This window comes from Neobacillus sp. BF23-41 (genome assembly GCF_041106275.1).
In genome coordinates this window covers 57,672-103,726 of record NZ_JBGBPR010000017.1, presented here as the reverse complement: position 1 = coordinate 103,726, position 46,055 = coordinate 57,672, and the positions used below count along the sequence as shown (strand labels likewise).

Genomic DNA, 46,055 nt, shown 5'->3' with positions numbered 1-46,055 from the left:
GTTGGCTTAGTTTCTTAATTGAAACTAAAATTTTTGTTTGTTTGCACGATTTTGTTTGTTTAGTTTTCAAAGAACAAGCTCGCTACTTCGTTTGAAGCAACTTTACAACTATAACATTTCAGCAATTCGTTGTCAACCAATTTATCAAATGTTTTTCAACACCAACAAGTTGTTAACTCGTCAATAACGACTGCTTTAATATACTACCACCTAATTTAGACAACGTCAATAAAATTTTCAAATAATTTTCCCTATATCCACTTTCTTCTATTATAAATATAAAAGCCGATCCAAACATTTGGACCGGCTTCCAATTTACTTAGTAATCTTAATGATACCTTCTTGCTTCAACTCCACTTGACCTTGCTTATTGATGACAATTTTTTCACCTTCAGCTAAGTTCGTGAAGACAATCGGTGTGATTGTGGATGTTGCATGTTCTTTAATGTAATTTAAATCAACTTTTAATAAAGGCTGTCCTTGTTCGACAATGTCATTTTCTGACACTAATGTCTCAAATCCTTGGCCTTTTAAATTAACTGTATCAATACCCACATGAATCAGTATTTCACGACCAGTATCTGATAAAATACCAATTGCATGTTTTGTTGGGAATAGGTTTACGATTTTTCCGTTGACAGGTGAAACAATCAATCCTTCTGCCGGTACGATTGCAAAGCCATCGCCCATCATTTTTCCAGCAAACACCTGATCCGGCACTTCGGTAATCGGCTTGATTTCCCCTTTTAGCGGTGCTGCAAATACTTCATTTTCACGTGCTTTTTGAAGTGCATCTGAATTAGTGGCCTCGTTCTGTTTTTCTGCACCTTTTTCTGGTGTAGCAACAGAAGTCGTACGAGGTCGCTTACCTGACATGATATCTTTCATTTGTCCTTTGATTGTTTCAGAACGCGGTCCAAAAATCGCTTGAATGTTATTACCTACTTCAAGGACACCTGCCGCACCAAGTTTTTTCAATTGGGCTTTATCAACGTTTTTACTATCATTAACAGATACACGAAGACGTGTAATACAAGCATCTAAATGAGCAATATTTTCCTTACCGCCCATAGCATCTAAAATATTAGCTGCTAAATCACCTGAGCCAGCTTTGCCTGTCGGCGCTTGGCTATCATCTTCTTCTTCTAATTCACGACCTGGTGTTTTTAAATTCCATTTGCGGATCGCGAAACGGAAACCGAAGTAATAAATCAATGCAAAAACTAGACCTACTGGAATGACGATCCACGCATTTGTTTGTGGGTTGATTAAACCGAATAGAACATAGTCAATTAATCCACCAGAGAATGTCATCCCGATTTTTACATTTAACAAGTGCATTGTCATAAAGGATAATCCCGCAAAAATTGCGTGGATTCCAAATAATACTGGTGCAACAAACAAGAATGAGAATTCAATTGGTTCTGTAATACCTGTTAGGAAAGAAGTTAACGCTGCAGAAGCCATCAATCCTCCTACAAACACTTTCTTTTCTGGACGTGCTTCATGGTAAATAGCAAGTGCAGCTGCAGGAAGTCCAAACATCATGAATGGATATTTACCTGTTGTGAATGTACCCGCAGTTAAATGTTGGACATTATCTTTAATTTGTTCCATGAAAATACGTTGGTCACCACGGACAAGATCTCCGGCGGCATTTGTATAGCTGCCAAATTCATACCAGAATGGTGCATAGAAGATATGATGCAATCCAAATGGAATTAATGAACGTTCAATGACTCCAAAAATAAAAGCAGCAACAGTTCTGTTTGCATCAACCATGTTGGTTGAGAATAGATTCAAGCCATTTTGAATTGGCGGCCAAATAACAATCATTAGCAATCCTAAAAGAACAGTACTGGCAGCAGTTACAATTGGAACGAATCGCTTACCAGCAAAGAATCCTAGATAGGATGGCAATTCAATTTCGAAGAATCTATTATACATGTACGCGGCAATCAGACCGACGATGATACCTCCAAAAACACCGGTTTGCAGTGTTGGAATCCCTAAAACTGACGCGTAACTTTGAGGATGCTTCGCAAGCGCATCTGCATCTATTCCTAAAGCAGTTCCCATGGTTGCATTCATAATCAGGAAACCTACAATAGCAGCAAGTCCAGCTACACCTTCTCCTCCAGCTAGTCCAATCGCTACCCCAACGGCAAATAATAACGACAGGTTACCAAATATAACACTACCTGCCTGTTCCATAATTTTCGCAACCATCGCGATCCCACTATTATCTAAGAACGGGGCGAGGTCAATTAATGTTGGGTTTTGAAGTGCATTACCAACTGCTAATAATATCCCGGCAGCAGGCAAGATCGCTACTGGTAGCATAAGTGCTTTACCGACTTTCTGTAAAACACCAAAAGCATTTTTAAACATAAAAAATCCCTCCTAAATTTTTTCGTTTAGCTCATAAAGCGGTTACATTGTCCACAAAAAACACAATAAAAAAGGCATGAGTAAAAATCCAATTGAATGAAATTATGGGTATAGATTTCCCCATTAACTTCATTTCAATTAAACTTTTTACTCATGCCTGATCGAATCAGTAACACGTAAAAAATAAGTGCTATTTAAATTTTTTTTGAAGTCGCTGCAAATGCATTGTTAAATATACTGCTTCTGCATCAAAGACTTTCAATTTTAATGATTGTTGCATCACTTTAATGAGCTTCCATGAGAGATTATAACATACTGGATATTCATCTTTCAATAGGGAAGCGATTTTTTCTGGTTCATCGACTTTTTCACCCTTAACTACCCTATCAATGGCAAAGCGAAGGTGACGAACAAGTCTCATATAATCGATTCCTTCTTTATCTATCTCTATTTCAAGCTGTTCTTCTACCATATCAACCAATCTGCTGACTAGTTGTGAATGTTGATTTACATCCGAAAGATTTTTATTTGTTAGCGCACTATGAATATGCAGGGCGATAAATCCTATTTCACCAATTGGAAGGCTAATTCCTGTCTTATCCTTAATAAGCTCCACCACATCTTTTGCCACTTCATACTCATGACGATAAAGCGCTTTCGTCTCCACTAAAAATGGATTTTTCATTTCCATTCCTTGCGAGATTCTCGTTAAAGCAAACATTAGATGGTCCGTTAATGCCACATGGATATGTTCGTTTAACATCGAATTTGTTCGTTGTTTGATTAATTCAATAGAGGCTATGATTACCTCTAAGTATTCATTATCGATAAAAGGAAGCAATTTAATATAATTTTCTTGTTCCTTTTCATTTTTTAAGACAAAAAGTTTTTCCACTGAATCTGTTTCGATATAGTCCCCGCGCTTGCGATTAAAGCCAAGTCCTTTCCCAATCAAAACAACTTCTCCATAGGAAGGGTGTTCAGCAATTAAAACATTATTATTTAAAACCTTTTCAATCAGCAGTTCTGCCATACCCAATTCCCCATTTCTACCTTTTAACCTATTATTTACAGGATAAAAGACAGAAAACAGGAAGTCAACGACAAAGTTCGACAGCTACATGAACTTACGACTAGTTATTCAAACTTCATCCCTCTCAACCCAATAAAAAAGAACTGTGGCAGGCCACAGTTCCTTTTGACTTATTTTAAGAAAATGAAATATAGTACAAAGATTACAAAGAAGAAGTACATGACCGGGTGGATTTCTTTTGTTCTGCCCTTTACGATCATCGTAATTGGGTAGAAGATAAACCCAACAGCAATACCAGTGGCAATACTGTAAGTCAGTGGCATCGCAATCATCGTTAAGAATGCTGGAACAGCAATCTCAAAACGCTGCCAATCAATTTTCCCTAATGAAGATACCATTAATACCCCAACAATAATTAACGCAGGTGCCGTTACAGGTGCTGTAACAACCGATAATAACGGAAAGAAGAATAGCGATAAGATAAAGAATCCGGCTGTTACTAAAGCTGCAAATCCAGTTCTCGCTCCAGAGGCGACCCCTGCAGATGACTCAATATAAGATGTTGTAGTGGATGTACCAAGTACTGCACCGACAGTTGTTGCAATCGAATCCGAAATTAACGCGCGTCCAGCTCGAGGCAGCTTATTGTCTTTCATTATTCCCGCTTGGTTCGCTACTGCGACAAGTGTACCAGCATTGTCAAAGAAATCAACAAACAAGAAGGTTAGAATAATTCCAAGCATTGCAGTTGTATAAAAAGAACTATCTCCGAACGAAGAGAATGCTGCACCAAAGGTCGGCGCTAAACTTGGAACTGAATCGACTACTTTATGCGGCATATCAATTAAGTTGAAGATCATTCCGACGATTACTGTGATCACCATTCCATAAAAGACGGCACCATTAATACCTCTTGTCATCATAATTACTGTCACGACGATCCCAAAAATAGCAAGCAAAGTAGGTCCTGCTGTCAAATCGCCTAAACCAACAAGTGTTGCATCATTATTGACCACAATACCAGCATTTTGTAATCCGATAAAGGTAATGAATAAGCCAATCCCAGCACCAACTGCGTGTTTTAAATCAACTGGAATGGCGTTAATAATTTTTTCTCGCAGGCCAGTGAGCGTTAATAAGAAGAAAAATACACCTGAGATAAGCACTGCGCCAAGGGCATGCTGCCAAGGAATCCCGCTTCCTAATACAACTGTATAAGCAAAGAACGCATTCAAGCCCATTCCTGGGGCTAGTGCCAATGGATACTTTCCGAGAAGTCCCATGACAATCGAACCTAGTGCTGATGCAAGAGCTGTCGCCACAAATACGGCACCATAATCCATTCGTAAGGCATCAGGATAATCCTTTATCGATGCTAATGATAATGTTAAAGGGTTAACAACTAGTATATAAGCCATCGCTAAGAATGTGGTCAGTCCACCAATAAACTCGCGGCGATAATTTGTACCGTGTTTCTCAAACTCAAAATACTTTTGCATTTCTTTTCCCCCTAAAATCTTTTCTTTATTATGCAAAAAAAGCTCCGGCATATTCTACCGGAGCGTGACTTTAGGCATGTGCAATAATAGAGGAAAAGGAAACTTGCCTCTTTATTAATGACACTGCCGCGTAGTCAAGCCATTTACGGTGGCTCGGTAGAAACTTTTGGGCCATATCCCCAAGATTATACGATGCAATTATTATATTCTCTTAACTCGTTTTTTATTTTAGCAGGAAAAAAACATCTTGTAAACAAAAAATACGAACGATTTTAAAATTAAAATTAAAATCGTTCGTGAATATTTCACTCCTAAAATAAATAAGAACCGGTACTATAGTCCCGGTTCTTTCTCTATCGCTTCTCTTATTCCCACTCAATCGTTGCTGGCGGCTTGCTGGTAATGTCGTACACTACCCGGTTCACATGCGCTACTTCGTTAACAATACGCGTTGAAATGACTTCAAGGACATCCCACGGAATTCTTGCCCAATCGGATGTCATCCCGTCAATCGAGGTAACCGCTCGGATACCGATGGTATAATCGTAAGTTCTAGCATCACCCATTACCCCGACACTGCGAATGTCTGGAAGTACAGTGAAATACTGCCATATTTCTCGGTCAAGCCCAGCCTTTTTAATTTCCTCACGAAGGATCCAATCCGAGTCCCGAACGATTTCAAGTTTATCCTCTGAAATAGCCCCTAAGACACGAATCCCTAGACCTGGGCCAGGGAAAGGCTGTCTCCAGACGATATCATCCGGAATGCCAAGCTCTGTTCCAAGCGCACGGACTTCATCTTTAAACAAGGTGCTCAATGGTTCAATTAATGTAAACTGCATATCTTCTGGCAGGCCGCCTACATTGTGATGTGATTTTATCGTCTGCGCGGTAGCTGTACCACTTTCTATGATATCGGTATAAAGCGTTCCTTGAGCTAAAAACTCGATGCCCTTAAGCTTTGTTGCTTCATCATCAAATACATAGATAAACTCATTGCCGATGATTTTCCGTTTCTTCTCTGGGTCAGAAACGCCTTCCAACTTCGATAGGAAACGTTCTTTAGCATCGACCTTGATTACATTCATATGGAAGCCTTCAGAGAAAGTCTTCATCACACTTTCTGCTTCATTTTTACGGAGAAGACCATGGTCCACAAAAATACAAGTTAGTTGGTCACCAATTGCTTTATGAATTAACACGGCAACAACGGAAGAGTCAACCCCGCCACTTAAGGCACAAAGCACCTTTTTATCGCCAACCTGTTCGCGAATCTTCGCCATCTCGATTTCAATGTAGTTCCCCATTGACCAATCGCCGCTGCTTTTACAAACGTTAAAAACAAAATTTCTAAGCAATTCATTCCCATAAACAGAATGACGTACTTCCGGATGAAACTGAACAGCGTATAGCTTTCGCTCTTCATTACTCATTGCGGAAATCGGGCATGTAGGGTTCGTGCCGTCAACAGTGAAACCTGCAGGGGCTTCTACCACAAGGTCGCCATGGCTCATCCACACGGTTTGCTCTTTAGGCAGGCCGCTAAATAGCGCTGATTCATGCTGCACCGTCATAGTTGCTTTTCCGTATTCACGCTGGTTTGCTTTTTCAACCTTCCCATTGAAATGGACAGTCATTAATTGCATCCCGTAACAAATTCCGAGAATAGGCAGACCCATTTCAAATATTTCTTCATCACAACGGAAGGAATTTTCATCGTACACACTGTTTGGTCCGCCGGAAAAAATAATCCCAGTTGGGTTCAATTTGCGAATTTCTTCAGCTGTAATCGTATGCGGATGCAGTTCACTGTATACCCCGAACTCGCGAATTCTGCGAGTAATTAGCTGGTTATATTGACTCCCAAAATCTAATACAATAATCATTTCATGCTTTCCTTGCAAAGCATCCACCCCAATTTTCTCAAGATATAGTTATTATTAACCTTAACAACAAATGATATAAAAAAAACTAGAATTCTCCCCCCATTAAATATCAGGAAGGCAGAATTCTAGTCTCCTCGAAAAAAAAGCTCACAGAAAAATTCCGCCTTCATAGTCAGGTCATTTAACGGTGACCCGGTAGAGACTCTCGATCCGTATTATCGAGGATATATGAAGAAAACGTACATATTTTGAAAAACGCACACCCATTTAGCGAAGTCCGCTAATAGCTTGCGCTAGACATTGAATAGTACATATTGTAACAATAGGTCGTTTTTCTGGTCAAGCAATTGTTTTTTTGATTAAATTTTCCCACAATTCATGCGATTCTTCCCAAGTTCCCTTCGGCAGGTTTTGATGATACACATAATTTTCATAAATAGCTGTCAATCGCGACATCTCTCTCGTCGAAAAGAACGAATCAATATAACGGGCATAGTTCCTCAGTGTTTGGTTCTCCTTCCGCTTTAAACCGTAGCGATCGAACTGTTCTAATAAAGCCAGGTAGGCAGCCCCGAAACTTTCGTCCCTTTTCTTGAACCGATAAACCGCTAACAGCAAGTACGGAACCCACTTCCCACGGACCCGATAAAGAATCGTAGATACTCCTGCTAAGAGTATGAATATAAGAACCATCCGCATCCAATTATTTTTCAAAAACAATTTTGAATCAGTCCATATTCTTTTGATATCAGAGAATTGATTCGAATCATTTGACGCCTTCGTATCATCAAGATTTTCCTGCTGAGGCTTTTTCACAGTTGGTGTGCTGGTTTGCGGATTAGATGATGATGTCGCTGCTGATTCATAATTGATGATGATTTCATTTGAAAAGCCCTTTGTTGGCTCAAATGGGACCCAGCCTTGATTTGGAAAAAAGACCTCCACCCAGGAGTGGGCATTATTATTTGTTACTTCATAAACCTGTACCCCTGAAGCCTCATCACTATATTGGAGAAAATCTCCACCCGTAAACCCTTTGACCCAGCGAGTGGGAATCCCCAGTGTTCGAAGCATAACTGCCATGGATGAGGAGAAATTATCACAATAACCCCTTTTTGTATCAAATAAAAACTGATCGACATAATCATCGTTGGTGTCAGGCACCGCAACATTTTTTTGGTCGTATGTGAATTCCGCTTTTCCAAAATAACTCTCCACTGCCTTCGCTTTATCGAACCAATTCGATTTTGAGGCAGTAATTTCTTCTGCTAACTCTTTAACTCTTGGTGGCAGCTCCTCAGGCAGTCGGGTATACTTTTCATAAAATTCAGGGTTGATGCTTGTCGGATCAAAACTAGTTGTTTGGACTAAATCCTTTGCTTTATATTTGGGCGTTTCAAATTCAACTGTAAAGGCGCGAGGTACAACAGGAGCTTTGTTATGATTGTAAAAGCTGATTCTCTCATTCGTTGTATCGACCTCAAAGTCATTTCCAGCTGCATCAAGCGGCAGAATTTTTAACACTTTATTAATACCGGCAGGATACATAAGATAGTTATAATTATAGCCTACATGGGTTAATACACGGGCAGTTTCCTTAATGGTCTCCACTGTTTTAGGCAATGAATAAACAGGGACCAAGTCTTCCTGACGGAAGGAAATAGGCGTTGTCCCAGATGTTAGCCAGCCTTTTCCTGTGTACACATCCTTTGTTTCCATCTTCCAATAACTTTTTCCGTTCGCTTCATAGTTAAAAACCGGGTTGTTGTCCCCTATAAATGGACCGCCTAATGCCGAATCATTCGTTCCGTAGCCAATTCGATGCACACCACTAAGATTGCGTTCTGGAACTTTATCGTTATTAGCTGTTAAATAGGAAACAGGATCGGGCCATATCGGTTCAGCTTTTGGTGCTGCTATTCCAAGAAAAACACTAAATGCAATCATTCCTGCCAGCGGCACCATCCACCTTCGAAAGAAAGCTGGCTCGGTGTTTACATTCTCCCTCTGGATAATCCGGTAAAACGTCAGCATCCCCATCACCGCGAAACCGGCCACCACTGTTCTGACAATTGCCGCTTTTGCGCTATAAGGGGTAAACGTATCCAAAACGGTAATATAAATCAATGTCATAAAATAAAAGATAAATATTCGCTTCCGGTTTAAGAGCCAATAATTAATTAAATAGACCATTATCCAAAGCAGGACAAAGAATAATAGTGTCCGGAACTCATTGGATAAGTCGCTCCAGTCCCTTGCAGCGATCAAGCCAATATTATCGATCACATCCGTTAATAAGGACTTCACCCAGCCAAACTGAAAGAACCTTTCATCATAGTGGATGCGGTTGATAGAATATAAGATAAATATCATTTTAATCAGATATTGCCAAATCCATTTTAGATGTAAAAAAGAGAGGCCACACGAAATAATCAGGAACATAATAAATGTTTCAATATGTTCCGTTTCCGTTAATTGTTCAACTGGACGAAGCCACTCCCATAATAATAGAAAACCAAACGTATATAACAGAAACGACGGATAATCCCTTTTAATCAAAAAAAGTTCACCTCCGAAAAGGCTGCCTTGTGTTCGCCTTCATGAACCATAACAATCCGCACCCCTCGTGCATTGGCCATTGCAATAAGTGATCTTTCGTTTTCTGTTGGGGATACTTTCTCCCCCTTTATTAGAAAAAGCGTAATGGTTCCTCCTTTTCGTTGTCCAAGGAAACTTGCTTTTTCAATCAAGGGTTTAGTTATCTGTGCAGTGACAAGCATCAACGAAACCGTTTGTTGGATAAAAAGACCATCTGTATCTAACACCTTTTCAAAAGGTGAGATACATTTCGCTTCTATTTTTGCTAAATGATAAAAGAGTTGCTGGAGATGGTGTTCTCCGCCTCGGATCGGGAACGATGCTCGATCGCTGCTGATTGTTAAAAGACCAGTCTGGGCTCCTTTTTTCAAAATAGCCCTCAGTAATGAGGCCGTAAAGGATACCAAAGGCTCAAAATGGTTATCTGGTACACAGTCCATGACGACAAAGACATCATGTGATTGCCGCTGCTCAAATTCCTTTGTCATTAGTACGTTTCGTTTCGCAGAGGCTTTCCAGTTAATCCACGAAAATCTGTCACCCGGCTGGTAGTCCCTTACTCCCGTAGCCATTGAAGTATCGCGCTGCACACGTTCCCTTGATGCGGTCAAACCTTGATCATACTGATTTTCAAATTGTCGATATAATAGATCTGAATAAGCTGGATAGACAATAATTTTGCTCTCTGAAGTTACCCTTTTTTCTTTTTCGAATAATCCAAGCGGATCACCGATCCTTAAGGTAAAGTACTGAAAAAAATGTTCACCGCGCGGCAGCTCTTCAATGATATATTCATAAGAAAATTCCTTTTTCAATCCCGGTAAAAGAAGTGCCTTTGGTTTCTTTTGCTGATTGGCAAATTTCAAGGAATCATCTAAGTTGTCCTCGACAAGTAAATAAAATAACGGAAAGGATTTTGATCTTTTTACTGTAACTGCCACCCTTAAAGGTTCCCCCGCGTTGTAATCTAATTTTTGCAATGTTCTTGTGACTTCAAGTTCATTTAAGGAGTAGAAGGCTATGGCCACACAATAGATCGCAAAGGGTAAAAAGCTATAAAATAAAAACCAGCTGACAAAACCCCCTTGGAACATCGCGTAAGAAAAGGTTAATAGAATCAAAAAAAGTAACAGGATAAACTTCCACACTTTTTTGATTGGAATCCAGAGCTTTTTCATTCTATTTCACTAACCTTTGGACCGGTACAGGAACTCTTGCAACCACCCGGTTGACTATTTCTTCAGCAGTAATCCCTTCAAACTTTGCCTCTGATTTTAAAATGATCCGATGGGATAAGACAAAACGGGCCAAATATTGAATGTCATCAGGCAGGACATAATCACGTCCAAACATATACGCATAGGCCTGCGCTGCTTTCATTAAGGCAATTGAACCCCTTGGGCTTGCCCCAAGGTAGACGCTGCCGTGGCCTCTTGTGCGATTGACAATGTCGACAATGTAACGCTTAATCGTATCATCGACGAAGACATCTTTAATTTCTTTTTGTAAATCGCGGAGGCCTTCAAGGTCAATCACTGGCGTTAAATCCTCAATCGGCGGAACCCTTTGTGCTCGGTTCAACACTTCCATTTCCTCTTGTAAGTCCGGGTAACCCATTCTCATTTTTAATAAAAAACGGTCAAGTTGTGCCTCAGGAAGCGGGTATGTCCCTTCATATTCGATGGGGTTTTGCGTTGCCATAACGAAAAATGGCTTGTTCAGTTGATGGGTTATTCCATCAATCGTTACACTCGCTTCCTCCATCCCTTCTAAGAGTGCCGACTGTGTCTTCGGGGATGTCCGGTTAATTTCATCGGCAAGAATGATGTTCCCCATTAACGGACCGGGACGAAATTGAAATTCCATTTCTTTTGGATTATATATGGAGACTCCGGTTACATCGGATGGCAATAAATCGGGTGTGAATTGAATTCTGCGGAAGTTGGCATTCACAGACTTTGCCAGGGCACGGACCATCATTGTTTTCCCGACACCCGGTACGTCTTCTAACAAGACGTGGCCGCCAGCTAACAGGGCAACCAGACTAAGTTCGGCAACGTCCCTTTTTCCAATCATAACCTTTTCAATGTTTACTAGTATTTTTTCGATCACGGGATTCATTTGTTCAAGAGACAAGGTGACACCTCCTAGGATGGTTACTATCTATTTGGGCATTCATCTAAGTATTCTATATACTCCTAAAATATTCCTTTATTAATAGATTCACAATATACAAAACTAGGTAAATATTAGAGAATGGTAGATTGGGGAATGTTTAGGGAAGAATGAATAAAAGAAGCCTACTCCTATAAAAAGAGTAGACTTTGAATCCTTGAATGCTGGTTTAGAAATATGTTAAATGAATCTCTGCTTGACTTCTCCGCATGTCCACCCATGGGTTAATTACACCCCAATCAAATTCTATTTGATTTTTAATTCCCAATTGTTCACCCAATAATGTAATTAACCATTTTCTATGTCTTTTAGCGATAGTCATACCGTCTTCTTCAATTTCCGAATAAGCTCTAAGGATAACTTTACTTATTCTTTCATCAGCAAATACTAGTTGGATAAGAAATGATTCTGAATATATAGATTGTGGAGATAAAAAATACACAAAGCTAGTGGGATTTCCTTCTCTAATCTTAATATTCAAATTTTTATTTCTAAAAATATCCAAAGTAGTCAGGCTTTTGATAGTAATCCCACCAACCTCTAGTGTTCCTGCCATTAATTTATCCATTATCTTGTTCATCATCCCTCTGTATTTACCATATATTCCTGACTTCAATATTACATTCATCTCTATCTTGATAGTCCAACATTTCCAAAATTTCTTTGTAAAAGTATTTACATGCCTCTTCTTCAGAATTAAATTTTTTCAATTGTGATATTACTCCCCGCTCGCTATAATATACTTCCCACTTACCATCTTCGTTATTGAGGCACAATGCTTCATTTGGAAGTCCTCCTTTTAAGCTATATACATCCTTTGGTATATTTGAGTTTATTAGCAATAGATTTAATTCATTTTTATTCATAGTTTTAATTAGACCTTCTCTCGCTAACACATAAAAGAGTTATTTATTTAATCTTTCATGTATGCCTACTAGTTTATATAGTTCATCAAAAGCTGTATTTTCATCTGCTGCTTTAAAAATAATCGATTTAAAGCCTCTCTCATCGGTTTCATATACTTTCCAAATTCTGTCCTCACCGTCATAATAACATCCTAGGACAAAGGAGGCTTCTGTAATACCATCCGTTTCAATCTGATATGCACCAATATTAGTATTTTCATTTGAAATCTTATTTAAAAATTCATTTTTTGTCATAATTACTTCACTCTCCAGAAGCCATTCCCTTAATTCAGGATTCCTTAATTATTTTGTCTCTTAACTTCCGTAATGGATTTTTTAATACGCTAAATTACCTTTTTTAAGCTCTGCAGTTTCTAAATTTATAAAAAAATTCATTCTTCCTCTTCCAAAATTATCAACATGATTTTAATTCCCTTCACATACCACTACTGGGTTAAAATATGAGTGGCTTTCTGACTTCAAATAACTGTACATCTTCTTTTGGCACCCATTTTTTATAATAATATTTATCAGTTCTATCTAAACCTAAGGTATTAGCTATTTTAGAATCGGAAGTACCAACCAGAAATTGATTTTCATTTTCCTTATGCACATTTATCTCTACATTCTTATATTTTCCATACGTTTTAACATTAAAAGCGTTCTTAAGATCTTTTACATTAATAATCTTAAAAAATATATTGGAAAAATTATCCTTACCAAATCCTTCTTTAATAGATTGAGGATCATTTGTTACTAAATTAAAAGTGTCATCACCATTATCGTATATTTCATATTCGAAATTATTAATTATTTCATAGTCACCAGACTTAAGCATAATTCCACCTCTTATAAAAGCTTTATATTTTTTATTTTTAATAATAGCAACTCCTCTATTCATATTTGTCCAACCTTCTGAGCTTTTCTCGATTCATCCCTTCATTCAAATCCACTTATTCATACTTCTCGTTATCTATTACGTATGACTCCTCCAATGTCACTTCTTTTCTAGTAGTTGTTTTCCTCAAATAATTCTCTTTAACATAAATAAGTTGATAATCATCATTCGGGCCAAGTCTTTTCGTAAAAAGATCTCTATCTTGATAGTCCAGATTACATTCTCTTCCTATATTAGGATCGACTGTAACAATTTCTATCTCTTTACTATCCTTGAAATGACCAACAACAAAGAATTCATAATTTTTATATTGGGCCATAAAATACTCACGAAATAACTCTGTTACATCTTCCTTATTTACTTCTCTTACATATAAATCTTTAGTATATGCCGACTTTATCGCTTTAAAGTCTATTTTTTTTCGGTGTGAAAATAATTCAATTTTTCTTATTTGCCCTGCAACTCTATTAATACAAGCTTTATATTTTTTATTTTTATATACAGCAACTTCCCTATTCACGATACGATACCATCTCAGTTCTTAATTGTTATTAAAAAATACTCTTTTTCTTAGATTCTCTAAATTATCTAGTTAGAATTATAAAAAGGATTCAAAGCACATTTGACTTTGAATCCTGGAAATAACTTATCTTGATTCTCGCTAAACTATTACGAAAAACCATAGCTTCTTAAAATTTTTTTAAATGCTACTCAGTTTCCTTCTACTTTCTGTAATACTATACATTACATCAAATATTTCTTCTTCTGTTCCTTGTTGAACGATATCCAAATCTTGTCGTTCGCCCACCATATATATTTTCCAAAGACATCCTTCTTTAAAGCATCCTGTTGTAAAAGGTACATTTGAAACCATACCTATAACAATTTTCAATTCATTTAAATTTATGTTTCCTTTTTCAACTCTTTTTTCGTATTCTTCATTTGTCATTTTTAGCCCCTATAAAACAGGAATATTAAATTTACTGAAATAATATTTTTTCCGTTCTCAATCTTTTAATAAAATTGTCAAGCGCATCACTTTCATTATCAAATACAGTTATGGAGCCTTGTACAACACTAGCTCTCTCATCAGTTACATATACTTCCCAATTGTTATTATTACCCATACTTATCCCCACTTCATTTTCTTTTAAGGGATGTTCATTATACCAATTAAAACGTTTTAGCCCTTCATTTTTTATAATTTTCTTTGCTTCTTCATTCGTCATATTATATCCTCCTTAGGATAACTTTAAGGTTAGTAAAATTATAGTTTATAAATTATTAGCCATTACCTGAAAAATGGATACCTTAAATTATTAGTCACTTAACTTCCTTTAACAGTCCCAACTCTTCTAACCAACCTACAGGTAATGGGAGTTCATTTTGTATTCCTCCACCTGACGACCCAAAACCTTCTGCAATTCCCCCTTGATGTGTAACTACTTTACTGTAATCCCCATTATAATATCTTAATACCTGAGCTTCTATTTTTAATTTCAGTTGAGGATTTTTACACTTAGAAACATAGTCCTCTAGCTTTGAAAAATCACCCGTTACTTCATATTGATGATATTTTGAGAGATCTTCCAAATATGGTAATGATCTTTGGTCATAATTGAATGGTTTACCTTCTAGCACAGGTGAAGTGTATCTGCCATTTGCCGGTCCATATCTATCAAGGATTTCAGCAGGTTTGGGTACATATACTTCTTTAATTGCATTCCCATCGGCATCAAGTACATAACCTCCATTTGGAACCTCAGACCAATTGATTGAACCGTCCTCATTTAAAACTCGCGGATTCTTTGGTATCTGTATATCTTCCGGCCATTCTCCAGTTTTTAAATATACTTCGGCATAGTTTGTTTTAGAGTAACTATCATTATTCTTTAAATATTTATATAAATCTTCATGAGAACACCTAGTTTCTGTTAATAAGGTATCAACAGTTTTAATTCCTTTCTTTGGACTACCCTTACCAATATTAACCCCATCAATCTTACTAAGCACATCTTTAAGCCTGTTCTCCACCGCATTGGAATTCCCTGCAGTGATTTGAACTTTTCCAAAATCACTTGCACTCTCCATTGCCAAGCCCATTCTCCGCGGCGGGGTAATGTTTTTCACCTGTGTAATAGCAGAGTCTACTAATCTCCCTGCTTCCACTGTATCTTTTGCCAGTTTATTTTTCATCACATTGGTTGTATCTATTATTGCCGCTGACGCACCCTTCAAACGTGTGACCGATTGCTGACCAGCGGTTTTAACCATGTTATCAACATGATTGATTTCTTGATGGAAACTCCCTTTAACTCCTGACCGCAATCCTATTCCTCCGATATTCTCTCCAAGATGGGCGAGACGTACCGTGCTTGAGAATTTCGTTAACCCGCTGACACCGGGAACAATATCCAATGGGGCCAATAGTCCGCGGAACCATCTTTCCGATGTCCCAAGCTCCCTGCCTGACACCCAGTCCTTGCCGGAAACAGCGGAACTCAATTCCATCGCACCATAGGCTGCCCCTAAGGCTAGACCCGCCGGAGGACAAATGAGAGTCGCCCCAACAATAACCACTAACGCCCCTATTTGTACCCAAAATTCCTTATCTTCTTGTTGGTCCCGAATGGATTCATACTCAAAGGCCCGCGTATTTAGCGCAGCTTGTTGATATTCTTCTTGCGAGAAATCCTGGTCTCCATTAAGTTCTTTCCAGGCATCGTATTCAAGCTTCATTTGACTTGAGTAGTAAGTATCTCCACTAAACAAGTCATCCAAACTTACTTCAGTTTTAGGTACAACCAATGATTGTGCGGGACCGTAACCCGCATAGACATACTGAGTCTCTGTCGCCCCGACTCGATTAGTCGTCGTATAGTTGGATATCGTTAAATCCCGCATTGTTTGAACAAACTCATCCATATCTTCATAGAACGGCTGATCAATTGTGCGGTCAACAATCTCTCCGACCTTCCCGGTAAAGTTGTGTAAAATCTCGAAGTCTTCAAATAATCCTTGGTACTTGCTTTTTTGACTGGTGTGATGAAATGTTATGACCCCATCACTATCATAGTTCGCGATATCAGACTCAGCATCCTCTAAATTATCACTTAGATCTTTCAGAGTATCAATCATCCCTTTTCCCCAGCGGCCCAGGCCGATTAAGTCACCAATGCCGTCTTTCATCTTTTCCCAGTCTGACGGGATATATTTTACATCCATACAAAAACCCCTTTTTTAGTTCTAGTTTTAGTAGGAAAGGTATTTTATCTAGCTATTTGTTTGTTTTCTCATATTCTTTCATTCTCGCTAATATTTCTAAGTCTTGCACGTTATTATCTTGATTTATATATTTATACTCAAAGTATTTAATTCTTGCAGAAGGACCGAAATCACTATTAGTCCAGTTGGTATAATCAAACTTCACATTTAATTTACCGGATTCATTTACTATCATTGTGACTGAAAACCATGGTTCTTGGTCATTATCAATAAATACCTTTTGAAGTGCATGGGTTAGTTCAAATAATTCATGAAGTGCAGTATTATAGAGTCTCTTATCTACACCATAAAATTTGGGGATAAAATGTGAAAAAACAGCTTTTTCATTATCTGCTTTTGGTGTGAAAAAGAAAAAAACTCCTCCTTCTTTCCCCTTCACTTCTCCATTAAAATAAAAATTACTCCATTCAACCGGAATCATATCATTAATCTGTTGAGCTATTTGTTGATATAATTTATTTAATTTTTGTTCATAGCTCATCATTGTCAACCTCCTGATTTATTGGCAATCTCACGAATCACTGGGTAATCCCCATCAATCTCGTATTCTATCATCAACAAATCATACCCCCAATTTGGCAATGATTTGTTCAGCAATCGCTTGGTCTGTTTGGATCATCGTGTTAAGGATATCTATTATCAATGCAGCAGCACGGGAATAATTGTCGTGTAAATCCATTACTTTCTGGTTAGCTTCCGCATATACCTCCATCGCTTTTTTGGCTTTACCTTCTTGGTAATAGTCGAGGTTTCCCAACTTTTCAATATTGGGAGCAGCGTTGGTCTCTAATTCTGTAATAATGCCTTGTAAAAATTGATATATCGTGGTTATTTCATCAGGATTAATATTAATTAAGCTAGAATTCCCCCCATCAGCTTTAAGCATATGACTTCGCCTCCTTATAAGGGAAATCCATTTCATCAAATAGGACCTTCAAAAACCAATATTGACTAGCATGGTAATATTTTTTATTTACAGTATCAACCATGATTAACTTTTCATGTTTCGTAAAAATCAGCCACTGCTGATAATAGTGCCAATTATATTGATCTTTATGTTCCTCCTTAAGATGGAAGAATTCTAGATTCATAAACATCTCTTCCGGCTCAAAACTCTCAGTCTCACGTCTTTCTTGATTGGATAATTCTTTTTTTAAGAACGCTTTTTCCATTTCAACCGGTTCTCTTACAATCACTGGAAAATGTTGACTTAACATTTTTAGAAGTAATGCTTTAGAGGAGATACGTAACTGATAGGACCCTTGTTTATCCAACTCCACCAGCACAATGACCTCCTCTCTTTCACGTTTACGGAAGGCAAAGAGAAGATTATTGATACGAACGTATTTCTGACTTTGATGATAAAATTCAATGGTTCGGATGACTAGTGCCCCAGATTTTGTTATCTTTCCCTCCGGTGTGATGATTTTCTTCTCAATCAGCCGGTCATGTGCCTCTTTGAAAACCTCTTCGCCTTGTAATTGGTAAACTTCTTTCTCAGGTAAGCCAAAAAGAACAGTTCCGCCAAAAGCTGCCGCTAATAGGTATAATTCAGCCACTGAAAACGTATCAGTTGGTTGTTCGATCATAAATTCTTCACTTCCCTCACTGAGCCGTCTTGAAGGAAATCATCTACGTAACCATCCAGGTTATTTAACGCTTTTGTTTGTTTTGCGACAGCGGACTTCAGATCATGATGATATTTCTGAATGATTTCCAGATAACTTAAAAAGGAATCTCTAGATTTCCCGCTCCATTCAGCTGAATGAAGGTAAGAAATTAGTTGTTCACAAGATTCATAGGTTTGTTCAATCGATTGCTCTAATGCCTTCGCTGCGGCCTTCGCTTCATTTACTCTATCCCCGTCAATTCTAACGCTCCCCACTGATCAATCGCTCCAATCTCTCCTGTAGCTCTTTCAATTCCTTTTCTCTTCTTACTCTTTCCGCTTCCGCCTCTTTAATGGCCAAATTTTTATAATGGACATATCGTTCATATGCCTTATTTTTCGCGGCAGCCAGGGAACTCCGCTTTTCCTGATCTGCCTGAAAACACTGCTTTAACTTTTCCGTTAGTTCTTCCCTGCTCGTTTCGAAATCATTTGAAGGTATTTTTGAATTAGATAGATTCGGAATAGCACCTAGATAGGAACTGTAGGCTTCATTTGCTTCTGATACCTTATGATCGTGTTCCGAAATGGCACTCTTGAGTTTTTCATACAGCTCATAATACTCATCTCTTTTTCTCTCAAAATCACTTTTAAACCAATTAAACACCGATATTCACTTCCTCTCTTTTTAGGTAAGGAAAAGCAATTTTAATCTTTTCTGCTTTACCCTGTTTAATATAGTAGGCTTCATAAGGAAGTAAGTTTTGCTCTTTATAAGGTCGACTCAGGACCTCAAGTATGTTCTGCTCCGTAATTCTTCCAATCAAGATGCCGGTCTTTTGTTTCTTCACCATGGTCGCGATATCATCGTATTGCCTTTCTAATGCGCCATGGACAGCTCCGACAACAAAATGAATGCCTGTGCGAGCTCCCGTGTCCATTAGTTTTACTAGAATCGATTGTTCTGTAAAGGACATCGATTCGATCACGAATGACACATCGGTTATAAAGACAACCATTGGGCGGATCTCCTTCAGAAAATCATTCCTAGTTGCACGGCCATTGGTGGCCATTTGAACTTGACGGAAGGCATCTTCCCTTGTTTCAAATAATTGCTGAAGCTGCTCGATAAACTCCTCCATTGAACCGGCATGGTCGGCATAAAGATTGACATTTTCCTTATACATTCTAAATCTTGACGCAGCATTGTCGATTAGCCCCACATCGATGTGATGATTAACTGAGATACTTGCGATTAGAGTTAGATAAGTTTGTTCCACTGCATCGATTCGATCACTTAAAAGTAAGGTGGTATGATCTTTAACGACACTTAATTCGACAGGTTCGACATTTTCAAAATCTACCGCAAACGGTATGCCGCCTTTGGTTAAAATGGCTTTGGTTTCCGGTTTCTCAATAAAAGCTGTGAAGTCAATGATTTCCGGAACCATTGGGATTGGCAATGGCAGCTCGCCCTTCCAAGCATTCCGCATTGCTTGACTCTCTTCTTGAATATGTTTAATAATCGCTAGCGTATCTTCTCCTTTGACAGGAAGAGCCGTTTGAAACAAGGTTGGCTGATCTAATTTAATTAAACCGCGTCCTGGAACTTCTTCAATCGTTAACTCTGTTCTTCCGACAATATTCCGCGGCTCCATACTATCAATCATAAACAACGAAATTTGATGCTTAATATTTGCCAGAACCGGTGCCCGCATGGCACTTTGCCGCCCTGCACTGATCACCATATGGATTCCTGTACTGACACCTTCCCGTGCAATCTGTGCCGCTATTCTCTCAAAATCGTCCCGATAGGAAGCATCGACGATGGAATCAAATGTATCGATGAGTAATACAATGACGGGGACTTCTTCCCCACTCGCCTGTTCATACATTTGAATATTTGCCACACCATACCTGCTTAATTTTTGTTTTCGCTCTTTTAACTCATTTTGCAGGCGGCGGAAAAGCTTTCCTAGTTTGATTTCCTCATCTACCATAATCGTATCGGCTGTATGCGGCAATTCCCGCAATGGCAGCAAACCATTCGTCCCGAGGTCGATCAAATAGAAATGGACTCTCTCCGGACTGTGCTGTCGAGCGATATCCATGGTTACACTTTGTAAAAAGGTAGACTTCCCATACCCAGGACTCGCAAACACAGCAAGATGGCCATCTTTAGTAAGGTCCAATGTCAGTGGTTTTTGTGCTTGCCTTTCAGGCAGATCTAGAAAACCGAATGTCACTTCTAACGATCTCTTCTTTTGATCCCAAGCTTTTGTATAGTTCACTTTATTTAAATCTGGAAGGAAAATCCGCTCCTCTAATGGCGGAAGCCATGGTCTTTGAAGTTCAGCAATCCTTTTTTCCGTTGCATAGGCTTGAATATAATCAACAACCGCATCCAGTTCTGTTGGAACTTTTTTAATGTCTTTCTTATTTGATAGTCCACTTAAATCATGCGAGAGGATGTCATATTGGCCAAGTTCATTAATGGCGTAAATCGTTGTGTCCAATAAGTCTTGTTCGTTTTTATCAGGAATATAATCAGCCCCGCTCCAGGCACTTTGAAATAGTTCATAAATTTCATTGTTGCCGACCTGTAAATAGGCACGACCAGGAAGTGTGATATTCGCCGCATCCGGCGTTTTCAAGATCTCTGTCGAATCGCTGGCGTTTTGAACTTTGAGTGCCAGCTTGAATTTAGAGTTGGACCATATTTGGTCATCCACCACACCACTCGGTTTTTGTGTAGCCAGAATCAAATGAATCCCAAGGGAACGTCCAATACGGGCTGTCGAAACAAGTTCCTTCATAAATTCGGGCTGCTCAGATTTGAGCTCGGCGAATTCATCTGATATTAAAAATAAATGAGGCATCGGCTCTCTAGCCTCACCTGATTTATACAGTTTTTGATATTGATTGATGTGGTTGATATCATGTTCGCCAAATAACCGCTGGCGCTTTTGTAATTCTGCTTTAATCGATGCAAGAGCCCGCATGGATTGCGTACCGTCCAAATTTGTAATCGTTCCTAATAAATGCGGGAGATTTTTAAATAAATTTGCCATCCCTCCGCCTTTATAATCAATGAGCAGAAAAGAAGCTTCATGCGGATGAAAGTTTACTGCAAGCGAGAGAATATATGACTGAATAATTTCTGATTTTCCAGAGCCAGTCGTCCCAGCCACTAAACCATGTGGTCCATGTGCTTTTTCATGGAGGTTCAAATGGACAAGATCTTCTTTCCCACGCATTCCCAGAGGAACAGCCAGGCTTTTATAGGTTTCATTTTGTGTCCATCGCCCATCAATACCGAGCTCCTCCACTTTCTCTACACCATACATTTCGAGAAAGGTCACGCTTTCTGGAATCGAATTTTTTAAATTTTGCAGGTGATTAAGCGATGCCAATGCCCGTGAAAAATCTTCTTTATGAAAGCCTTCCGAAAATCGATCCGGTGTGAATCGTCGATTGACCAATTCACCTTTCTCAAGGATCATCATTCCGGTTGTGGCATCACGAATATCAATAACCGTTTTCACTTGTTCCGGAAGAGACTGCATGACATCTTGTACGAATACAAGGGAAACACCTAATTCACTCGGGTCTTCATTAAAGTATTCCATCACGGAATGATCCAATATCATTTTTTCATCGGTTATTAACACAACAAAATGAGGAGTGAAATGAATTTTTTCACTTTTATTACTCTTCTCATTGATAGCAAGCTTGCGTCCTTTTAATATCTGATAAAGGGAGTTAAGGACCTGATCACGAGAACGTTCGTGATAAACAAATCCCCTTACGTTTAGTTCTCGTAAACTAGCATGCGGGAGCCAGCGCATCCATTCCCATTTCCCTTTTTCCGCTTCAGGAAAGATCGTGACAAACTGAACATCATGGTAACTGTGAAATAAAGCAGCCTGCATCACCAGCATTTGTAACTGTTCCAGCACAAGCGGACGCTGTCCAATGTACCCAACAGGTCCATTCATTAATGATGTCGCTGCCGGTACATCTTCTAATGTGAGATACTGAGCCCGAAGATTGCGGGCTGCATCCACCAGTTCATCCTTATCAAGGGTAAACTCCTCGATATTGAATTCGACCTCAAAGCTCGAATCAACCCTCCCTAATCCAACACGATACATAAGGAAGTCATGATGCAAGCTGGTTTTTTCATAAATTCGGGGATCAACCTTCATTGCCATCACACGCAATTGCTCCACATCTGGAAAGTGATAATAGAGGGCATGCCGCTGTTCTTCACTAGCTTGATATAATTGCTGTGTTTTCTGTTTCAAGTACTCGCGGTAGCTTATATCCCGCTCTTTTATATCTAGGCGGTATTGCTTCAGACTTTTTAGATAGGATGTGATTGAAAAAATGACCGTTGTTACTGTCATAGCAAGCATAATGATGATATAAAACCCATTCGACAGAAACAATGAGACCATGATCATCGCTGCAATCATCACAAGCGGCGGAACAATCACCCGTGCCAGCTGTTCACTCGGTTTTCCAGGTTTATTAGAGGGTTTAGCAATTTTCCGTTTTTCCTCTGGCTCACGGTATATAATCCTTGGTGAACGATGATAATCAGGGTAATGACTGCCGAAATCATGGTGAACGTCAAATAAACGAACTAATTTCGTTGTTATGATGGAGTCGACTCCTAGAATTTCAAGGTCCTCCTGACCAATCTTCATCATCATCCCGTCAAAAAAAAGCTGGTCTCCTGGTTCTAGCAGCACCACACCCGTTGTCCGAACATAATTGTGGTAAATTTGACCTTCAAAGATTTCAAGTTTAAAAGGATCGCCCAAATGCTCGCGAATCAGCACCAAATCGAGGGCAGCGTTCTCGATTCTTAAATCATCGTAATCATTAGCACCAAAAGTAATACTATAGTTTTCTGTTGTATCGTATACACACCGCTCCGCTTCTTCCTTGATATAAACCTGGATCGGCTCGTCATGAGTGTTTAATGTAAGGCATTCGTTAACCTGCAGCTGCTGATTACCGATTGTGCATGCTGCTCCATCCCACATAATGGACAATCCTGGATTTAAATCGAGAAAGGTAATCGTGTTGGAACGATCATTTCCGACTGTTATTGTTTTTGGTTCATTTATCTTTAAATGGCATTTGTGCAAATGATCTTTATAGCTCAGCAGTAATAATCGTTGTGCCATCTTTCTCTCCCTCAGTTCTGCTGGTTTAGGATGGAGTCCAGACCATATTTATCAGCATATGTATTATATTGTTCTTGATATTTTTGAACCTTCTTTTCACGCTCTGTCCCACTTAAGTCAGGGTCATTTTTCGCCTGTTCGATTTGTTTGATTAGTCCATACATGATTAATTGAGGATCATCAATATACTTGGCAAGGTCGATCGTTCTGGCAAAATCGCCCCGGCCATTGTAAATCCAATACAACAAATAATTAGGATCACTTTTTATACTAATATTTTTCAAGATGACCTCTTTCTGATCTTCCGAAAGCTTCTCAGTTTTAATGAAAGAATAAGCAAGAACATACTTACTAGTATCTGGTAATTCTTCAGGTGTTTGGTCTTCTAAATCATTAATGACGTCCCCATAATCTAAGGATAAGAAATGACGATCTGCTTCGAGGAGATCTTCCTGAAATGGTGTTTTTACAAAACTCAGATAGACGAGCGGCACGGCCAATATAACGGCAAGAGCAATCATAGTAAAAGTTAATTGTTTAAACAGGCGAAATCGTTTTGCAGGTACATGTACCATGGTTTTTTCCAGCTCTATTTTTTCCTTAATGTACTGTTCTTCCAAAAACTTGATTAATGCATCGAAATCATCTAGTTCACCCACTTGACGTTCAAATGGAGTATCCTTGGCATTTTTCAATGAACCAGAATAGAGCTCGTCAAAGGTATACATTTTTGAAAATAAGGCGACGATTAAACATTTATATTGGAGTAATAATTTTTCTTCGTTCAGCTCATGTGGGGGAATCAACTCCCGGATACCGCGAAACACGATAGATGGTAAATGATTATCATCAAAAATCAGATTGTTGGGATGTAAGAAGAAGGTCATGCGCGTGGTTAGGATTTTTTTGAATCGAGCTAGATTGTACAACAGGCGTAGTTTATCTTTCCGGTTTAGCTTTTGTACATCTTCCCATGTGTTAGCCCTTGGGTCGACTTCAAAAGAGAAGGTAAACATATTGTCTCCTTCTTCAACCATTGCGGGTACGAATAAGTCTGAGTCGTTATTGATTAAAGCCAATTGGCGAACATCTTTTACTCGTGTTTGTGATTTCGGCAAGTTCAGCTGCCAGCTATTGTTAAGAATGAGAAACTTGTATGTGATTGACTCCCATTGGATGCTTATTTCATTCATGAGTTCTGACTCCTTCCTGCGAAACAGGCGCCATCTTCAGAAAGATTAGTGCCTGTTTCTATATACTTATAAAACTAGTAAAAGGTCTCCATTGGTTACCGGGTAATCGATAAGCCGATCGTCATCTGCTAATAAGAGATTTTTATTGGAAAGCTTTACTGCAAACAGAGGTGCCATTGTAAGATCAAGATTTAAGGTTTCTGCCAAATTCACCAGCAGTTGATTAATCGGTTGGTGCGCAGGAATTCTTACGTCATACTGCCCTTTGCCCCATCTGCTAAAATCAACGGTCACGTTAACATGTGTTTGACTAGGCATGGTGGCCCCTCCTTTACCCAAGCGTTTTTCTCATCATAGTATAGATCCCGCCGCAGCCAATCACGACCATCCCTAAGAACGTCGTGATTGTTTTTGTGTTCAAAATACCACCTTGTTGATCCTCAGGCTCGTTCTCGGAGGGAGCTGCAGTATATTGAACTGTATAATTACTCGAAAACAGTACCTTTTCAGTATGTTTCAGGGTAATATCGGGCTTACTCGGCGAAACAAAAAGCCCTTGTTGTAAATCTGACGTGGATTGTTCCATTTCTATTTGTTTCGTTTTGAGGGCAGCCTGCGTTTGTTCCTTAAAAAGGTTCGGCGCCAATTTTTCCAATTCCGTTTCTTGATAGTCTTGAGTTTCTAAGTTCTCTCTTTCAACTGCATCTTGGCCAACCCGGTCCGTTTGCAATCGAATTTTCCCGCTATGATCAAGGGTTTCATCCGCCAAAGGCTGGAGTGAAAACATAAAAAGGAATCCTGTAAAAACAGTGATAACACTACAGAGCTTCACTAATTCCTTCATGATTAACCTCCTCGCTTTTAGCCGAACGATTAAAGACAAACAAATGGCCGGCAAGGCTGACAACCATCAGGGCTGCTAAGCCAAAAATAATCCACTTTGTATCAGATGCTCCACTTCCAAACTTCATTAATAACGTCTCAATGTATTGCAACGGTGAGTAGTCTCTTAATGTAGCAGCGGCAGAAAATTGATCAAAGTGACGTCCAAGTGCCTCGGTTAGGAATAAATAGAGGCTCAAAATCACCAAAAGGATAAACATACCTGCCATTTTCAACTGCCGTAATAAATAAGCTGACACCATCAGCAATGTGACCATAATCAACGTGATTAAACCGATCCATTGCAGGGATTTCCATTCACTCATTTGCAGTAAATAGGCTGACAGCAGTCCGATCACGATCCCCTCAACCAGACCAATACTCACAGTCATAATTGTGAGCGGTATATTCTTGCCAACAATTGTTTGTTCTCCCGCAAATGTGACTTCTTGCAGACGTTTTCGCTCATGATTAGAGAGAACATAGGCCGTAAATAAGGCGACAATAAAACAGATCAAGACAACAAAGTAAGGTGTAAAGGTATCACCTGCAGCGATAACCCCAGCATTCTTGGTTTGGACCGGATTTGAAAGAAAGCTTAACAAATCTTCATTTGGCCGCTCACCTATGCGGCTATTGGCTAGCACCCCGGCGAAATTGTCAGCAAAGTTTTGGTCCTCTGCCAATTTAGTTGTTAAATTACTCGAAAGGTTCCCTGCTTGTTGTACTAAAGTCGTTCCACTGGCTTGAATTTCCTTCGCTTGACGATCGATTGCATCGAAGGTTTGATAAACCGAATCAGCGGAAGTTAAATTAGATTTCGACTGGTCCACTAGGGATTGACTTGCAGCAAGCAGCGAGTTAAATTCATTTCCTATCGATAGAACTGCCTGTTGTTCTTCGTCTCCATTCAGCAAAACTTTTGCTTGTTCAGTTTGTAAATTGAGACTTGCTTCGCGCCATGCTCCCAAATCTTTTAACGTCTCAGAAAGGTTTGTATTTAATAGTTCCGCTTGTACTGTTGTTTCGTTAATACGCTCCGACATTTGAGCCGCATCTTGATTGGCATTGTCAACCAGCAGCATATATTCATCTATTTTGCCTTTTACATCTTCTGTCTGTTCCCGTATTTCCTCTGTTATTTGTTCAGCAATATAAGATGCTAACACATCGACAATGTCTTGCTTATTAAATAAATAATATAGTGAATCCCCATCTGCCATATCCGTCAGATTGGTTTGATTCAAATCATTTACTAGGTCCTGACGATTAAATTGATCTATGCCAATGCCAAAGTATAAATTATACAGAGTCAATAACTTATGGAAATCACTGACGGTATCGCTGGAAGCATTGATCAGAACACTTGTCGAATCCCCGGTAAGAGGTGACATCACTTGGCGGGTAATATGGTTATTTAAGATTTCCAATTTCTCAATAATGCTTTTGTTGTCATTGTCACTTGGTTGAGCCAATTCTTGATTTTCTACCGTCTTTTCGTTCGTCGTATCATTCGGACTTTTGCCCATTTCTTCAACTGTTATGGGCTGATTACTTTCATAGGACGATACGGATGGCTCGGTTTTCTTTTTAATTTCAGCTGAAGTTCCCTCTTCCGTTCCTGGCAGTTCTGGATGATCTACATCGGTTATATCCTTCTGATCGAGTTCCCAACTCCATGTAATCGGCTGGAAAACATCAAGGATTGCATCCATGTTTTGAAGTTTCACATCAACTTTTACAGTGAATTGTCCTTCATCTGTTGAAGGCAGTTTAATTTTTTGGTACGGAAGAAATGACTCAGTATAATCCATTTCTTGACTATTTGGTAATGATAATAAAACTCTCTCAATCTCAAATTCATTTGGAATCGATAGAGCAAATTCCTGCCCATTCTTTTTATTTTTCTTCAGGTTTACGGTATCTGTCAGAGTTACCCCCTTTGTCATCAAATCACTTTTGACTTGTTTTACTTTTTCAGACAAAGGAATCCCATTTGCATCACGATTAGGGGTATAACCAAACTCTTGATTGTATTTATTGGTGACAGCTATGACATTTTTTAGCTGGGTGATGGTTTGATCACTTAGGCCTAGGCCGTCTAAATCATTACTATCAAGTGTTGGCAGCAGATCAATTTGCTTTTGTAATGTATCCCGTGCATTTTTATCTGGAGCAGCAAACATATGACTTAAGGAAACATTTTGCTCTTGACCTGAACTATGTTTTATTTCGTTCTTAAGCTTATCGGCAATTAATTGCTCCATATCTGATGCCAATTTGTCCGACAGCTCTGCATTCATTTGATCCATTTTATCCTTCGTGTCCTTCAGGTACGCTTGAAGGGCGGCTGATTCGGTTAAAATAGTCGCCGACTGATTACCATTCTGGTGGAACTGGTCATTGATAGCCTTATTAGCTGACGTTAAATAATCTAATTGCTGCATGACATCGCCATGATTTATTTCACGATCTAACATGTTAAGCTGGCCAGAGAAACCCTTTGTTAAAAGACCATTTGCCACTTTCAGTTTTGTAAAATCCACTAAGCTGGATTGGTAGGTATGGCTTGCGGTTACATCCTCACTCAGGCTAGTTTCAAACCCCTTTAATAGGTCCTGTAAGCCGGTAAAGCTCTCTCTCGATATCTTTGTGTTACTCTCAACAGCTCCAAACTGAGCGGTGTAACCGGACATGGGACGATGGATCGATTGATTATAGAAGTTCGTATATACTTGCTCCTTGTTTACCAATGTACCAATATTGTCCTGAGCATCATGTAAATTGCCAATGACACTAGCAAAATAGACATCAATAATTTGGCGATTAAAATCTCCTAAGATAGCACTCGCCGTTTTCTCGGCTTTTGCTTTTATATTGCTGTTATCAGAAGCATTAATTTTGTAGTTCAATACCACCTGTTCTGGTGATTTCGAATCAATTGATAATGCCTTTTCTGTAAAATCATTCGGAATAACAATCATCATGTTGTAGACATTCCGCGCAAGGCCGCTTTCAGCCACTCCACGGCTGACAACATACCAGTCATGTGTATCATCTTTCTCAATATTCTTGATAAATTCAGCACCGAATTCATAGTTCTTATCATTAAAACTTGCACCTTGATCTTCATTAACCAATGCTACGGTCATTTTCTGCTCATCTGTGTTGGCTTTGCTATTTGAAGCTTGATTCAATGCCAGATAAGAGATGCCTGAAGATAGCGCAAGGATCAGCACTAGAAATAACAAGACACCCCGCTCAACCCTTTTCATCCACTCAACCCCTGAAATTTTTAGTATGTAATAAAGAAATGATTTCTATTTTTATATAAAAACATTTTAATATGTTGGGAGACTTTTTTAGTTGCCTGCTAGCTGCAAACAAAGAATAAAAGCCACACAACAATTGTCGCGTGGCTTTTGGTTTTTTGGGATCATAGCCCCGAATGACATTCCACTTATCTAATGCTCATCTTTCATTTGTCAGGTAAATGAATTAATTAAGCCCAAAATTCTGCGATAATTGCTCATCTTGTTGAGCAACTGCATCTGCCGTCTTGTACAATTGTGTATTAATTTCCTGCATTAATTGAGCAAAATTTTGTACTTTTGGCTTCAACTGGTTAAACTGATCGTCAAATCTTTGGAAGGCACGGCCTTCCCATTCACCACGAAGTTCATTTTGTAAATTAGTTAAGTCCCTTAAAATTTGCTCAATTTGTTGTGAACTTTGCCCATAGCGAGTCGCTTTAGCTTTTAACTCCGCTGGGGTCATACGAATTTGTCCAGCCACTTGTTCTCCATCTCCTCTGCCTATAGTTTGCCATGGAATTAATTAATCACGAATTCCAGACAATAACACTACGTTGGAAGTAAATTCCTATCTATTTATTTAACATAGGATCTGGGAACATTCAAACCCCTCTGGAAATGAGTGGGATTTCGTCTAGTACTTTCCTTCTAATTTCCATTGAAACTGGGAATTTTCAGCCGGAGGATAAGGGGGATATGATTCTTTCTTAGTAAGACAAAGGGTTGGTTTTTTGACTATATATAAGGAAATGTTAAAAATCGTAGCACTATTTACCTGTTTTTCCGAGTTAGAATGGGTTCCTTGCACAGTTCTAAATACACAAACTTTACTTGACAAGACGATGTGATAAGTAGCTATGTTGATACGAAGAAATGAAAAAAGAGGCTTCTCATAATTACCATTATTAAATCATCTCGCTATTAACCTTATTGATTCGTGGGAACCAAAGGCCAAAGGCTTGGCAGTAAATTTTAATACTAAAAAACCACTCCTAAATTTTATTAGGAAGTGGTTTTTTAGAGAAGAAAATAGTGGCATTTTGTCGCTATATACTCAGAATTTGTAGATATTTCCCGGGAATTTGTTGAAATTTGGAGGAATGTCCGTATCGCGTACCGCTATAAGCGCATTAATGTCGGATTGAAGAACGATACACCAACAACCTCTATTAAAAACTCATATTTAATTCGTTATATCGCCCGGCGATACGATACAGGTAAGCAAAAAAAACTAAAACATGCACCTTATTTTCGGAATATGGAGAAAAGCCTCTCCCATTTTTCCTTAGGTTTTTGTATCGCTTCTTCTAAACGCTTATTAAAATCATTTTGTGAACGCCATTCTTTTTCCAGTTCGTCCCGCATATTTTGAATTTCTTTTTGTAAAAATTCACTTTTTTGTATTTCTTGCTGCAGCAAAGATTCATAATGGTTATTTTGTTGTTCCGTTAATTTTTCAATTTTCGCATGAGTTTTTTGCGCTGAATTAGCAATACTGGAACTTATAACATGGTGATCTTGCTGGAGTCGGGAAACCGTTAGTTTAAGCTGAGACATATCGTTTGTCAGTTGGACATTCATTTCACGCGTGGCGGCAAGTTCATTGACTAAAACCTTTAAAATCTCTTTTAATTGATTAGGGTCTTGGGGTAAATTTTCATATGTATCGGGTACCGCAATTTCCGTTTCATTGAAATCTACTAATCTTTCCTTTTGTTGATACGCAAGGTCTTTAGCTGTATCGTCTAGGGGCTTATCCGTATCGCGTAGCGCTATAAGCGCTCCGATATCAGATTGAACAAAGATACGCCGATCGCCATCTTTTAAAAACTCATATCCATTCCGTTCTAAGATTTGGCCATACTTTCGAACAGTTGGTGTTGCAATCCCAACTTCTTCTGCCACTTCCTTGGATGAGAAAGCTCGTTCATTCGATTGTATATCACGTCGCATATCGGACCTCCTTTTCTATTAAATATGAAGGTTTATTGATTCATTTGCAAGATATATCGCCCAGCGATACGAAACAAAATAAGAACAGATCAGCCCTTTTTTGATGCTATCTCGAAAACATCAAATTAAAAGCGCTCCAAATGAACGCTTTTTTCTACTCAATATCGAAATTCTCCTGTATAAATTCCATTTCCTCTTCAGGTGAGGCTATGCCATTAGCCTTTCCAACCGTGCCACCCTGCAGCGACCAAATGGCATTGTGGTTAATAACGACATGATCAAAATTGCCTTTATCCCAAGATCTTAATATATTTAAATATAAATCAGCATTTCCATATTTTTTCTTATTTACTTCCACCACTTGTAATAATCTTTTAACCCGTTCAGGCGTTAATGGCAAAGCACCCCATTTTTTTTCGCTAATACCTTTTGATGTGACATATTATGTATGGCTTGCTGAACAGATTTTTCACTCATGCTAAACGGAAATTCACGATCAACCTTATTATTTTGTTCATTTACTTGGACCACTTTTTCGCCACTAGGAGCAGTTCCCACCCTAACAGTGACATTTTCCTTATCAAGATATAAATAACCCCCAATTAATACCCCCGCGAGTACTACTGGGATCCATATTTTTTTATGTATTTTTTTCATAGTTTCTCCTGTTCCTCTAATGTGAAGGTCTGGAACATTGCTCCGTCCCTCCAAGATAGGCTTAAACTATAATAATTCAACATTTTCTCTTTACTTTCCTTTAAAACCTTTTAAAAAGTCTCAATTACCGAATAAGCTTGGCGAACATCTTCAGGGGAAAAGGGAGCAATAACTTCAAACCCTTACCTATCTGTATGAAGAAGGAATGTCTCTAGGGGGTTATTAGAAGTTTGAGATTTTCAAGTATTGTACTATGATAAATTTAATTCCATTATTTGAGTTGGCAAGTGTAAGGGACAGTGACCCTTACTCTTACACAATTTAGAATTACCTAAGGAGTGGTAGAAATGGCACGTGTTTTATTTATTAATGCCGGATCAGAAGGACATATCAATCCAACTATTGGAGTTGTGCACGAGCTTATTTCGCGTGGCGAAGAGGTAGTCTACTTTACGATAGAAGCTTTTCGAGAGCGAATTGAGGAAACGGGAGCAATTGTACGAACATTAGACGATCAAAAATTTTTAAAAGCCTTTATCTCGGGTGGAAGAAATTATTTACTTGAAAGAATTAACGGTCTTTTACTTACGGCAGATATTGTCATACCTAGCGTGCTTGAACAGATTGCAGGAGAACATTTTGATTACATCATCCATGATTCCATGTTTGGTTGTGGACGTATACTTGCCCAAATCCTTAAACTTCCGGCAATCAATTCTTGTACTTCCTTTGCTCAGACAAAGGAATCATTCGATCAAATGTTGGAACAGCTTTCTAAAATCATTCCTACAGAAGTGGGTAAAGAAATAAACGATGAATATCTAGGCCTGACGGCAAAGGTGAAGGAAAAATATGATGTCGAGATCCATTCTCCTTACGAAGTTTTTTGTAATCCTGCCCCACTTACCATCGTTTACACTACTAGGGAGTTTCAACCTTTTGGAGAATCATTTGACCAAACTTACAAATTTATAGGTCCATCCATCTCTACACGATTAATTCAAGAAAACTTTGACCTTACAGCAATCGAGGGAAAAAGACCAATTTATATTTCACTGGGTACTGTCTTTAACCAAGCCATTGATTTTTATAAGCTTTGTTTCGAAGCATTTGGAAATAGCAATCACACGGTTGTCATGTCGATTGGGGAAAAAGTACAAATTTCTGATTTAGGGGAGATCCCTAAAAACTTTATTGTAAAAAATTATGTTCCACAAACTGAGGTACTGAAATACACTAAATTATTTATCACACATGGTGGAATGAACAGTACCCATGAAGGTCTCTATTACGGGGTTCCGCTCATTGTCATCCCACAAAGCGCGGATCAACCGATCATTGCCGGGCAAGTTGCCAATATCGGAGCCGGTATTAAATTACAAATGCATGGCTTGACTGCAAATCAACTACGTGAAGCCGCAGAACATGTGTTAAACAACCCATCTATCCATAAAGCTGTTTCAAATATAAGGGAATCCTTTCAAAAATCGGGTGGATATCACCAAGCTGTTGATGAGATTTTTGAATTTAAAAGTCAATATGATATCTAAATATATAAAAATTTCTCTGCTGCCATTATTGGTGGCTTTTTTTAGTGGTTACGGGGCTTCCTAAAAAAAGACTACCTCCTAGTCTTTAGGAAGTAGTCTTAACTTTAGAAAATGATAATATGGACTTAAGTTTTAATAAGAAAACAATACATTCTTTTCTATAAGTGTTTTTTCAAGTCTTTTCAACTTTTTAATCGACTCTTCTGATGACCGTTTACCAATTTCAATTACCAATGCATCTAACAATGCAATAATAGGTATTACTGAAAATTGTTCTTCACTAACTTCTACTTTCAACGTTACAGACGCATATGAAATAATTGGGCATGAGATATGGTCTGTTATCAATATAATGCTATGGCCTAGTTCATAAGCCAGCTTAACGGCTTCGATAATTCGATTAGTGTATGGTTCAAATGAAAAAACCACTAAAATTTCATCCTTTTCAAATTGCAAAATCCTGTCATAAAATTGACTAAACCGATGTAAAATATCACCAAATTATCATAGGTGATACACCAAGGGGTCAGGTATGGAATCGATATTGTCTAAAATTAACATCATTGGCATCCTTGTTTAAAATAGTCAAGGAGAAATAGATTATCAACATTAACTTCAATCAATCCATTTATATATATACATAAACTTCTTCCAATAAGGCACCAGTTCCCTCAAAATATGGAACTAACCAAACGTTTGATTAAAACTGGTATCAGCCTTGGTAAATCAACGTTTTTCTCTGTAATTGTATAAAATATTTGTCGATAACTGGGCAGCTAAGCCTTCCATTCACCTTATTTCCCTTTAAATATACACCCTTCGACCAACTGCAAACTAATCAAACATTTAATTAAATTGGCTGAATAGCCCTCCCTCTCAACCTTTTACTCCCAAATCTGTAAAAGAGATTGTTGTATTTACACTACTCCAAAAAACTAACCAAACGTTTGATTAGTTAACCACGACTCCATATAAGTAAAGAGTTTCAGCCTTTTAATAAAAAAATCTTTGTCGACGCAGTTCTATTTTTCCTATATAAAAAATAAAAAACAAGTCGATATTTAGATTTCCTTAGGTAAACTCTCATGCTTCGACACGTTTCCTGATCATTCCTTACTAACCAAACGTTTGATTAGTTGCGGGAAAAACCCTTTTAACAAAAGGACTTTTCCCCGGGAAATGAAGAAAAGAATGTCGAAATCCGCCCGACAAAACAAAAGGCACAAGCGCCCGTTTAGCGGCGTATGGACTGGAGCGCTCCAACAGAGATAAAGGAAACACAGAGAGCGAAGTACACCGGGCGCTGGAGCTGGATTCAGAGACCTATTTTAATGTTATCAACAATGAATTATTTTATATTTTCCTATACAACCAAAAAAACACTCCCTAATTTTTATAGGAAGTGGTTTTTGCTATTAATATAAATTATTTACATGACTGCTTCACAGAATGGAGGAAAATAGCCATAACTATTTCCTCAATGGCTAACGCCTTACATCATGCCGCCCATTCATTTTGTCATATAATATGGACAAATACTCTAAAAAAAATCGGCCTTTAACGCGGTTTTTCCAGTTTACTAATAATATTTTCTATTAAAAATAAAATGTCAGGAGGACAAATAACTTATGCAAAAGCTCCTCCTGATTGCTGTAGGAGCTTAATATATGTACTTTGAATCGAGTTCTTTCAATAACTGATGATACTCTGGATCATTGTCTGGATGTGATATTGAAAACGTCTTTGCTGAAACGATAAATCCCATTGGTACCTTAAACCCTAGAATATTCAATGCTTCATGAGTTCCGTGAGGTCCGGTCCCATCATAACCGCACGTACACCCTGTTAGATGTAATTGATTTCTATAACTGTCAGTAAGTATTAAATATTGATTATAGCCACAGGAATAAACCATTTTTAAGTACTTTTAGGTTTATCCCAAATTATTGTCATGTTTTGGTTTTTCTTTAATAGCTTTTTTACAGGTGGAATGGACGTAACTAACAGTTCCTATTGAATCTGTTCAGAAATATGACTTAATGCTTCTCCAGCTTCGTTTACATGAATGTTGACTGTTGATAGATCACCAATGGCACAAATACCTATCATTTCACCATTTTGTACAACTGGAATGCGACGGATTTGATGGTCTGCCATCATACGAGCACATTCATGTACATCTGTATCAGGCGAACAAGTGATTACATCCGAAGTCATACAATCATGGCAATGAACTGTATTGCAGTCTTTCCCATCAGCTACACAATTCAATACAATATCACGATCTGTAATCATTCCAACAACTTTTCTACCTTCACAAACTGGAACAGAACCACAGTTGATATCACGCATTATTTTTGCGGCTACTGTCACAGAGTCATGTGATGCACACACCTTAACATCCTTTGTCATAATGTCTTGTACCAGTCTACTTAACTTGTATTCAAAATTCTAAAACGGATTTCCTTTTAGTAAAAATGGAAATCTTGCTTTGAGTAATAATTTAGACTCGCATGGAGAAAATACGATTAAGAATATATAAATATATAAAACTGGTGATTATGATAATGTATTCCAAATTGATAAAAGCCTTTGCTCTCGTTGAGCAAAGGCAACTTTTTTACGAGTCCTTCTATTTTTTGTTATTTACATCGCTTTTTCCTTTTTTGAAGTTGAAGTAGCTGGAGAGTGCTCCCAACATTCAATGCCTTCATGATTTTTAATACAATCTTTATAAAAGACAGGATCTTTACCAGCTTTTTTCTGTTTCATGTAATCCGTTAAAGCAGCAAAGGCTATTTTTGCTAGTAATGTAATAGCAATCAAGTTTATGATAACCATAATGCCCATAAATAAATCCGCTAAATCCCATACAAGCTGGACCTTCGCAATGGAACCGAATATAATCATGGCTAACACGCTTATTCGGTATAGTATCACCCATACTTTACTTTTGTGTAAAAATCGAATGTTTGTTTCCCCATAATAATAGTTACCAATTAACGCACCGAATCCAAATAGGAAAACAAAGATAGCAAGACAGCCTGATGCCCAGGAACCGATGTGTTCACTTAATGCTGCTTGTGTAAGGGCAATACCACTTAGCCCTGGTTGTTTGTAAGCATTAGAAAGCAAAATAATAAATGCTGTGCTTGTACAGACGACCAGTGTATCCGTTAATACGCCAAATGCTTGAATAAGTCCTTGTTTCACCGGATGACTTGTTGTTGCCGTTGCGGCAACGTTTGGCGCACTCCCCATTCCAGCTTCATTCGAGAACAAACCACGTTTAACTCCATTCATGAGCGCTGCGCCGATTGAACCGCCTGCTATTTGTTTAAAGCCAAATGCGTTTTGAACAATAAGAGAAAGAATTTCCGGCATTTTTGTTATGTTCGTAGCTACAACAAATAATGCAACACCGATGTATAACACAGCTAAAATCATTACCTTGTATTCAGCCATTTTTGCTATACGCGTCACACCGCCAAAGATAATCGCAGCGAAAGCAAGTGCCATGATAATCCCTACAGTTAAACGATCTGTACCGAATGAGTTCTCAAAAGCAATTGTAACGGTGTTTGATTGTACAGAATTGAATACAAGACCGAAAGCAAGCGTAATTAAAATGGAGAATAATACTCCCATCCAACGTTTGTTTAATCCTTTTTCCATATAATAGGATGGGCCGCCGCGGAAACCATTTTTATCTTTTACTTTATATACTTGCGCTAACGTACTTTCGATAAAGCTGGATGCTGAGCTAATAATAGCAATAATCCACATCCAGAATACCGCTCCTGGACCGCCTAATGCAATCGCAATCGCAATTCCTGTGATATTACCTGTTCCAACGCGAGCGGCCATACCGATACAGAACGCTTGAAATGGGGAAATGTTGTCTTTAGAGCCAGTTTTCCCTTCCATTAAAACACGGACCATTTCCTTTAACATTCGAAACTGTACAAATTTCGATTTAAATGTGAAATAAATCCCGCAAGAAACAAGCATAATAATTAGTAATTTTGACCAAAGGAATTCATTTGTTACACCAATCATATTTTGTAATAATTGTGGCATTTTACCACCCCTTATTAAAATTTAGTAGTTTATATTGAAGCAATTAGGACATCAGTTTGATAGAAATGGTTTGAATCGAAGTAGAGCCAGTCCCGGCGATGGTGCCACCTGCTGCTGGAATCTTAATATGAGATCATTTTTTAACAGGGTTTATTGCATCAGCATCATTTGCAGAGTTAGCTGATCTCCGTATTGACATGGATGCTAATGAAGCGGAAGAAAATGTTTCTTTGTCGCTGTGGAAAGAAACCATTGAAATGTAATTTTATTATGCTTTGTATTGATCTTGTACCACTCCTTTCATGGCCGCCTACGTATTTGTTAAAGCAATAGATGAATAAATTTCATCAGAAAGCAATTCTTGGAATGGCCTTAATGAACACCTGCAATGGTTAATGAAACGAGACTGTAATCACTTCTACTGATAACCTCATCACAGGCAGGTTTCGAAATTACTATAAAAATCTAAAAAAATAATTTTGAAACTTCAAAAAAGACCCCATTTTGTTAGCTCAATGGGCATGTGAGATGACCCTCTAACCTAACCAATTTGGAGCCCATTGAAATTACATAGTTAGAGTATTTAATTAACGCGGAAAAGTTTATCCCTTTCCTTTATATCCAACTCTCGGTATCCTCTTTATCTACGTTGAATATCTAGACCCGCTAGTGGATCTTCGAAAGGTAACGGATCTCAGTAAGGATTTTACAGCCCTTCATTTTTTCAAAAGCTTCTTTTGCTTCTTTTTCAGTGTCAAACTCAAACATGTTTAGATTGTTTTTTGAATGGACAGTGATAATCCACAAGAAAATCTCCTTCTTCCATATAATTGTAGAAAATCTCGCATTTTAGATCCAGCCCCGGAAATGTGAGGCTTCAGCCAGTTTTCTTATTCCAACCATATACGCTGCTAAGCGCATATTAACTTGATGGACATGTGTTGTTTGATAAATATTTTCAAAAGAATCGACCATTACTTTTCGTAATTTTTCAGCCACCTCTTCCTCTGACCAATAAAAACCTTGATTGTTCTGAACCCATTCAAAGTAAGATACGGTGACACCACCTGCACTTGCCAATATATCCGGAACAAGGAGGATTCCTCTTTCATCCAAAATTTTGGTTGCTTCAAGGGTTGTTGGCCCGTTAGCTGCCTCCACTACGATGGAAGCTTTAATACGATTGGCGTTTTGTGCTGTAATTTGGTTGGAAATGGCAGCCGGCACCAGAATATCACATTCTTTTTCCAGTAATTCTTGATTCGTGATAACATTGTTAAATAAAGGTGTTACTGCACCAAAACTATCGCGTCGATCGAGCAGGTAATCAATATTAAGCCCTTGTGGATCATAAAGAGCACCATATGCATCCGAAATACCAATCACTTTTGCTCCAGCATCATGCATGAATTTGGCCAAAAAGCTTCCTGCATTCCCAAAACCTTGAATCACTATGCGGGCACCTTGCAATTCAATGTTTTTTTTCTTTACCGCTTCTTCAATACAGATGGTTACACCCCGGGCTGTTGCCGTTTCACGTCCATTTGACCCCCCTAAAACAAGGGGCTTGCCCGTAATGAATCCTGGAGAATCGAATTCACGAAGGCGGCTATACTCATCCATCATCCAAGCCATGATTTGAGAGTTCGTATATACATCGGGTGCCGGTATATCTTTTGTAGGCCCAACAATTTGGCTGATGGCACGAACATAACCACGACTCAATCTTTCCAGTTCTGCAAACGACATTATTCTCGGGTCACACTTAATGCCGCCTTTTCCACCTCCGAAAGGGAGGTTCGCAATGCCGCACTTTAAACTCATCCAAATAGACAAGGCTTTTACCTCTTCTTCGTTCACTTCTGGGTGAAAGCGTACGCCTCCTTTTGTCGGACCTACTGCATCATTATGTTGGGAACGAAAACCAGTAAACACTTTGACCGAACCATCATCCATTTTTACAGGTATGCGGACAGTGAGCATTCGGATAGGTTCTTTGAATAATTCAAATTCATTATTTGAATAACCTAATTTATCCAACGCCTCTTTTATGACCGTTTGTGTTGAAAGAAATAAATCTAGAGATTCCTTTTCTTTTTTCTGTTCTTCGGCTAAGTTTTCTACAGTATTTGTTAATGCCATTAATATCACCCCATAATTTCAAGAATAAAAGTTTTATTGCAACGTTTTCTTAGTTTGGTATGGATTTTTCAAATGTCCAATGAAATCTTCCTTGGACAATCGTATTCCACCAAACTTTTCACCCATTCCTACCATCGTTAACGTAAAAGTTCCCATCCTTCGATGACAACATCTATTGATACTCTTTCTTTTCTTATAAGATGTTTTTAGAAAATACACAGATCCCATTCTTGCGATAGATGTTTCAATAGCTTAACACCCGTCAGGCTATTGCCATACTGATCAATAGCTGGTCCATAAATACCAATTCCACATCCATCTTGAAAAGGCTGTTCTCTTTTCATACTTGGGGGAACTGTTGCTAAAATACCTCCCGATACCCCGCTTTTGGCTGGCACTCCGACAAAGGCGGCAAATTTGCCTGAAGCATTGTACATTCCACAGGTAAGCATTAAGGCTTTGGAAAGTCTGGCCACTTCAACAGGCAGTATTTGTTGTTTTTGTATTGGGTGATATCCATCATGAGCAAGAATCATTCCAATCAGGGCTATATCTTCCGTATTTACTTCTAAGGAACACACCTTCAGATAAACTTCTAAAGCTTCTTCCACCTCTGATTCTAAAAAACCCGTCTCTTTTAAATAATAGGCTATTGCTCTATTTCGATTGGCAGTCTGCCATTCTGACTGAAAAACCTCCGCATTGATGTTCGGACGTTTCCCTATCATTTTTTCGATAAATTTGTAAAGAAACTCCAATTTACTTTTTGATGATTCTCCCGGAAGCAGTGATGCGATGGTAATTGCTCCTGCATTGATCATGGGATTAAACGGCTTACCTGGTTTATGCATTTCAAGGCGGATAATGGAGTTAAAGGCATCTCCAGTAGGTTCCACATCGACCCGATCTAACACATAAGGAATTCCGCGACTTACACATGCCGCTATAAAGCTGATCACTTTTGAGATACTCTGCAATGTGAAAGGGACTTGCCAATCACCCGACTTGACGACTAGTCCATTTGATCCTACGATACAAATACCTAACTGTGACGGGTTTGCCTTTCCCAAAGCAGGAATGTAGCTTGCACATCGTCCTTCTGTACCATAGGAACGATAATGAGCCACCCATTCATCCAACCAATCCTGCCTTTGGTTCCCGATTTGATCTCTTTCCTTTTTTTTAATCTTGTGAATCAACTCTTCCAACCCTCTCTTTCTAAATTCTTTTTTAGGGAAAACATTTCACACTCAAAAGAAAACGCTTTCTATTTTCTGATAGAATGATATTGTTGATTTTATAATTAGAACTACAAAAGATAACAAAAACCTACAGAAAATTTTTTATCTTTCGTTTAATTTTTTATTCAAACAAAATTGGAGTATCTAATAATAATGTTTGCATTGTATTGTGGCCAATCTATCTGTATACTAATTTTCAGAAAAATGAGGAAGTGATCTGCTTGAACATCAGTCCTTTAGTAAAAAAAGAACTATTCATTCTCGTTTTGATGATGATAACAGTCCCTTTGGCGGGTGAATTAAATTTCTATCCGATTAATGAAACGTTCCGGGTCAGTTTTGGTGTACCAATATTTTTATTCTTTTTGTTATTGTTCCGAAAAATTCCCGCTATTTTGTCTGGTTTATTGACAGCTATACAAGTTGTGGTCTTTCGTATTTTACTTGAATTCATCAACCAAGGTAATATGAATTTGACTTCCTCTTTTGAAGCTAATTTTCCTAGTTTTTTCTTTTATTTTGCCTATGCTTGTTTCTTTTATTTGGCAAAAGTAAACCGATTTTATCACCGTCCTATTTTAATTGGATTGATTGGCATCACCATCGAAATATTGTCGGATTTGACAGAGATAATGATGCAATATTTCGTATTGGGAACAACGATTAAATTGGCAGCACTTAGCGAAATTCTGATTATGGCGATTTCACATAGCTTTCTGGTTGTCAGCTTTTTCACGATCATGAAGTTGTATGAGTCACAGGCAAGGGAAAAACAAATAAGAAAACAAAATGAGCATATGCTCATGCTCATTTCCAATTTATACGAGGAATCAATTCATTTAAAAAAAACATTGCTAGATGCTGAAAACATCACAAAAAAATCATATGATCTATACAAATGCTTAAATGTTTTGCAAAACGAAGGGACGACTGCCCATACAGTCGAGGACCTCGGCAGGCAGGCATTGACAATAGCCGGAGAAGTCCATGAAATAAAAAAGGATAACCAACGTATTTATGCGGGACTTTCAAAACTTATTTCTGATGAAAGTTTTACAGATTATATGAACCTGGTTGAACTTGTTTCCATTATCAAACGAACAAATGAAAAATATGCCAGTATCCTTGGAAAAAATATTCAAGTTGAATATTCCATTACAGGAGCTCATCCTCCTTACCATGTTTTTACCCTTTTATCGATTATCAATAATATTGTCACTAACGCCGTAGAAGCCATCGATAATACGGGCAAGATTACCATTAGTATTGAAAGGGAAAACCATTTGGTTAAATTCCAGATCAAAGATAATGGCCCTGGTGTTATCCAGAAAAATAAAAATTTAATTTTCAAGCCCGGGTTTACCACTAAATATGATTATTCCGGAAATCCATCAACGGGAATGGGATTATCCTTTGTAAAAGAGATAGTTGAACAACTTGAAGGTGATATTACAGTGCAGAATAGATTAGAAGGAATGGGGTCCATTTTCACTATCCGCTTATCGACCAATCATTTAATGGAGAAAGGGTGATTTGTTCCTTTTTCATATAATAGATGATGATGAAGCCGTTCGTTCGATGCTGGCTCAAATCATCGAAGACGAGGGCTTAGGGGAAGTGGCCGGGGAGGCAGCAGATGGATCCTTACTGGATGGAAACAGGTTAGACATTGATATACTTGAGAGAGTCATTGTATAGTCTCAATGACGGAAAAACTTCACTGAACCGTTGTTTAGTGGAGTTTTTCTGTTATAAGAAGAGAAAAATATACTATTCGTTAACAAAATAAGAGGGCTTACATGTTTTGACCTGATACGCCATAATCTTTGATTGTTAATTTTACGTTATAGTGAATCGGAACCTCACAGGCAAACGGCAAAAACCCCGAGAAACTCGTGGTCGTTTTAACATTGGAAGGTCCATCCATAATAGGCCGAAAGAAGTGAAAAAACGTACGACCTTTGGCCACTGGGAGTTGGATACAGTTGTTTCTGTTCGTGGAAAAAGCAAGGGCTGCCTTGCGACGTTTATCGAACGAAAAACCAAATTAATATAAGCTCTGTTGACCTTAAGGATAATTTGTTGTTAAAAAAGCAGCTAGTTTTTTGCTCTTTTGTTTTCTTTCTTTCCGCATTCTTGCTCGCTCTGGTGCGGTCTCATGCAATTTTTTCTCTTCTTCTGTTTCCGGAATAACCTGTGGAACATGTGTTGGACGTTTATGTTGATCAAGTGCGACAAATGTTAATAGAGCTGTTGCTGCAATTGTACGTTTACCACTTTTTAAATCTTCAGCAATAATTTTCACAAAAATCTCCATAGACGATGTCCCTGTCCATGTCACATATGATTCAAAACAGACCGAATCTGTTGTACGAACAGGATATAAGAAGTCAACTGAATCGGTTGAAGCAGTTACACATTCCCTGCGACTATGGCGAGCCGCAGAAATAGAAGCTACCTGGTCCACATCACTCATTAATTTTCCTCCAAATAATGTATGGTGATTGTTTACGTCATTTGGAAATACACGACTTGTTCGTATAACTCGTGATTCTTTACAATATTTTGCTTCCATAATATTCTCCCCTATTTGAACTACTGGCACCATCTTCTACGAAATAGCTTTAATTGAGCCACACTATAAAGCTCTTAGTCTTCTAATAATTAAGTTTCTGGATCTTACAAATAACTGGTTGACAGTGCCAAGAAACTAACGACTTCTTTTTCCATCCCAATCCAGTGATCGTAGGAAAGGGCAATATACATCTTTGATTTTAATCATACCGAGAATCCCCCCTTGCAGGCTTTTTAAGATCCGCGTTGATATTAAGGAACTAAAGACTCCACCGTTTGTGACAAAAATTTTCTGATTCGCATCACAACTGGTACTAGTAATCCTTCCGGTGCCGCCATGGCAATTCTGATATCATAAAACTTCTTCACCTCCAGTTCATCCCCTTAAATTCGGCATTCAAATGCAGAAATTGCTTTAACACTACTACCACAGCTTTTGTAAAACCACATTACAGCGAAGGACATTTTCACGGCGTTCTACCGTCTTATCGAATAAGCTTTTACAAAAAAATGTTTTATCGAACCGTTTGCATTAACCCGAACTTTCCATTTTATAGCCAAGATTTGGACCATGAAAGTATCGACAAGGTTTTTGTTGGGTTTTCTGTATTTCCATGCACAATATCCCCCATGATTCTGTTTCTCATTAGAGAAGTATTTATATGACTAAGAATAATGCAATAATTGAAATAAATAAAATGATATAAAATTATAATCACATATAAAAAACTTTTATATGTTATAAAATTGGGTGGGAATAATCTCCCGTTAGCATAGCTGTCCTCCCCCCCCCTTGGATAGGCATGACGAAGGAATGATAGGGGTAATGACCCGTTGAGACATGGGAGGGTAAGCCTCTAGGGGCGGCGTGGAGAATGTACATAATATGGTAAAATATGGAGATGTATTTCACCCCATTATTTTACTATGCCATCACGGAGCCATATTGATCTGCACTCATTTCATTTAATCGCATATCAAGGGTTATGAAATCCTGCGAATAAGCGAGTATTCGTGAGAAAATCGTATTAAACTGAGGGAGTGAAATACGAAGACGGCTGTCGTAACAGCCGTCTTTCCTGAACTCAAGCATCCGTTAGTTGAAGAAGATTTAGCAATTTGGCGATCATTCTTTTAAAATGGTTATTTCCTCAATTGTCACACCGACCACTTTTTTTCCTGCAAAAAAAGGCGCGAATTTGCGCCTTCTTGTGGTTAATTTCTCTCGCATGCATAATTGTCATGGTCGCGGTCCATTTACAACAATGAATATCTATGCTCATATGACCGCCAATATGCAAGAAAAGGCCCCCCAACAGTTTAGAAAACTGATGAAAGACCTTCTCTTATAGTTAGCTTTTTTGTCATAGGTTGCCGTGTTTTTATAAAACGAGGACAAATCCAAAGACAAGAAAAGCATTTTATCATTTTAGACGTTGATATAACAAGGTTTTTAACCGTTTGCGTTTTCCTGACCGTTTTTAAGAAGGTTACCATTTTCATAACTTTTATATTCTGTGGTACATTTAACTCATCGAAGATTACATGTTATACTTCCTGTGATAAATAAAACAACCTGTAAGGAATTTGAACTTTCTTGTAAGTTATATGACTGATATATTTTGCACTGTCCGTGTTAGCCTTTTTTATTTGATTTCGGTAATGTAAACCCGATTTTCGAACTGTTGTATTGACATATATCCCATCATTTTTGTACAAAATGTCTTCCTCTTGACTAGATCAACAAAGACTCTATCCTCACCTACAAATGCCCCGTCTGTATTAAATGTGCCTCAAACCCGCTTCAAAAGTGAACCTTGGCTATCTTTTCAGAAAGAGTGTGTAATATCTTTAACGTTTTGTGCCAAAGGTGCGGTATATTAAGGTCTTTGCTAATGAGAAGTGTAACATCTTTATCGGGATTTGATCGTTTTTCACTTGATTGCGTTAGCAAATTGTTAGCGTGTCTTTCCTTACAAACATTCTTAAGAACTTTTCCTTTAGAACTTACCTAATAAATTCCCCATATGAACTTTATGCAAATGCCAATGAAAAATTAGAACCCATTTTCCACTAACCATTTCATAATGCTTTCTTCTCTTTCCTTAATATCGTCTTGCTGCGCATCGTATTTACGCATTTTCTTCTGTGCGACAATATTTCCATCTACCATAAACAATATTCTTTCAGTTTTTACTGCCACCTTTACATCATGCGTAACGAGCATTACGGTTGTCCCTTTTTTATTAATCTCTGCAAGAATTGACATAATTTCTTCTGTCGATTTGGAATCTAATGCTCCGGTCGGTTCGTCTCCAAATATGATATCCGGATCATTAATCAATGCTCTGCAGATGCCAACTCTCTGTAGCTGTCCACCAGATGCCTGGGTGATATTATGATCTGCAAGCTTTTCAATTCCTGTCATTTCCAACAGTCTTTTTGCTTTTTGATTTACCGCATTTTTATCCACATCTATTGATACAAGAGCAGGAAACACAACATTGTCAATCAATGACAGATTCTTTAATAGATTAATATCCTGAAAGATAAATCCCATGTTATTCAGTCGAATCTTCGCCAGTTCTTCTTCTTTTAGTCTGCCGATTTCATAGCCTTTAAATTTAACACTGCCAGAAGTAATTCTATCCATACCGCTTACATTATATAGCAGCGTTGTCTTCCCGCTTCCAGATGGCCCCATGACCGATACGAATTCACCTTCTACTATCTCTAAGTTCACATCCTTTAAGATATGAAGCTCATTATCTTTTCCTAATTCTACTTTTTTGTTCATACTTCTTGCTTCTAATATTTTGCTCATATATATTCCTCCAATGCCTACCATTGAAACCAAAGTCTATACCGCAGAGGCACCCCGGAATGCCTTCAAGAATCTGCATGCTTATCTGCATCGGTGCCTTCACGCAGTAGGCTTTCTCCATCTTCGGGGATACGCCTCAACCCCGATCTTTTTCATCCGTTCTAACTT

At 38.3% G+C, this 46,055-nt stretch carries 40 protein-coding genes, 3 pseudogenes and 2 riboswitches (1 of these 45 only partly in view); of the genes and pseudogenes, 4 read left to right on the top strand and 39 right to left on the bottom strand.

Annotated elements, in window-relative coordinates:
* Positions 1 to 315: 315 nt before the first annotated feature.
* From ptsG to AB7942_RS21835, 29 genes are all read right to left on the bottom strand, one after another.
* Complete coding sequence (ptsG, locus tag AB7942_RS21975) at positions 316 to 2,391, bottom strand: glucose-specific PTS transporter subunit IIBC (RefSeq protein ID WP_088085135.1); 2,076 nt, start codon at positions 2,389 to 2,391, stop codon at positions 316 to 318.
* 190 nt (positions 2,392 to 2,581) lie between these two features.
* Positions 2,582 to 3,424, bottom strand: coding sequence for a glucose PTS transporter transcription antiterminator GlcT (gene glcT / locus AB7942_RS21970; protein WP_098933776.1), 843 nt, complete (start codon positions 3,422 to 3,424; stop codon positions 2,582 to 2,584).
* 170 nt (positions 3,425 to 3,594) lie between these two features.
* Entirely contained in the window at positions 3,595 to 4,923 is a 1,329-nt protein-coding gene (locus tag AB7942_RS21965; RefSeq protein WP_369448503.1) for an NCS2 family permease, read from the bottom strand.
* A gap of 111 nt (positions 4,924 to 5,034) precedes the next feature.
* Positions 5,035 to 5,136, bottom strand: a riboswitch (purine riboswitch).
* Positions 5,137 to 5,288: 152 nt separating this feature from the next.
* On the bottom strand, positions 5,289 to 6,809 hold the full coding sequence (gene guaA / locus AB7942_RS21960; protein ID WP_335398477.1) for a glutamine-hydrolyzing GMP synthase: 1,521 nt from the start codon (positions 6,807 to 6,809) through the stop codon (positions 5,289 to 5,291).
* Positions 6,810 to 6,958: 149 nt separating this feature from the next.
* A riboswitch (purine riboswitch) is annotated at positions 6,959 to 7,061 on the bottom strand.
* 87 nt (positions 7,062 to 7,148) lie between these two features.
* Positions 7,149 to 9,368, bottom strand: coding sequence for a DUF4129 domain-containing transglutaminase family protein (locus AB7942_RS21955; RefSeq protein WP_369448502.1), 2,220 nt, complete (start codon positions 9,366 to 9,368; stop codon positions 7,149 to 7,151).
* The gene (locus tag AB7942_RS21950; RefSeq protein WP_369448501.1) at positions 9,365 to 10,585 is read right to left on the bottom strand and encodes a DUF58 domain-containing protein; all 1,221 of its coding nucleotides are present in this window, start codon (positions 10,583 to 10,585) and stop codon (positions 9,365 to 9,367) included. The genes AB7942_RS21955 and AB7942_RS21950 overlap by 4 nt, the downstream gene beginning before the upstream one ends.
* A 1-nt stretch (position 10,586) precedes the next feature.
* Entirely contained in the window at positions 10,587 to 11,528 is a 942-nt protein-coding gene (locus tag AB7942_RS21945; RefSeq protein WP_335398475.1) for an AAA family ATPase, read from the bottom strand.
* Between the two features lie 223 nt (positions 11,529 to 11,751).
* Positions 11,752 to 12,150, bottom strand: coding sequence for a hypothetical protein (locus AB7942_RS21940; RefSeq protein WP_369448500.1), 399 nt, complete (start codon positions 12,148 to 12,150; stop codon positions 11,752 to 11,754).
* 25 nt (positions 12,151 to 12,175) lie between these two features.
* A complete protein-coding gene (locus AB7942_RS21935; protein ID WP_369448499.1) occupies positions 12,176 to 12,448 on the bottom strand; it encodes a hypothetical protein in 273 nt (90 codons plus the stop codon).
* Between the two features lie 39 nt (positions 12,449 to 12,487).
* Entirely contained in the window at positions 12,488 to 12,742 is a 255-nt protein-coding gene (locus tag AB7942_RS21930) for a hypothetical protein (RefSeq protein ID WP_369448498.1), read from the bottom strand.
* 199 nt (positions 12,743 to 12,941) lie between these two features.
* Positions 12,942 to 13,388, bottom strand: a complete 447-nt coding sequence (locus AB7942_RS21925) for a hypothetical protein (protein WP_369448497.1) — start codon at positions 13,386 to 13,388, stop codon at positions 12,942 to 12,944.
* Between the two features lie 52 nt (positions 13,389 to 13,440).
* A complete protein-coding gene (locus tag AB7942_RS21920; protein WP_369448496.1) occupies positions 13,441 to 13,905 on the bottom strand; it encodes a hypothetical protein in 465 nt (154 codons plus the stop codon).
* Positions 13,906 to 14,085: 180 nt separating this feature from the next.
* Positions 14,086 to 14,334 carry a hypothetical protein gene (locus tag AB7942_RS21915; RefSeq protein WP_369448495.1) on the bottom strand — a complete coding sequence of 83 codons (249 nt, stop codon included), beginning with the start codon at positions 14,332 to 14,334 and terminating at the stop codon, positions 14,086 to 14,088.
* Between the two features lie 31 nt (positions 14,335 to 14,365).
* A complete protein-coding gene (locus tag AB7942_RS21910) occupies positions 14,366 to 14,614 on the bottom strand; it encodes an Imm59 family immunity protein (RefSeq protein WP_369448494.1) in 249 nt (82 codons plus the stop codon).
* A gap of 94 nt (positions 14,615 to 14,708) precedes the next feature.
* Positions 14,709 to 16,610: a TNT domain-containing protein gene (locus AB7942_RS21905; RefSeq protein WP_369448493.1), complete on the bottom strand. Its 1,902-nt coding sequence runs from the start codon at positions 16,608 to 16,610 to the stop codon at positions 14,709 to 14,711.
* A 52-nt stretch (positions 16,611 to 16,662) separates the two neighbouring features.
* Positions 16,663 to 17,154, bottom strand: a complete 492-nt coding sequence (locus AB7942_RS21900; protein WP_369448492.1) for an immunity protein YezG family protein — start codon at positions 17,152 to 17,154, stop codon at positions 16,663 to 16,665.
* 78 nt (positions 17,155 to 17,232) lie between these two features.
* Positions 17,233 to 17,556: a hypothetical protein gene (locus AB7942_RS21895; protein ID WP_369448491.1), complete on the bottom strand. Its 324-nt coding sequence runs from the start codon at positions 17,554 to 17,556 to the stop codon at positions 17,233 to 17,235.
* On the bottom strand, positions 17,549 to 18,259 hold the full coding sequence (locus AB7942_RS21890) for a DUF5081 family protein (RefSeq protein ID WP_369448490.1): 711 nt from the start codon (positions 18,257 to 18,259) through the stop codon (positions 17,549 to 17,551). The genes AB7942_RS21895 and AB7942_RS21890 overlap by 8 nt, the downstream gene beginning before the upstream one ends.
* Entirely contained in the window at positions 18,256 to 18,555 is a 300-nt protein-coding gene (locus tag AB7942_RS21885) for a WXG100 family type VII secretion target (RefSeq protein WP_098933783.1), read from the bottom strand. Before AB7942_RS21885 ends, AB7942_RS21890 begins: the two co-directional genes overlap by 4 nt.
* Entirely contained in the window at positions 18,542 to 18,946 is a 405-nt protein-coding gene (locus AB7942_RS21880; protein WP_369448488.1) for a chorismate synthase, read from the bottom strand. The genes AB7942_RS21885 and AB7942_RS21880 overlap by 14 nt, the downstream gene beginning before the upstream one ends.
* Positions 18,939 to 23,477: a type VII secretion protein EssC gene (gene essC / locus AB7942_RS21875; RefSeq protein WP_369448487.1), complete on the bottom strand. Its 4,539-nt coding sequence runs from the start codon at positions 23,475 to 23,477 to the stop codon at positions 18,939 to 18,941. Before essC ends, AB7942_RS21880 begins: the two co-directional genes overlap by 8 nt.
* Positions 23,478 to 23,488: 11 nt before the next feature.
* Positions 23,489 to 24,670, bottom strand: a complete 1,182-nt coding sequence (essB, locus tag AB7942_RS21870) for a type VII secretion protein EssB (RefSeq protein ID WP_369448486.1) — start codon at positions 24,668 to 24,670, stop codon at positions 23,489 to 23,491.
* Positions 24,671 to 24,736: 66 nt separating this feature from the next.
* A complete protein-coding gene (locus tag AB7942_RS21865) occupies positions 24,737 to 24,988 on the bottom strand; it encodes an EsaB/YukD family protein (protein ID WP_088085120.1) in 252 nt (83 codons plus the stop codon).
* Between the two features lie 13 nt (positions 24,989 to 25,001).
* Positions 25,002 to 25,514: a type VII secretion protein EssA gene (gene essA, locus AB7942_RS21860; protein WP_098933787.1), complete on the bottom strand. Its 513-nt coding sequence runs from the start codon at positions 25,512 to 25,514 to the stop codon at positions 25,002 to 25,004.
* On the bottom strand, positions 25,489 to 28,827 hold the full coding sequence (gene esaA, locus AB7942_RS21855) for a type VII secretion protein EsaA (protein ID WP_369448485.1): 3,339 nt from the start codon (positions 28,825 to 28,827) through the stop codon (positions 25,489 to 25,491). Before esaA ends, essA begins: the two co-directional genes overlap by 26 nt.
* A gap of 223 nt (positions 28,828 to 29,050) precedes the next feature.
* Positions 29,051 to 29,347: a WXG100 family type VII secretion target gene (locus AB7942_RS21850; RefSeq protein WP_369448484.1), complete on the bottom strand. Its 297-nt coding sequence runs from the start codon at positions 29,345 to 29,347 to the stop codon at positions 29,051 to 29,053.
* A gap of 764 nt (positions 29,348 to 30,111) precedes the next feature.
* Positions 30,112 to 30,819 carry an SH3 domain-containing protein gene (locus AB7942_RS21845; RefSeq protein ID WP_369448483.1) on the bottom strand — a complete coding sequence of 236 codons (708 nt, stop codon included), beginning with the start codon at positions 30,817 to 30,819 and terminating at the stop codon, positions 30,112 to 30,114.
* A 154-nt stretch (positions 30,820 to 30,973) separates the two neighbouring features.
* The gene (locus tag AB7942_RS21840) at positions 30,974 to 31,219 is read right to left on the bottom strand and encodes a DUF6241 domain-containing protein (RefSeq protein WP_369448482.1); all 246 of its coding nucleotides are present in this window, start codon (positions 31,217 to 31,219) and stop codon (positions 30,974 to 30,976) included.
* On the bottom strand, positions 31,210 to 31,476 hold the full coding sequence (locus AB7942_RS21835; RefSeq protein ID WP_369448481.1) for a hypothetical protein: 267 nt from the start codon (positions 31,474 to 31,476) through the stop codon (positions 31,210 to 31,212). The genes AB7942_RS21840 and AB7942_RS21835 overlap by 10 nt, the downstream gene beginning before the upstream one ends.
* A 347-nt stretch (positions 31,477 to 31,823) precedes the next feature.
* Here AB7942_RS21835 and AB7942_RS21830 point away from each other — a divergent pair, with 347 nt between their 5' ends.
* Entirely contained in the window at positions 31,824 to 33,026 is a 1,203-nt protein-coding gene (locus AB7942_RS21830) for a macrolide family glycosyltransferase (protein WP_369448480.1), read from the top strand.
* A gap of 132 nt (positions 33,027 to 33,158) precedes the next feature.
* Here AB7942_RS21830 and AB7942_RS21825 read toward each other — a convergent pair whose 3' ends face one another.
* From AB7942_RS21825 to AB7942_RS21800, 6 genes are all read right to left on the bottom strand, one after another.
* A complete protein-coding gene (locus tag AB7942_RS21825; protein WP_369448479.1) occupies positions 33,159 to 33,482 on the bottom strand; it encodes a MurR/RpiR family transcriptional regulator in 324 nt (107 codons plus the stop codon).
* A 1,204-nt stretch (positions 33,483 to 34,686) separates the two neighbouring features.
* Positions 34,687 to 34,941 carry a hypothetical protein gene (locus AB7942_RS21820; RefSeq protein WP_369448478.1) on the bottom strand — a complete coding sequence of 85 codons (255 nt, stop codon included), beginning with the start codon at positions 34,939 to 34,941 and terminating at the stop codon, positions 34,687 to 34,689.
* Between the two features lie 95 nt (positions 34,942 to 35,036).
* A complete protein-coding gene (locus tag AB7942_RS21815) occupies positions 35,037 to 35,438 on the bottom strand; it encodes a CBS domain-containing protein (protein WP_369448477.1) in 402 nt (133 codons plus the stop codon).
* Positions 35,439 to 35,672: 234 nt separating this feature from the next.
* On the bottom strand, positions 35,673 to 37,106 hold the full coding sequence (locus tag AB7942_RS21810; protein ID WP_098933795.1) for an alanine/glycine:cation symporter family protein: 1,434 nt from the start codon (positions 37,104 to 37,106) through the stop codon (positions 35,673 to 35,675).
* An 849-nt stretch (positions 37,107 to 37,955) separates the two neighbouring features.
* Positions 37,956 to 39,248 carry a Glu/Leu/Phe/Val family dehydrogenase gene (locus AB7942_RS21805; protein ID WP_088085109.1) on the bottom strand — a complete coding sequence of 431 codons (1,293 nt, stop codon included), beginning with the start codon at positions 39,246 to 39,248 and terminating at the stop codon, positions 37,956 to 37,958.
* A 206-nt stretch (positions 39,249 to 39,454) separates the two neighbouring features.
* The gene (locus AB7942_RS21800; RefSeq protein ID WP_369448506.1) at positions 39,455 to 40,435 is read right to left on the bottom strand and encodes a glutaminase; all 981 of its coding nucleotides are present in this window, start codon (positions 40,433 to 40,435) and stop codon (positions 39,455 to 39,457) included.
* A 266-nt stretch (positions 40,436 to 40,701) separates the two neighbouring features.
* On the opposite strand from AB7942_RS21800, the gene AB7942_RS21795 reads away from it, so the two are divergent.
* The 3 genes and pseudogenes from AB7942_RS21795 to AB7942_RS21785 form a co-directional block, all read left to right on the top strand.
* Complete coding sequence (locus tag AB7942_RS21795) at positions 40,702 to 42,021, top strand: ATP-binding protein (RefSeq protein WP_369448476.1); 1,320 nt, start codon at positions 40,702 to 40,704, stop codon at positions 42,019 to 42,021.
* Between the two features lie 46 nt (positions 42,022 to 42,067).
* Positions 42,068 to 42,172: pseudogene (locus AB7942_RS30580) on the top strand (transcriptional regulator); the annotation flags it as partial.
* 184 nt (positions 42,173 to 42,356) lie between these two features.
* Positions 42,357 to 42,536, top strand: a pseudogene (locus AB7942_RS21785) (IS30 family transposase); the annotation flags it as partial.
* 21 nt (positions 42,537 to 42,557) lie between these two features.
* Here the strand turns inward: AB7942_RS21785 and AB7942_RS21780 are convergent.
* The 4 genes and pseudogenes from AB7942_RS21780 to AB7942_RS21765 all read right to left on the bottom strand — a co-directional run.
* A complete protein-coding gene (locus AB7942_RS21780) occupies positions 42,558 to 43,064 on the bottom strand; it encodes an acyl-CoA thioesterase (RefSeq protein WP_369448474.1) in 507 nt (168 codons plus the stop codon).
* 302 nt (positions 43,065 to 43,366) lie between these two features.
* Positions 43,367 to 43,506 (bottom strand): annotated as a pseudogene (locus AB7942_RS30575) (2-oxo acid dehydrogenase subunit E2); the annotation flags it as partial.
* 1,613 nt (positions 43,507 to 45,119) lie between these two features.
* A complete protein-coding gene (locus AB7942_RS21770) occupies positions 45,120 to 45,887 on the bottom strand; it encodes an ABC transporter ATP-binding protein (protein ID WP_369448473.1) in 768 nt (255 codons plus the stop codon).
* 161 nt (positions 45,888 to 46,048) lie between these two features.
* Positions 46,049 to 46,055, bottom strand: partial view of an ABC transporter permease gene (locus AB7942_RS21765; RefSeq protein ID WP_369448472.1) — the 3' end only. Its footprint extends 2,348 nt past the window's final position; only the last 7 of its 2,355 coding nucleotides appear in the window; the start codon falls outside the window, past its right edge; its stop codon occupies positions 46,049 to 46,051.

Coding starts and splice junctions, on each gene's coding strand:
- essB (WP_369448486.1), bottom strand. CDS start 24,670: ATGAATGAAATAAGCATCCAATGGGAGTCAATCACATACAAGTTTCTC.
- AB7942_RS21865 (WP_088085120.1), bottom strand. CDS start 24,988: ATGCCTAGTCAAACACATGTTAACGTGACCGTTGATTTTAGCAGATGG.
- AB7942_RS21910 (WP_369448494.1), bottom strand. CDS start 14,614: ATGACGAATGAAGAAGCAAAGAAAATTATAAAAAATGAAGGGCTAAAA.
- AB7942_RS21895 (WP_369448491.1), bottom strand. CDS start 17,556: ATGCTTAAAGCTGATGGGGGGAATTCTAGCTTAATTAATATTAATCCT.
- essC (WP_369448487.1), bottom strand. CDS start 23,477: ATGGCACAACGATTATTACTGCTGAGCTATAAAGATCATTTGCACAAA.
- AB7942_RS21905 (WP_369448493.1), bottom strand. CDS start 16,610: ATGGATGTAAAATATATCCCGTCAGACTGGGAAAAGATGAAAGACGGC.
- AB7942_RS21915 (WP_369448495.1), bottom strand. CDS start 14,334: ATGACAAATGAAGAATACGAAAAAAGAGTTGAAAAAGGAAACATAAAT.
- AB7942_RS21845 (WP_369448483.1), bottom strand. CDS start 30,819: ATGCGACGTGATATACAATCGAATGAACGAGCTTTCTCATCCAAGGAA.
- AB7942_RS21900 (WP_369448492.1), bottom strand. CDS start 17,154: ATGATGAGCTATGAACAAAAATTAAATAAATTATATCAACAAATAGCT.
- essA (WP_098933787.1), bottom strand. CDS start 25,514: ATGAAGGAATTAGTGAAGCTCTGTAGTGTTATCACTGTTTTTACAGGA.
- AB7942_RS21830 (WP_369448480.1), top strand. CDS start 31,824: ATGGCACGTGTTTTATTTATTAATGCCGGATCAGAAGGACATATCAAT.
- AB7942_RS21770 (WP_369448473.1), bottom strand. CDS start 45,887: ATGAGCAAAATATTAGAAGCAAGAAGTATGAACAAAAAAGTAGAATTA.
- ptsG (WP_088085135.1), bottom strand. CDS start 2,391: ATGTTTAAAAATGCTTTTGGTGTTTTACAGAAAGTCGGTAAAGCACTT.
- AB7942_RS21835 (WP_369448481.1), bottom strand. CDS start 31,476: ATGAAAAAAATACATAAAAAAATATGGATCCCAGTAGTACTCGCGGGG.
- glcT (WP_098933776.1), bottom strand. CDS start 3,424: ATGGCAGAACTGCTGATTGAAAAGGTTTTAAATAATAATGTTTTAATT.
- AB7942_RS21950 (WP_369448501.1), bottom strand. CDS start 10,585: ATGAAAAAGCTCTGGATTCCAATCAAAAAAGTGTGGAAGTTTATCCTG.
- AB7942_RS21890 (WP_369448490.1), bottom strand. CDS start 18,259: ATGATCGAACAACCAACTGATACGTTTTCAGTGGCTGAATTATACCTA.
- guaA (WP_335398477.1), bottom strand. CDS start 6,809: ATGATTATTGTATTAGATTTTGGGAGTCAATATAACCAGCTAATTACT.
- AB7942_RS21810 (WP_098933795.1), bottom strand. CDS start 37,106: ATGCCACAATTATTACAAAATATGATTGGTGTAACAAATGAATTCCTT.
- AB7942_RS21820 (WP_369448478.1), bottom strand. CDS start 34,941: ATGGTTTATTCCTGTGGCTATAATCAATATTTAATACTTACTGACAGT.
- AB7942_RS21815 (WP_369448477.1), bottom strand. CDS start 35,438: ATGACAAAGGATGTTAAGGTGTGTGCATCACATGACTCTGTGACAGTA.
- AB7942_RS21805 (WP_088085109.1), bottom strand. CDS start 39,248: ATGGCATTAACAAATACTGTAGAAAACTTAGCCGAAGAACAGAAAAAA.
- AB7942_RS21940 (WP_369448500.1), bottom strand. CDS start 12,150: ATGGATAAATTAATGGCAGGAACACTAGAGGTTGGTGGGATTACTATC.
- AB7942_RS21930 (WP_369448498.1), bottom strand. CDS start 12,742: ATGACAAAAAATGAATTTTTAAATAAGATTTCAAATGAAAATACTAAT.
- AB7942_RS21780 (WP_369448474.1), bottom strand. CDS start 43,064: ATGGAAGCAAAATATTGTAAAGAATCACGAGTTATACGAACAAGTCGT.
- AB7942_RS21935 (WP_369448499.1), bottom strand. CDS start 12,448: ATGAATAAAAATGAATTAAATCTATTGCTAATAAACTCAAATATACCA.
- esaA (WP_369448485.1), bottom strand. CDS start 28,827: ATGAAAAGGGTTGAGCGGGGTGTCTTGTTATTTCTAGTGCTGATCCTT.
- AB7942_RS21965 (WP_369448503.1), bottom strand. CDS start 4,923: ATGCAAAAGTATTTTGAGTTTGAGAAACACGGTACAAATTATCGCCGC.
- AB7942_RS21945 (WP_335398475.1), bottom strand. CDS start 11,528: ATGAATCCCGTGATCGAAAAAATACTAGTAAACATTGAAAAGGTTATG.
- AB7942_RS21925 (WP_369448497.1), bottom strand. CDS start 13,388: ATGAATAGAGGAGTTGCTATTATTAAAAATAAAAAATATAAAGCTTTT.